50 protein-coding genes and 1 pseudogene (2 of these 51 only partly in view) are annotated in these 56,602 nt (G+C 74.7%); 32 read left to right on the top strand and 19 right to left on the bottom strand.

Translation table 11 applies throughout. From position 1 onward, the window contains the following. From CUT83_RS14620 to CUT83_RS14610, 3 genes are all read left to right on the top strand, one after another. Positions 1-170: the 3' portion of a DUF3043 domain-containing protein gene (locus tag CUT83_RS14620; protein ID WP_101256273.1), read on the top strand. It extends 433 nt beyond the left edge of the window; 170 of the gene's 603 nt are visible here — the last part of the coding sequence; the start codon falls outside the window, past its left edge; its stop codon occupies positions 168-170. Between the two features lie 63 nt (positions 171-233). Beyond that, positions 234-1,013, top strand: a complete 780-nt coding sequence (locus CUT83_RS14615) for a class I SAM-dependent methyltransferase (protein ID WP_101256272.1) — start codon at positions 234-236, stop codon at positions 1,011-1,013. Between the two features lie 166 nt (positions 1,014-1,179). Then, complete coding sequence (locus CUT83_RS14610; protein ID WP_101256271.1) at positions 1,180-2,244, top strand: S1C family serine protease; 1,065 nt, start codon at positions 1,180-1,182, stop codon at positions 2,242-2,244. A 99-nt stretch (positions 2,245-2,343) separates the two neighbouring features. Here the strand turns inward: CUT83_RS14610 and CUT83_RS14605 are convergent, their stop codons facing one another. Then, positions 2,344-2,556, bottom strand: coding sequence for a hypothetical protein (locus CUT83_RS14605; protein WP_093848475.1), 213 nt, complete (start codon positions 2,554-2,556; stop codon positions 2,344-2,346). 190 nt (positions 2,557-2,746) lie between these two features. On the opposite strand from CUT83_RS14605, the gene CUT83_RS14600 reads away from it, so the two are divergent. The 8 genes from CUT83_RS14600 to aceE all read left to right on the top strand — a co-directional run bounded on the left by CUT83_RS14600 (position 2,747) and on the right by aceE (position 15,079). Further along, positions 2,747-3,970 (top strand): bifunctional adenosylcobinamide kinase/adenosylcobinamide-phosphate guanylyltransferase, encoded by a 1,224-nt coding sequence (locus CUT83_RS14600; RefSeq protein ID WP_101256270.1) that lies wholly within the window; start codon positions 2,747-2,749, stop codon positions 3,968-3,970. 54 nt (positions 3,971-4,024) lie between these two features. Continuing rightward, positions 4,025-5,158, top strand: coding sequence for a nicotinate-nucleotide--dimethylbenzimidazole phosphoribosyltransferase (locus tag CUT83_RS14595; protein ID WP_101256269.1), 1,134 nt, complete (start codon positions 4,025-4,027; stop codon positions 5,156-5,158). A 73-nt stretch (positions 5,159-5,231) separates the two neighbouring features. Beyond that, entirely contained in the window at positions 5,232-6,089 is an 858-nt protein-coding gene (locus CUT83_RS14590) for an adenosylcobinamide-GDP ribazoletransferase (RefSeq protein ID WP_101256268.1), read from the top strand. Between the two features lie 189 nt (positions 6,090-6,278). Beyond that, positions 6,279-7,850: a leucyl aminopeptidase gene (locus tag CUT83_RS14585; RefSeq protein WP_101256267.1), complete on the top strand. Its 1,572-nt coding sequence runs from the start codon at positions 6,279-6,281 to the stop codon at positions 7,848-7,850. 356 nt (positions 7,851-8,206) lie between these two features. Then, entirely contained in the window at positions 8,207-9,595 is a 1,389-nt protein-coding gene (gene lpdA / locus CUT83_RS14580; protein WP_165869593.1) for a dihydrolipoyl dehydrogenase, read from the top strand. A gap of 59 nt (positions 9,596-9,654) precedes the next feature. After that, positions 9,655-11,499, top strand: a complete 1,845-nt coding sequence (gene sucB / locus CUT83_RS14575) for a 2-oxoglutarate dehydrogenase, E2 component, dihydrolipoamide succinyltransferase (RefSeq protein WP_101256265.1) — start codon at positions 9,655-9,657, stop codon at positions 11,497-11,499. Positions 11,500-11,614: 115 nt separating this feature from the next. Next, positions 11,615-12,238, top strand: a complete 624-nt coding sequence (locus CUT83_RS14570) for a GntR family transcriptional regulator (protein WP_101256264.1) — start codon at positions 11,615-11,617, stop codon at positions 12,236-12,238. Positions 12,239-12,385: 147 nt separating this feature from the next. Continuing rightward, positions 12,386-15,079 carry a pyruvate dehydrogenase (acetyl-transferring), homodimeric type gene (gene aceE / locus CUT83_RS14565; RefSeq protein WP_101256263.1) on the top strand — a complete coding sequence of 898 codons (2,694 nt, stop codon included), beginning with the start codon at positions 12,386-12,388 and terminating at the stop codon, positions 15,077-15,079. 102 nt (positions 15,080-15,181) lie between these two features. On the opposite strand, the gene CUT83_RS29675 is transcribed toward aceE, so the two are convergent. Together CUT83_RS29675 and CUT83_RS14560 are read right to left on the bottom strand one after the other, a co-directional pair. Next, on the bottom strand, positions 15,182-15,286 hold the full coding sequence (locus CUT83_RS29675) for a methionine/alanine import family NSS transporter small subunit (protein WP_107490860.1): 105 nt from the start codon (positions 15,284-15,286) through the stop codon (positions 15,182-15,184). Beyond that, on the bottom strand, positions 15,286-16,875 hold the full coding sequence (locus CUT83_RS14560; protein WP_101256262.1) for a sodium-dependent transporter: 1,590 nt from the start codon (positions 16,873-16,875) through the stop codon (positions 15,286-15,288). Before CUT83_RS14560 ends, CUT83_RS29675 begins: the two co-directional genes overlap by 1 nt. A 90-nt stretch (positions 16,876-16,965) precedes the next feature. On the opposite strand from CUT83_RS14560, the gene CUT83_RS14555 reads away from it, so the two are divergent. After that, the gene (locus CUT83_RS14555; protein WP_101256261.1) at positions 16,966-17,931 is read left to right on the top strand and encodes a helix-turn-helix transcriptional regulator; all 966 of its coding nucleotides are present in this window, start codon (positions 16,966-16,968) and stop codon (positions 17,929-17,931) included. On the opposite strand, the gene CUT83_RS14550 is transcribed toward CUT83_RS14555, so the two are convergent. Further along, complete coding sequence (locus CUT83_RS14550; protein WP_101256260.1) at positions 17,922-18,881, bottom strand: SDR family oxidoreductase; 960 nt, start codon at positions 18,879-18,881, stop codon at positions 17,922-17,924. The two genes, CUT83_RS14555 and CUT83_RS14550, sit on opposite strands and share 10 nt — an antisense overlap. Positions 18,882-19,036: 155 nt before the next feature. Between CUT83_RS14550 and CUT83_RS14545 the strand changes: the two genes are divergently transcribed. The 3 genes from CUT83_RS14545 to CUT83_RS14535 all read left to right on the top strand — a co-directional run bounded on the left by CUT83_RS14545 (position 19,037) and on the right by CUT83_RS14535 (position 22,239). After that, entirely contained in the window at positions 19,037-19,564 is a 528-nt protein-coding gene (locus tag CUT83_RS14545) for a DUF4240 domain-containing protein (RefSeq protein ID WP_101256291.1), read from the top strand. A gap of 156 nt (positions 19,565-19,720) precedes the next feature. Further along, positions 19,721-20,611 (top strand): TIGR01777 family oxidoreductase, encoded by an 891-nt coding sequence (locus CUT83_RS14540; protein ID WP_101256259.1) that lies wholly within the window; start codon positions 19,721-19,723, stop codon positions 20,609-20,611. Between the two features lie 260 nt (positions 20,612-20,871). Further along, on the top strand, positions 20,872-22,239 hold the full coding sequence (locus CUT83_RS14535; protein ID WP_101256258.1) for an FAD-dependent oxidoreductase: 1,368 nt from the start codon (positions 20,872-20,874) through the stop codon (positions 22,237-22,239). A gap of 176 nt (positions 22,240-22,415) precedes the next feature. Here CUT83_RS14535 and CUT83_RS14530 read toward each other — a convergent pair whose 3' ends face one another. After that, positions 22,416-23,909 (bottom strand): NsdA family TPR-like regulatory protein, encoded by a 1,494-nt coding sequence (locus tag CUT83_RS14530; protein ID WP_101256257.1) that lies wholly within the window; start codon positions 23,907-23,909, stop codon positions 22,416-22,418. A gap of 300 nt (positions 23,910-24,209) precedes the next feature. Here CUT83_RS14530 and lipB point away from each other — a divergent pair, with 300 nt between their 5' ends. The 3 genes from lipB (at position 24,210) to CUT83_RS14515 (ending at position 26,824) form a co-directional block, all read left to right on the top strand. After that, positions 24,210-25,007 (top strand): lipoyl(octanoyl) transferase LipB, encoded by a 798-nt coding sequence (gene lipB / locus CUT83_RS14525; RefSeq protein ID WP_101256256.1) that lies wholly within the window; start codon positions 24,210-24,212, stop codon positions 25,005-25,007. 74 nt (positions 25,008-25,081) lie between these two features. After that, positions 25,082-26,020, top strand: a complete 939-nt coding sequence (gene lipA, locus CUT83_RS14520; RefSeq protein WP_101256255.1) for a lipoyl synthase — start codon at positions 25,082-25,084, stop codon at positions 26,018-26,020. A 114-nt stretch (positions 26,021-26,134) separates the two neighbouring features. Next, positions 26,135-26,824 (top strand): DUF4191 domain-containing protein, encoded by a 690-nt coding sequence (locus tag CUT83_RS14515; protein WP_101256254.1) that lies wholly within the window; start codon positions 26,135-26,137, stop codon positions 26,822-26,824. A 145-nt stretch (positions 26,825-26,969) separates the two neighbouring features. Here the strand turns inward: CUT83_RS14515 and CUT83_RS14510 are convergent, their stop codons facing one another. Then, on the bottom strand, positions 26,970-27,437 hold the full coding sequence (locus CUT83_RS14510) for an RDD family protein (RefSeq protein WP_101256253.1): 468 nt from the start codon (positions 27,435-27,437) through the stop codon (positions 26,970-26,972). A 272-nt stretch (positions 27,438-27,709) separates the two neighbouring features. On the opposite strand from CUT83_RS14510, the gene glnA reads away from it, so the two are divergent. Then, positions 27,710-29,119, top strand: a complete 1,410-nt coding sequence (gene glnA, locus CUT83_RS14505) for a type I glutamate--ammonia ligase (protein WP_101256252.1) — start codon at positions 27,710-27,712, stop codon at positions 29,117-29,119. Between the two features lie 144 nt (positions 29,120-29,263). Then, complete coding sequence (locus tag CUT83_RS14500) at positions 29,264-29,503, top strand: DUF6011 domain-containing protein (RefSeq protein WP_240958300.1); 240 nt, start codon at positions 29,264-29,266, stop codon at positions 29,501-29,503. A 131-nt stretch (positions 29,504-29,634) separates the two neighbouring features. Here CUT83_RS14500 and CUT83_RS14495 read toward each other — a convergent pair whose 3' ends face one another. After that, positions 29,635-30,996, bottom strand: coding sequence for an SGNH/GDSL hydrolase family protein (locus tag CUT83_RS14495; RefSeq protein ID WP_101256289.1), 1,362 nt, complete (start codon positions 30,994-30,996; stop codon positions 29,635-29,637). A 68-nt stretch (positions 30,997-31,064) separates the two neighbouring features. Then, the gene (locus CUT83_RS14490; RefSeq protein WP_206282671.1) at positions 31,065-31,823 is read right to left on the bottom strand and encodes a polysaccharide deacetylase family protein; all 759 of its coding nucleotides are present in this window, start codon (positions 31,821-31,823) and stop codon (positions 31,065-31,067) included. A 402-nt stretch (positions 31,824-32,225) separates the two neighbouring features. Here CUT83_RS14490 and CUT83_RS14485 point away from each other — a divergent pair, with 402 nt between their 5' ends. Beyond that, positions 32,226-33,209, top strand: coding sequence for an alpha/beta hydrolase (locus tag CUT83_RS14485; protein ID WP_101256251.1), 984 nt, complete (start codon positions 32,226-32,228; stop codon positions 33,207-33,209). Positions 33,210-33,213: 4 nt separating this feature from the next. Here CUT83_RS14485 and CUT83_RS14480 read toward each other — a convergent pair whose 3' ends face one another. Continuing rightward, positions 33,214-34,509, bottom strand: coding sequence for a helix-turn-helix domain-containing protein (locus CUT83_RS14480; protein ID WP_101256250.1), 1,296 nt, complete (start codon positions 34,507-34,509; stop codon positions 33,214-33,216). A 27-nt stretch (positions 34,510-34,536) separates the two neighbouring features. Here CUT83_RS14480 and CUT83_RS14475 point away from each other — a divergent pair, with 27 nt between their 5' ends. Continuing rightward, positions 34,537-35,886 (top strand): extracellular catalytic domain type 1 short-chain-length polyhydroxyalkanoate depolymerase, encoded by a 1,350-nt coding sequence (locus tag CUT83_RS14475; RefSeq protein WP_101256249.1) that lies wholly within the window; start codon positions 34,537-34,539, stop codon positions 35,884-35,886. A gap of 109 nt (positions 35,887-35,995) precedes the next feature. Here the strand turns inward: CUT83_RS14475 and CUT83_RS14470 are convergent, their stop codons facing one another. Beyond that, positions 35,996-36,748 carry a polysaccharide deacetylase family protein gene (locus CUT83_RS14470; protein ID WP_206282672.1) on the bottom strand — a complete coding sequence of 251 codons (753 nt, stop codon included), beginning with the start codon at positions 36,746-36,748 and terminating at the stop codon, positions 35,996-35,998. A gap of 435 nt (positions 36,749-37,183) precedes the next feature. Here CUT83_RS14470 and CUT83_RS14465 point away from each other — a divergent pair, with 435 nt between their 5' ends. Both CUT83_RS14465 and CUT83_RS14460 read left to right on the top strand, forming a co-directional pair. Next, positions 37,184-37,585, top strand: coding sequence for an ArsR/SmtB family transcription factor (locus CUT83_RS14465; protein WP_240958304.1), 402 nt, complete (start codon positions 37,184-37,186; stop codon positions 37,583-37,585). Then, positions 37,582-39,327, top strand: coding sequence for a SulP family inorganic anion transporter (locus tag CUT83_RS14460; protein WP_420882478.1), 1,746 nt, complete (start codon positions 37,582-37,584; stop codon positions 39,325-39,327). The genes CUT83_RS14465 and CUT83_RS14460 overlap by 4 nt, the downstream gene beginning before the upstream one ends. A 99-nt stretch (positions 39,328-39,426) precedes the next feature. On the opposite strand, the gene CUT83_RS14455 is transcribed toward CUT83_RS14460, so the two are convergent. Together CUT83_RS14455 and CUT83_RS14450 are read right to left on the bottom strand one after the other, a co-directional pair. Continuing rightward, positions 39,427-40,647 (bottom strand): RNA-guided endonuclease InsQ/TnpB family protein, encoded by a 1,221-nt coding sequence (locus CUT83_RS14455; protein ID WP_101256248.1) that lies wholly within the window; start codon positions 40,645-40,647, stop codon positions 39,427-39,429. A 44-nt stretch (positions 40,648-40,691) separates the two neighbouring features. Then, a pseudogene (locus CUT83_RS14450) lies at positions 40,692-40,832 on the bottom strand (transposase); the annotation flags it as partial. Positions 40,833-40,992: 160 nt separating this feature from the next. Between CUT83_RS14450 and CUT83_RS14445 the strand changes: the two are divergent. Further along, complete coding sequence (locus CUT83_RS14445; RefSeq protein WP_101256247.1) at positions 40,993-41,352, top strand: arsenate reductase family protein; 360 nt, start codon at positions 40,993-40,995, stop codon at positions 41,350-41,352. Between the two features lie 242 nt (positions 41,353-41,594). Here the strand turns inward: CUT83_RS14445 and CUT83_RS14440 are convergent, their stop codons facing one another. The 5 genes from CUT83_RS14440 to CUT83_RS14420 are packed head-to-tail and all read right to left on the bottom strand — an operon-like array spanning position 41,595 to position 46,061. Continuing rightward, positions 41,595-43,103, bottom strand: coding sequence for a cytochrome P450 (locus CUT83_RS14440; protein ID WP_101256246.1), 1,509 nt, complete (start codon positions 43,101-43,103; stop codon positions 41,595-41,597). Further along, a complete protein-coding gene (locus CUT83_RS14435; RefSeq protein WP_101256245.1) occupies positions 43,100-43,723 on the bottom strand; it encodes a GTP-binding protein in 624 nt (207 codons plus the stop codon). The genes CUT83_RS14440 and CUT83_RS14435 overlap by 4 nt, the downstream gene beginning before the upstream one ends. Next, the gene (locus tag CUT83_RS14430; RefSeq protein WP_101256244.1) at positions 43,704-44,084 is read right to left on the bottom strand and encodes a DUF742 domain-containing protein; all 381 of its coding nucleotides are present in this window, start codon (positions 44,082-44,084) and stop codon (positions 43,704-43,706) included. The genes CUT83_RS14435 and CUT83_RS14430 overlap by 20 nt, the downstream gene beginning before the upstream one ends. Then, the gene (locus tag CUT83_RS14425) at positions 44,081-44,467 is read right to left on the bottom strand and encodes a roadblock/LC7 domain-containing protein (protein WP_101256243.1); all 387 of its coding nucleotides are present in this window, start codon (positions 44,465-44,467) and stop codon (positions 44,081-44,083) included. Before CUT83_RS14425 ends, CUT83_RS14430 begins: the two co-directional genes overlap by 4 nt. A 55-nt stretch (positions 44,468-44,522) precedes the next feature. Further along, positions 44,523-46,061 (bottom strand): ATP-binding protein, encoded by a 1,539-nt coding sequence (locus tag CUT83_RS14420; RefSeq protein WP_101256242.1) that lies wholly within the window; start codon positions 46,059-46,061, stop codon positions 44,523-44,525. A 632-nt stretch (positions 46,062-46,693) separates the two neighbouring features. Here CUT83_RS14420 and CUT83_RS14415 point away from each other — a divergent pair. Further along, positions 46,694-47,245, top strand: a complete 552-nt coding sequence (locus CUT83_RS14415; RefSeq protein ID WP_143688558.1) for a hypothetical protein — start codon at positions 46,694-46,696, stop codon at positions 47,243-47,245. Positions 47,246-47,252: 7 nt separating this feature from the next. On the opposite strand, the gene CUT83_RS14410 is transcribed toward CUT83_RS14415, so the two are convergent. Beyond that, positions 47,253-48,161 (bottom strand): Gfo/Idh/MocA family protein, encoded by a 909-nt coding sequence (locus tag CUT83_RS14410; protein WP_101256240.1) that lies wholly within the window; start codon positions 48,159-48,161, stop codon positions 47,253-47,255. A 245-nt stretch (positions 48,162-48,406) separates the two neighbouring features. Between CUT83_RS14410 and CUT83_RS14405 the strand changes: the two genes are divergently transcribed. The 4 genes from CUT83_RS14405 (at position 48,407) to CUT83_RS14390 (ending at position 52,472) form a co-directional block, all read left to right on the top strand. Then, complete coding sequence (locus CUT83_RS14405) at positions 48,407-48,874, top strand: SRPBCC family protein (protein WP_101256239.1); 468 nt, start codon at positions 48,407-48,409, stop codon at positions 48,872-48,874. Then, entirely contained in the window at positions 48,871-49,416 is a 546-nt protein-coding gene (locus tag CUT83_RS14400; RefSeq protein WP_101256238.1) for a hypothetical protein, read from the top strand. Before CUT83_RS14405 ends, CUT83_RS14400 begins: the two co-directional genes overlap by 4 nt. Before the next feature lie 74 nt (positions 49,417-49,490). Continuing rightward, positions 49,491-51,134, top strand: a complete 1,644-nt coding sequence (locus tag CUT83_RS14395) for a phytoene desaturase family protein (RefSeq protein WP_101256237.1) — start codon at positions 49,491-49,493, stop codon at positions 51,132-51,134. 192 nt (positions 51,135-51,326) lie between these two features. Beyond that, positions 51,327-52,472, top strand: coding sequence for an alkaline phosphatase PhoX (locus CUT83_RS14390; RefSeq protein ID WP_101256236.1), 1,146 nt, complete (start codon positions 51,327-51,329; stop codon positions 52,470-52,472). Between the two features lie 61 nt (positions 52,473-52,533). On the opposite strand, the gene CUT83_RS29825 is transcribed toward CUT83_RS14390, so the two are convergent. After that, positions 52,534-53,115, bottom strand: a complete 582-nt coding sequence (locus CUT83_RS29825; RefSeq protein WP_143688557.1) for a hypothetical protein — start codon at positions 53,113-53,115, stop codon at positions 52,534-52,536. Positions 53,116-53,524: 409 nt separating this feature from the next. Between CUT83_RS29825 and CUT83_RS14385 the strand changes: the two genes are divergently transcribed. Together CUT83_RS14385 and CUT83_RS14380 are read left to right on the top strand one after the other, a co-directional pair. Further along, a complete protein-coding gene (locus CUT83_RS14385) occupies positions 53,525-54,526 on the top strand; it encodes a phosphatidylinositol-specific phospholipase C domain-containing protein (protein WP_420882479.1) in 1,002 nt (333 codons plus the stop codon). A gap of 471 nt (positions 54,527-54,997) precedes the next feature. Further along, positions 54,998-56,602 carry the 5' portion of an alpha-N-acetylglucosaminidase gene (locus CUT83_RS14380; protein ID WP_439145003.1) on the top strand. 1,491 nt of this gene lie beyond the right edge of the window, so the window shows 1,605 of its 3,096 coding nt (coding positions 1-1,605); the start codon lies at positions 54,998-55,000; its stop codon lies beyond the right edge, outside the window.

The following is a 56,602-nucleotide window of genomic DNA, read 5'->3' as shown; positions in this document are numbered from 1 at the left end:
TCGTCGACTCCGTCCTCACCGGCTTCCGGCTGAAGAAGGCCCTGGCCGAGCGCTTCCCCGACGAGAACCGGCGGGGTGCGGTGGCCTACGCGCTGATGCGCACCCTCCAGATGCGCCGTATGCGGCTGCCCAAGCCGCAGATCGCCCGCGGCGAGGCCCCGCGCCGCTGACGGGGCGCGGAAGTGGATTACTTATCCCGGCCGAGCAGCGACGGACCAACGGCGGACCCATCGATGGACACAGCCGTACGACACGACGAGCACCACGCGAACGCACCGCGCGACGCACCGCGCGACGCCCTGCCCCACGACGACGCCGTGGGGCAGGCGCTGGTCGCCCGGCAGCTGGAGGAGCAGATCGCCTCGCGCTTCCCCGTGGGGCGGCGGCTGCGCGTCCTGGACGTGGCGCTGCGCCACGGGCTGCAGGCGCTGGCCCTGGCCCGCGCCGGGCACGAGGTGACCGGGCTGGAGTCCGACCCCGCCCTCGCGGACGCCGTACGCCGGGGCCTCGAGGAGGAGCCTGCGGGCATACGGGAGCGGATGCGCGTCGTCCCGGGCGACAGTCGCAGCACCGGCGCGCATTTCCTGCCCGGTTCCTTCGACGTGGTGCTCTGCCACGGGGTACTGGCTCCCGGTGACGAGGCGGGACCGCTGCTGGCCGGGCTGGGCCGGGTGCTGGCCCCCGGCGGTCTGCTGTCGCTGCTGGTGCCCAACACCGAGGCGGCGGCCATGCGGCCGGGGCTGGCCGGCGACTGGGCCGGCGCCCTGGCCCGCCTCGCCCCGCCCGGCCCGGCCGAGCGCGCCCTGCGCCGCGAGGCGCTGACCGCCACCCTGGCCGGGATGAGCACTCCGGTGCACCGGTGGTACGGGGTGCGGGTCTTCACCGGTGAGGACCGCCCCCTGCCCGGCGGTGAGGGCGGTGAGCGGCTGCTGGCCGCCGAGGAGCGGGCCGGGCGCACCGATCCGTACCGCGCGGTGGCGGCGCTGCTGCACCTGTGCGCCGTACGCGACTGAGCGTCCCGCTCCCGCGCGCTCCGTGCGTGCACCAGGCGCGTCGCGGTTTCCGGCGGCCTCCCCGGGGGAACCCGGAGGCTCCGCGGTCCGGTCGTGCCCGGCCGCGGGGTCCGGCGGAAGACCGGCGCAGGGCCGGCGGAAGACCAGCGAGGGGGCGCTCGTTCCCATGACCCGTTCCCCACTGCGCGGCGGGCGCCGCGCGGGCGCAGCCGCCCTGTGCGCGGCCGCCGTGCTGTTCACCGGCTGCACCGGCTCGGACTCCTCCGGCGGCGCCGGCGCCTCGCCCTCCCCCAGCGCCACCGTCCCCGTGCCGGCCACGGCCGGCGATCTGCAGGAGTCCTTCCAGAAGGTGGTCGACCAGGTCCTGCCGTCCGTCGTCCAGGTCACCACCGGGGAGGGACTGGGTTCGGGCGTGGTCTACGACGGCGAGGGCCACATCGTCACCAACGCCCATGTGGTGGGCGACGCCGAGCGGTTCCGGATCACCATGGCCACCGGGCGGGACGAGCTGGACGCGGAGCTGGTCGCCAGCTATCCGGAGGAGGACCTGGCGGTGGTGAAGCTCACCGATCCGCCCCGCGGCCTGCGCCCGGCGACCTTCGGGGACTCCGGTGAGGTGGACGTCGGCCAGATCGTCCTGGCCATGGGCAACCCGCTGGGGCTGTCCTCCAGCGTCACCGAGGGGATCATCTCGGCCACCGGCCGCGCCATCAGCGAGGGCAGCGCCGAGGCCACCATCGGCAACCTGATCCAGACCTCGGCGCCGATCAACCCGGGCAACAGCGGCGGTGCGCTGGTCGACCTCTCCGGCCGCGTCATCGGTGTGCCCACCCTGGCCGCCCGCTCCCCCGGCGGGGACGGCGGCACGGCGCCGGGTCTGGGTTTCGCCATCCCCTCCGACACCGTGCGGCACCTGGCCGACCAGATGATCGAGCACGGCGAGGTGGTCGACTCCGACGAGGCGGCCGTCGAGGCCACGGTGCGCACCGTCCTGGGCGAGGACTACCGGCCCGCCGGGGTCGCGATCGTGCGGGTCCAGGAGGGCGGCGCGGCGGACGAGGCCGGGCTCCGGGCGGGCGATGTGATCGTCGGGCTCGGCGGCGAGGAGATCCCGGACACCACCGCGCTGGCGGAGGCGCTGGCCTCCCGCGAGCCGGGCGACAGGGTCGAGGTCGCCTACCGGCGCGACGGCGGGGAGCGGACCGTCACGGTCACCCTCGGCGAGCGCTGACGGGCCCCGCGGTCCCGGACGCACCGGTCCCGGACGCACCGGTCCCGGGCACGCGGGGGCCGGCCCCGGAAAGGGCCGGCCCCCGCCGGTCCCGGGCCCTCAGGCCTCCTCGGCCGCGCTCAGGCTCATGGGCCCGTAGATCTCGGTGCCGTCCTCCAGCAGCCTCACCTGCTCGACACCGCCCTCCAGCAGTTCCCTCCAGGTCTCGCCGATCCAGCTCTCCGCGTCCCCCTGGGTGGAGAACTCCTCCGGCCGGACGGCCGGTTCCGTCTCCGTGCCGTCGGCCTTCTCGAATCGCCACGTCCACGCCATGTGCGCCTCCCCTGTCCCTTGTCCGTACCCTGTCCGCGGCCGGTCCCCGTGCCGTACCGCGCCGGGTGCCGCCGTACGTTCCACAGATCCTGTCCCGCTGTCCGCAGGTTAGGCCCTGCCCGGCCGATCCGTGCGGACCGGCCCGGCCCCCCTCGCGCGGCGGTCCGGCGGGGCGCGAGACGATCGTGCCGTGGAACTGACTCTGCTCGGCACCGGCGCCCCCGCCGGCCTCCCCCGGCCCGGCTGTCCCTGCGCGGCCTGCGCCACCGCCGCCCGGGCGCGGGCGCGGGCGGCGACCGCGCTGCTCGTGGACGGCGTCCTGCTGCTCGACCTGACCCCCGGCCCCGCTCTGGCGGCCGCCAGAGCGGGCAGCTCGCTGCACGGTGTGCGGCAGGTGCTGCTGTCCCACTCCCCCGGGGGGCCCCGCGGGGGGCCGGCGCCGGAGGTCCCGGCCGGGCTGCCCGCGCCGGTGCGGGTGCCCGACGGGCGGAGGCTGACGCTGATCAGCGGCCACCGGGTGCGGGCGGTGGCGCTGGACGCGCCGGGCACCGGGTACGAGGTCGGCGGGCCCGACGGCGAGCGCCTGCTGTACCTGCCGCCGGGGGCCGGGCCCTCGGACCTGCCGTCCGACGGCTCGCGTACCCCGTACGCCCTGGTGCTGATGGACGTCCTGGGCCGTCCCGACGCCCTCGCCCGGCTGCGGGCGGCCGGGGCCGTGGGCCCGACCACGGACGTGCTGGCCGTCCACATCGACCACGACGTGCCGCCCGGCGCGGAGCTGCACCGGCGGCTGGCCGCGGCGGGGGCCCGTACCGAGCCGGACGGCGCCACGGTGGTGGTCGGCGACTACCGGGCGGTCCCCGATCTGCCCCGGCGCACGCTGGTCCTGGGCGGCGCGCGCTCGGGCAAGTCCGCCGAGGCCGAGCGGCGGCTGGCGGCCTTCCCGGACGTGCTGTACGTCGCCACGGGCGGCAGCCGGGACGGCGACCGGGAGTGGGCGGCCCGGGTGGCCGCCCACCGGGAGCGCCGCCCGTCCTCCTGGCGCACGGCCGAGACCTGCGACCTGGTGCCGCTGCTCACCGCCGAGGACGCCCCGCCGGTGCTGATCGACTGCCTGGCCCTGTGGCTGACCGACGCGATGGACCGCGCCGGCGCCTGGGACGACGACCGCTGGAGAGGCGGCGAGGCCCCCCGCGCGCTGGCCGGGCGGACCGGCGCCCTGGTCGCGGCCTTCCGCGCCGCCTCCCGCACGGTGGTGGCGGTCAGCAACGAGGTCGGCTCGGGCGTGGTGCCCGCCACCGCCGCGGGCCGCCGCTTCCGCGACGAGCTGGGCCGGCTGAACGCGGCGGTGGCGGCCGAGTGCGAACACGTGCTGCTGGTCACGGCGGGCACCGCCCTGCCGCTGCGCGGCTGAGCGCCGGCTGAGCGTACGGCCGGGGGCCGTACGGGGGACGGTAGTGTCGCCCCCATGAGCGACGGCAGCCTGAATCTCGACGACTTCGGCGACCTCATCGAACGTCCCGACAGCGGCGTCCGCCGGGACGCCGAGGAGCGGCGCGTCCGGACCGGCCTGCCGGCCGGGGCGCTGGGGCGGCTGGACGAACTGGGCGAGTGGCTGGCGGCGGCGCAGGGCCGCGTTCCCGTGGAGCCCGTCTCGCGGCCGAAGGCCGTGCTGTTCGCCGGGGACCACGGGGTGGCCCGGCTGGGCGTCTCCGCCCGGCCCGCCGGGGGCGCGCACGCCCTGGTGCGCGCCGCCCTGGACGGCACGAGTCCGGCGGCGGTGCTGGCGCGCCGTCTCGATGTGCCGCTGCGGATCGTCGACATGTCGCTGGACTGCGACCCGGACGAGCTGCCCGCGGAGGTCACCCGCCACCGGGTGCGGCGCTCCGGCGGACGCCTGGACACCGAGGACGCCCTGACCGCCGAGGAGGCCGAGCGCGCCTTCCGGGCCGGGATGGCCGTCGCCGACGAGGAGGCCGACGCCGGGACCGATCTGGTGGTCCTGGGCGACATCTCCGTCGGCGGCACCACGGCGGCCGGGGTGCTGGTCGCCGCCCTGTGCGGCACCGACGCCTCCGTGGTCACCGGCCGCGGCGGCGGGCGCATCGACGATCTGGCCTGGATGCGCAAGTGCGCGGCGATCCGCGACGGGCTGCGCCGCGCCCGGCCCGTCCTGGGGGACCAGCTGAGGCTGCTGGCGACCGTCGGTGGGGCGGACCTGACCGCGATCACCGGCTTCCTGCTCCAGTCGGCCGTGCGCCGCACCCCCGTGATCCTCGACGGCGTGGTCGGCGCCGCGTGCGCGCTGGTCGCCCAGCGCGTGGCGTTCCGGGCGCCGGACTGGTGGCTGGCCGGGTCGGCGAGCGGGGAGCCCGCGCAGGCCAAGGCGCTGGACCGGATGGCACTCGACCCGCTGCTGGACCACGGCGTCACCGCGGGCGAGGGAACCGGCGCGCTGCTCGCCCTCCCCCTGGTCCGGGCCGCGGCCGCGCTGGCGGCGGAGCTGCCGGTGCGCCGGGAACCGGACGAAGGGGAGGGTTCCGCGACGGCGGAGCCGGACGCGGAACCGACCGGCGCCGCGCGGATGCTCGACGCCACCTGAGCCCGTACGCCGGCCGATTCAGTACGCCGGCCGAGCCCGGCCGTCCTCTCGCAGGCAGAACGCAGGAGAGCCCGTGGACACCGTCCCGCAGCCGCCGCAGGACCCGCCACCGCGGCATCCGCCGCAGCCCGCCCCGCCGCAGCCCGCCCCGCCGCCGGCCGGCGTTCGGGACGGGGTGCGCTTCGCCTTCGGCACGCTCACCGTGCTGCCGGTCTCCGGGGCCCGCTGGGACCGGCCCGCGGCCCGCGCGGGCATGGTGTGCGCCCCGCTGGTGGGTCTGGCGGCCGGGCTGTGCGCGGCCGCCGCCGGGGGCGTCGCGCTGCTGCTGGGCGCCTCGCCGCTGCTCGCGGCGGTCGCCACCGTCGCGGTACCGGCCGTGCTGACGCGCGGTCTGCATCTGGACGGGCTCGCGGACGTCGCCGACGGCCTGGGCAGCGGCCGCCCGGCCGAGGGCGCGCTGGAGGTGATGAAGCGCTCCGACATCGGTCCGTTCGGGGTGGTCACCCTGCTGCTGGTGCTGCTCGCCCAGGTGGCGGCGGTGGCCGGGGCGTACGCCGCCGGCTGGGCGTGGGGCGCGGTCGCGGTGACCGTCTCGGCGGTGGCCGCGCGCGCCGCGCTGACGTTCGCCGCCCGCGAGGGCGTCCCCGCGGCCCGCCCCGGGGGGCTGGGCGCGGCGGTCGCCGGCGCGGTGCCCCTGCGGGCCGCCGCCCTGACCTGCGCGGTGGTGGTCTCGGCCGCCGCGGGCGCGGGGGCGCTGTGGGGGCCTTACGGGGCCGTGCGGTGCGCCGCGGCGGTCGTGGTGGCGCTGGGCGCGGCGCACCTGCTGCTGACCCGCTGCCGCCGCAGACTGGGCGGGGTGACCGGCGACGTCTTCGGCGCGGTGGGCGAAACCGCTCTCACCACCTCCCTGGTGGTGCTTGCGCTGGGTTGACCCCCCTCGGAGAATTCCGCGGGACGGTCCGTGCTTCCGTCACGCCCCGCCGTCGGCTCCGGGCGGTTCGCGGAAACCACCGCCCGGAGCCGACGGCGGGGCGCTTCGGGCCGCGACGTAGGCTCGGCCCGTGCCCGAAGCCGTGCACATCCACTCGGCTTGCCCATCGGAAGAGGGATTCCCACCACTGTGTCTGCTCTCACTCTCAGTTCCTCGTCCGCCGCGACGCTGCGCGCGGACGCCGTCGTCGTCGGCGTGGCCAAGGGCCCGGACGGGCCCGCGGTCGCTCCGGGCGGCGAGCCCCTGGACCAGGCGTTCGGCGGCTCCCTGGCCGGCGTCCTGGAGACCCTCGGCGCGTCGGGCGGCGAGGGGGAGGTCACCAAGCTGCCCGCCCCGGACGGGGTGAAGGCCGATCTGGTGCTGGCGGTCGGACTCGGTGACGCCCCGGAGGGGGACGGGCCGTACGACCCGGAGGCGCTGCGCCGGGCGGCCGGTGCGGCCGCCCGCGCGCTGGCCGGCCGGAAGAAGGCCGGCTTCGCCCTGCCGGCCGGGGACGAGGCGTCCCTGGCCGCCGTCTGCGAGGGCGCGCTGCTGGGCGCCTACTCCTTCACCGAGTACCGCGGCAAGGAGGACAAGAACGCCAGGGACGGCAAGGGCGCCGCCAAGGGGAAGAAGGGCAAGGGCGGGGGCGGCGACAGGAGCGCCCCGCTGGCCGAGGTCATCGTGCTCGGCGCCAAGCCCCGCGACAAGGCGCACAAGGCCGTCGCCGAGCGGGCCGAGGTGCTGGCCGCCGAGGTCAACCGCGCCCGCGACCTGATCAACACCCCCTCCAACGGCCTGTTCCCGAAGTCCTTCGCCGCCGCCGTGCAGAGCGCGGCCAGGGAGCACGGGCTGACGGTCGAGGTGCTGGACGAGAAGGCCCTGGCCAAGGGCGGTTACGGCGGCATCCTCGGCGTCGGGCAGGGCTCGGCGAACCCGCCGCGTCTGGTGCGTCTGTCCTACACCCACTCCAAGGCGAAGAAGACCCTGGCCCTGGTCGGCAAGGGCATCACCTACGACTCGGGCGGCATCTCGCTCAAGCCGGCCGGTCACAACGAGACCATGAAGTGCGACATGAGCGGCGCCGCCGCCGTCTTCGCCGCCGTGGTCGGCGCCGCCCGCCTCGGCCTGCGGGTGAACGTCACCGGCTGGCTGGCGCTGGCGGAGAACATGCCGTCGGGCACCGCGACCCGGCCGGGCGACGTTCTGACCATGTACAGCGGCAAGACGGTCGAGGTGCTCAACACCGACGCCGAGGGCCGCCTGGTGCTGGCCGACGCCCTGACCCGGGCGTGCGAGGAGAAGCCGGACGCGGTGGTGGACGTGGCCACCCTGACCGGCGCGATGGTGCTGGCGCTGGGCGGCCGCACGTTCGGCGTGATGGCCAACGACGACGCCTTCCGCACGGCCGTCCACGACAGCGCGACCGAGGTGGGCGAGCCCTCGTGGCCGATGCCGCTGCCCGGCCATCTGCGCAAGGGCATGGACTCGCCGATCGCCGACATCGCCAACATGGGCGAGCGGATGGGCGGCGGCCTGGTGGCCGGCCTGTTCCTGAAGGAGTTCGTCGCCGAGGGCACCACCTGGGCGCACCTGGACATCGCCGGTCCGGCCTTCAACGAGTCCGGCCCCTTCGGCTACACCCCCAAGGGCGGCACCGGCAGCGCGGTGCGCACCCTGGTCCGCCTCGCCGAGCGCGCCGCGGCGGGGGACGTTCTGTGACGGTCGTCCGACGGCCCCGGTGAGGGCCGCACCGCCGGGTCCCCGGAGGCGGAAAGCCTCCGGGGACCCGGCGCGCGTCACGGCCTGCTTCGGCCTCGGCGCGTTCGCTGTGAGCGATCCCGGTCGGCCTACTGTCCGGTAGACACGCGTACCCGCTCGCAATCCTCCTGTTCATCTGGGTATGAGGGGCTGGGACACCGGCCCGGCGTCCCACTGTCCGCCGACAAGTGCAAAGATGTTGTCTCGGCAGGACAGGGCCCGCTCAACCCACAGGGCCGAGCAAGAAGCGGCCGAACATACAGCCGCCCGGTCTCCGACGGACCGGCTCCGGCGTACCCATGCATGGAGGACGTGACGTGGCGAACGACGCCAGCACCGTTTTCGACCTAGTGATCCTCGGAGGCGGTAGCGGCGGTTATGCCGCTGCCCTGCGGGCTTCGCAGCTGGGTCTGGACGTCGCCCTGATCGAGAAGGACAAGGTCGGCGGTACCTGTCTGCACTACGGCTGCATCCCGACGAAGGCCCTGCTGCACGCCGGCGAGGTGGCCGACTCCGCGCGCGAGAGCGCCGGCTTCGGTGTCAAGGCCACCTTCGAGGGCATCGACATGCCGGCCGTCCACAAGTACAAGGACGGCGTGATCTCGGGTCTGTACAAGGGCCTGCAGGGGCTGATCGCCTCCCGCAAGATCACCTACGTGGAGGGCGAGGGCCGCCTCTCCTCCCCGACCTCGGTGGACGTGAACGGGCAGCGCTACGAGGGCCGGCACGTCCTGCTGGCCACCGGCTCGGTGCCCAAGTCGATCCCGGGTCTGGAGATCGACGGCAACCGGATCATCAACTCCGACCACGCGCTGAAGCTGGACCGCGTGCCGCAGTCCGTCGTCATCCTGGGCGGCGGCGTCATCGGCTGCGAGTTCGCCTCCGCGTGGAAGTCCTTCGGCGCCGAGGTCACCATCGTCGAGGGCCTGCCCCACCTGGTGCCGGCCGAGGACGAGAACAGCTCCAAGCTGCTGGAGCGCGCCTTCCGCAAGCGCGGCATCAAGTTCTCGCTCGGCTCCTTCTTCGAGAAGGCGGAGTACACCGACAACGGCGTGAAGGTCTCCCTGGCCAACGGCAAGGAGTACGAGGCCGAGCTGCTGCTCGTCGCCATCGGCCGCGGCCCGGTCTCGCAGGGCCTGGGCTACGAGGAGGCCGGGGTGAACATGGACCGCGGCTACGTCCTGGTGGACGAGTACTGCCGCACCAACGTGCCCACCGTCTCGGCCGTCGGCGACCTCATCCCGACCCTCCAGCTCGCCCACGTCGGCTTCGCCGAGGGCATCCTGGTGGCCGAGCGGCTGGCCGGCATGGACGTCGTGCCGATCGACTACGACGGCGTGCCGCGCGTGACCTACAGCCACCCGGAGGTCGCCTCCGTCGGTCTGACCGAGGCCAGGGCCAAGGAGATCCACGGCGCGGACAAGGTCGTGACGCTGAAGTACAACCTCGGCGGCAACGGCAAGAGCAAGATCCTCAAGACGCAGGGCGAGATCAAGCTCGTCCAGGTCCGCGACGGTGCCGTGGTCGGCGTCCACATGGTCGGTGACCGGATGGGCGAGCAGGTCGGCGAGGCCCAGCTCGTCTACAACTGGGAGGCTCTGCCCGCCGAGGTCGCGCAGCTCCTCCACGCGCACCCGACGCAGAACGAGGCCCTCGGCGAGGCCCACCTGGCCCTGGCCGGCAAGCCGCTGCACTCCCACGACTGACCCTCCCGGGCGCGAGAGCACCACGCCATTCGCACTTTTCGTTAGGAGCAACCGAAACCATGGCGGTTTCCGTAACCCTGCCGGCGCTCGGCGAGAGCGTCACCGAGGGCACCGTCACCCGCTGGCTGAAGGCCGAGGGTGAGCACGTCGAGGCCGACGAACCCCTGCTGGAGGTCTCGACCGACAAGGTCGACACCGAGATCCCCTCCCCCGCCTCCGGCACCCTGTCCTCCATCAAGGTCGCCGAGGACGAGACGGTCGAGGTCGGCGCCGAGCTGGCCGTGATCGACGATGGGGCATCCCCGCCGCAGGCAGGGGAAGGCAGCGGCGCCCAGGCCCAGGCCCCCGCCCAGGCCGAGGCGCCTGCCCAGGCCGAGGCGCCTGCCCCGGCCCCCGAGCCACAGGCGGCCCCGGCGCAGGCGCAGGCGCAGCCCGAGCCCCAGGCCCAGCCCGAGCCCGCCCAGGCCCAGGCTCCGCAGCAGGCGGCTCCGTCCGGCGGTGCGGCGGAGGGCACCGATGTGGTGCTGCCGGCGCTCGGCGAGTCCGTCACCGAGGGCACCGTCACCCGCTGGCTGAAGTCGGTCGGCGAGGAGGTCGAGGCCGACGAGCCGCTGCTGGAGGTCTCGACCGACAAGGTCGACACCGAGATCCCGGCCCCCGCCTCCGGCACCCTGCTGGAGATCGTGGTGGGCGAGGACGAGACGGCGGAGGTCGGCGCGAAACTGGCCGTGATCGGCGCCGCCGGTGCCGCTCCGGCCCAGGCTCCCGCGCCGGCCCAGCCCGAGCCGCAGGCCCAGCCGGAGCCGAAGCCCGAGCCCGCCCCGGCTCCGGCGCCCGCCCCGGCTCCCGAGCCGCAGGCCCAGCCCGAGCCCGCCCCGGCTCCGGCGCAGCCCGCCCCCGCGCAGCAGGCGCCCGCCGCCCCGGCACCCGCGCCCGCGCCCGCCCCGGCGCAGGCACCGGCGGCGCAGGCCGGCGGTGGCGAGGGCGCCTATGTGACCCCGCTGGTGCGCAAGCTCGCCGCCGAGAACGGCGTCGACCTGTCCACCGTCAAGGGCACCGGCGTCGGTGGCCGTATCCGCAAGCAGGACGTCGTGGCCGCGGCCGAGGCGGCCAGGGCGCAGGCCGCCCAGGCGCCGGCCGCCGCACCGGCGGGCCGCGGCCCGGCCAAGGCCGAGCCGTCGCCGCTGCGCGGCCGGACGGTGCCGATGACCCGCATCCGCAAGGTCATCGCCGAGAACATGATGAAGGCGCTGCACAACCAGGCGCAGCTGTCCACCGTGGTCGAGGTGGACGTCACGCGGATCATGCGGCTGCGGGCCCGGGCCAAGGAGGACTTCCTGGCCCGCGAGGGCGTCAAGCTCTCCCCGATGCCGTTCTTCGTCAAGGCCGCCGCCGAGGCGCTGAAGGCCCACCCGTCGATCAACGCCAAGATCAACGACGACGGGACCGTGACCTACCACGACGTCGAGAACATCGGCATCGCGGTGGACTCGGAGAAGGGCCTGATGGTCCCGGTCATCAAGGGCGCGGGCGACCTGAGCCTGGCCGGCATCGCCAAGAAGACCGCGGAGCTGGCGGGCAGGGTCCGCACCGGCAAGCTCAGCCCGGACGACATGTCCGGCGGCACGTTCACGATCAGCAACACCGGCTCGCGCGGTGCGCTGTTCGACACGATCATCGTGAACTACCCGCAGGTGGCCGAGCTGGGCATCGGCGCCACCGTGCGCCGCCCGGTCGTGGTGGACCACCCGGAGCTGGGCGAGACCATCGCCGTCCGGGACATGGTCTACCTGACCCTGTCCTACGACCACCAGCTGGTCGACGGCGCGGACGCCGCCCGCTACCTGACGGACGTCAAGGCCCGTCTGGAGGCCGGCGAGTTCGAGGGCGAGCTGGGTCTCTGACCGCTCCCCGCGCATCGCGCCCCCGCACCGGATCCGTTCCGGGCGGGGGCGCCGCCGTGCGGGCGGGGCCGTATCGTCGGTGTCCTCCCCCGAAGAAGGCAGACAAGGAGCGCCCATGGCCCCGCCCGTCGTCCACTCCCTGCGCGAGCAGATCCGCGAGCACATCGTGGAGGGCATCGTCCGCGGGCGCTGGAAGCCGGGCGAGCGCATCGTGGAGCGGCGGATCGCCGTGGAGCTGGAGGTCAGCCAGACGCCCGTGCGCGAGGCGCTGCGCGAGCTGGAGGCACTGCGGCTGATCGAGTCGGCGCCGAACAAGGGCGTACGGGTGCGGAACCTGACGGCGGCCGATCTGGAGGAGATCTACCCGGTGCGCGCCGGGCTGGAGCAGATCGCGGCCGAGCTGGCCGCCGACCGCCTGGCCGGGGACGTCTCGGCGCTGGAGGAGCATGTGGCGCGGCTGTACGAGGCCGACCGGGCCGGGGACGGCGAGGCGCAGGTGCGGCACACGGTCGCCTTCCACCGCGAGCTGGTGCGCGCGGCCGGGAACAGCGTGCTGCTGCACACCTGGGAGTCGCTGGGCATCGGGGTGTGGACCACGCTCGCCATCCGCTGGCTGGGCACCCGGCAGCAGTCGTACGCCGAGGAGCACGAGGCGGTCGTGGAGGCGTTCCGCAGGCGTGATCCGCGCATCGGCGAGCTGGTCAAGGAGCACGTCCTGGGGTGTGCACCCCGTGCCTGATTCGCGGCACTGAATGCCAATTTCGTTCTTCCGGCACTTTTTCGGCTCCCACCCTTTGATCGATCATCGATCGTGGGCGTACAGTCCGGCAGTGGGTGTGACACCCCCCACCCCCATGTCCCGTCCTGTCCGGAAGGCGGCCACACCATGACCGACGCCGAACGCACTCCCAGCGAGCTCGACCAGCTCGTCGACCGCGACCCCGAGGAGACCGCCGAGTGGGCCGCGTCCCTGGACGCCGTCGCCCGCGAGGCCGGTCCGCACCGGGCGGCGTACCTGATGCGGCGCACCCTGGAGCACGCCGGCCGCACCGGACTCGGTCTCCCCGCGCTGCCGGAGACGGACTACGTCAACACCGTCCCCACCGCCGCCGAGCCAGCCTTCCCCGGCGACGAGGACATGGAGCGGCGGATCGCCGCCTGGAACCGCTGGAACGCCGCCGCCATGGTCACCCGCGGCTCCCGCTTCGGCGTCGGCGGCCACATCGCCACCTTCGCCTCCGCCGCCTGGCTCTACGAGACCGGCTTCAACCACTTCTTCCGCGGCAAGTCCTCCCCCGAGGCCCCCGGCTCCGGCGACCAGCTCTACATCCAGGGCCACGCCTCCCCCGGCATCTACGCCCGCGCCTTCCTCGACGGACGGCTGACCGAGGCGCAGCTGGACAACTTCCGCCGGGAGGCCGGCGGCGGCGGGCTGCCCTCCTACCCGCACCCGCGACGGCTGCCCTGGCTGTGGGAGTTCCCGACCGTCTCCATGGGCCTGGGCCCGCTCTCGGCGATCTACCAGGCCCGTTTCAACCGCTATCTGACCGGCCGCGGCATCAAGGACACCTCCGGCAGCCACGTGTGGGCCTTCCTCGGCGACGGCGAGATGGACGAGCCGGAGTCGACCGCCGCCCTCGCCCTCGCCGCACGCGAGGGGCTGGACAACCTCACCTTCGTGGTCAACTGCAACCTCCAGCGCCTGGACGGCCCGGTCCGCGCCAATTTCAAGATCGTGCAGGAGCTGGAGGCCCAGTTCCGCGCCGCCGGCTGGCACGTCGTCAAGTCGCTGTGGGGATCGGCCTGGGACGACCTGCTCGCCCTGGACACCACCGGCGCCCTGGTCAGGCGGCTGCGCGAGGTGCCCGACGCCCAGTTCCAGACCTACGCCACCCGCGACGCCGCCTACATCCGCGAGCACTTCTTCGGCGCCGGCCCGGCGCTGGCCGAGATGGCGAGGGTGCTGACCGACGACAAGATCATCGAGTGCTTCCACACCTCGCGCGGCGGCCACGAGCCCCGCAAGGTGTACGCCGCCTACCGGGCCGCGCTCGCGCACAAGGGCGCGCCGACGGTGATCCTGGCGCAGACCGTCAAGGGCCACACCCTCGGCCGGGGCTTCGAGTCCAAGAACGCCAACCACCAGATGAAGAAGCTGACGGCCGACGAGTTCAGGGACATGCGCGACCTGCTCGGCCTGCCCATCCCCGACAGCGCCCTCGGCGAGGGCCCGGTGCCCTACGGCCACCCCGGCCCCGACTCCCCCGAGGTGCGCTACCTCGCCGAGCGCCGCGCCGCCCTCGGCGGTCCCGCCCCGGCCCGCCGCACCCACCCGGTCCCGGCGCTGCCCGAGCCGGGAGAGCGCGCCTTCCAGTCCCTGAAGAAGGGGTCGGGCAAGCAGGAGACGGCCACGACCATGGCCTTCGTACGCCTGGTCAAGGACCTGATGCGGGATCCGGAGACCGGCAGGCGCTGGGTGCCGATCGTCCCCGACGAGGCCCGCACCTTCGGCATGGAGTCGCTGTTCCCCTCGGCCGGCATCTACTCGCCCAGGGGGCAGACGTACGAGCCGGTCGACCGCGACCAGCTGATGTACTACAAGGAGGCGGCCGACGGGCAGATCCTCAACGAGGGGATCACCGAGGCCGGCGCCATGGCCGACTTCATCGCCGCCGCCACCTCCTACGCCACGCACGGCGAGCCGATGATCCCGTTCTACATCTTCTACTCGATGTTCGGCTGGCAGCGCACCGGCGACCAGTTCTGGCAGCTCGCCGACCAGCTCGGCCGCGGCTTCGTCGTCGGCGCCACCGCCGGCCGCACCACGCTCACCGGCGAGGGCCTGCAGCACGCCGACGGCCACTCCCACCTGATCGCGGCCACCAACCCGGCCTCGCTCAACTACGACCCGGCGTTCGCCTACGAGATCGCGGTGATCGTGCGCGACGGCCTGCGCCGGATGTACGGGCCCGAGCAGGAGAACGTCTTCTACTACCTGACCGTCTACAACGAGCCGAAGGTCCAGCCGCCCATGCCCGAGGGCGTGGAGGAGGGCATCCTCAAGGGTCTGTACCGCTTCCGGGAGGGGACCCCCGCCACGTCCCCCTCCGGTGACGAGGCGCCCCGGATCCAGCTGCTGGCCTCGGGAACCGCCATCCACTGGGCGCTGGACGCCCAGCGTCTCCTCGCCGACGACTGGGGCGTGACCGCCGACGTGTGGTCCGCCACCTCCTGGAGCGAGCTGCGCCGCGATGCCCTGTCCTGCGACGCGGCGCAGCTCAACGGCGAGGACCGCGTTCCGTACGTCACCCGCGCGCTGTGCGGCGCGCCCGGCCCGGTCCTCGCGGTCAGCGACTGGATGCGGGCGGTACCGGACCAGATCGCCCCGTGGGTGGAGCAGGACTGGTCCTCGCTGGGCACCGACGGGTTCGGCCTGTCGGACACCCGCGAGGCGGCCCGCCGCCACTTCGGGGTGGACGCCGAGTCGGTCGCGGTGGCGGCCCTGGACCGGCTGGCCCGGCGCGGCGAGGTCAAGCGGGAGACGGTGCGCGAGGCGGCCGGGCGCTACGGCCTGGCCTGACGGAACCCGGCCGGGCGTGTCTCCTCCCACCTGCCGGGAGGCCCGCCCGGCCGGCCTGCCGGGCGGGCGGGCGGGGGCCCAGCGTTTCAGTACGTCAGGGCGTCAGTACTCCTCGGTGTGGCCGCGGAGCTTGAGGATGGCCGCGAGCAGCCCGCCCCACACCACGATCATGGCGACGATCATCATCACAACGGCGCCCGCCGACATCAGTGCCTCCCTTCCCCGGGCGTGCCCGGTCGCGTCTCCACGGGGCCGGCCGGCCCCGAAGGCTCCGTGCCCGCCGGCTCCGTACCGCGCGGCCAGGGCAGCAGGGAGGCCAGCACGCCGAAGACCAGCGCGCCCAGGGCGACCGCCCACCCGGACCAGAACAGGAAGCCGGAGGGGTAGCCCCCGTAGTTCTCGTCGAACTCCGCGCGCAGGCTGTCCACCATCATCCAGCCCAGCACCAGCGGGGTGACGACCCCCAGGGCCAGACGCCACCACACGCCCAGCCGGATGGCGGAGGTGGCGTCCGCGTCCCGCTGGAGCGCCGGCAGCCTGCGCAGCACCCAGGCGACGACGATCACCGCGACCAGGGAGGCCAGGGCGATGCCGTAGCGGTTGATGAAGTGGTCGGCGGAGTCCAGCAGGTACAGCCCGCTGTCGGTGGGGAAGAGCAGGATGGACACCAGGGCCGTCAGGCCGCCGGCGCCGAGCACGGCCGGGACGCGCCCGATGCCGGTCTTGTCCTGCACCGAGGCGACCACCACCTCCACGATGGAGATCAGCGAGGTGAAGCCGGCGATCACCAGGGAGCCGAAGAACAGCAGGCCGAACAGGGTGCCCAGCGGCATGTTGGAGATGATCGTCGGGAAGGCGATGAACGCCAGGCCGATGCCGTCGGTGACGGTCTCCCCCACCGGTGTGCCGCTGGCCGCGGAGAGGAAGCCGAGGGTGGCGAAGACCCCGATGCCCGCCAGGAGCTCGAAGGAGCTGTTGGCGAACCCGGCCACCAGCGCGGAGCCGGTGAGGTCGGCGCGGCGGCGCAGGTAGGAGGCGTAGGTGATCATGATGCCGAAGCCGACCGAGAGGGAGAAGAAGATCTGCCCGTAGGCGGCGACCCAGACACCGCCCTCGGCCAGCGCGCCCCAGTCGGGCGAGAACAGCGCGTCCAGACCGGTCCCGGCGCCGTCCAGGGTGACCGCGCGGACCACCAGGACGACGAAGAAGACCACCAGCAGCGGGATGAAGATCCGGTTGGCCATCTCGATGCCGCGCCGCACCCCCAGGGCCAGGACGGCCAGGACCGCGATCCAGATGACCAGCAGCGGCCAGAACACGCCGCCGACGTAGGAGGAGATCCAGCCGGGCTGCTCGGCGGTGCGCAGGAAGTCGCCGAAGAAGTACGCGTTCGGGTCGTCGCCCCACTGCTCGCCCACCGAGAAGCCCACGTACCGCACGGCCCAGGCCAGGATCACGGCGTAGTAGGCGGCGATGACGAAGGAGACCGCCACCTGCCACCAGCCGATCGCCTGCGCCGGGCCGGACAGCCGGCGGAACGCGCCCGGCGGGGATTTCCGGTAGCGGCGGCCGAGCGTGTACTCCAGGATCAGCAGCGGCAGGCCCGCCGTCAGCAGGGCGATCAGGTAGGGCAGCAGGAAGGCCCCGCCGCCGTTCTTGTAGGCCTCGGAGGGGAAGCGCCAGATGTTGCCGAGCCCGATGGCCGAGCCGATCGCCGCCAGCAGGAAGCCCGTGCGGGTCCCCCACTGGGCGCGGGGCGGCGGAGTCGTCGGAGTGCTGCTGGATTCGGTGGCCATATGCGACGTTCCTCGGCTTTTGTCCCTGTGGGTTGACAGCACGTTAACAGCGCGCGCCGCGCCGCGCGCCCCGGCGGGGAGGATGGGCGCATGCGTGCTGCCCGGCTGATCGAGATGGTGTTGCTGCTCCAGACGCGGCGGTCGATGACCGCCGCCGAGCTGGCCGAGCGGCTGGAGGTCTCCGAGCGCACCGTCGCCCGCGACGCGCTGGCCCTGTCGGAGGCGGGGATCCCCGTCTACGCCGACCGGGGACGGACCGGCGGCTACCGGCTGGTCGGCGGCTACCGCACCCGGCTGACGGGTCTGGGGCGCGACGAGGCGGAGGCTTTGTTCCTGTCCGGGGTGCCCTCCGCGCTGCGGGAGATGGGCCTGGCGGACGCGGCCTCGGCCGCCCGGCTGAAGGTGGCCGCGGCCCTCACCCCCGAGCTGGCGGACGCCCCGCGCAGCGCGGCGCAGCGGTTCCATCTGGACGCTCCGGGGTGGTGGCAGCCCACCGAGACGCCGAAGGCGCTGCCGGCGCTGGCCGAGGCCGTGTGGGACGACCGGCCGGTCACCGCGCGCTACCGCCGCCGGGACGGCTCCCGGGTGCGGCGGACGCTGGAACCGTACGGCCTGGTCCTCAAGGCCGGCGTGTGGTACCTCGTCGCCCGCGCCGACGGGGATCCGCGTGTCTACCGGGTGGACCGCTTCGACTCCGTCACCCCGCTCGACGGGCGGTTCGGACGGGAGGCGGACTTCGACCTGCCCGGCTTCTGGGAGGAGCGGGCCGCGGCCTTCGCCCGCTCGATCCTGCGCGAGACCGCCGTGGTGCGGCTGACTCGGGCCGGGGTGCGCGCGCTGCGGTACGCCACCGACCGGGCGGCGGCCGAGGACGCGCTGGCGCGGGGGGAGACCGACGAGAAGGGGCTGACCACCGTCGCCCTGCCCGTGGAGTCCCTGGACGTCGCCTACGACCAGCTGCTCGCCCTCGGCCCCGAGTGCGAGGTGCTCGGCCCGCCCGCGCTGCGCGAGCGCATGGCGCGGGCGGCCGAGCGGATGGCGGGGCTCTACCGGTAGTCCTCGGCGGTCGCCTCCTTCCCGCCGTGGACGACCTCGATGAAGTACCGCCAGCCGTCCGGCCGCGAGCCGTCGGTGTCGGTGAAGCCGTACTCGACGGCGAGCTGCCCGCTGGACAGGGACTGCCCGTTCCAGCGGGCCACGTCCGGGTCGCACGCCAGGGCCGCCAGCGCCCGGCCGATGTAGGCGGGCGACTCGGCGATGGCGAAGTGCGGCTCGCGGGCGAGAGCGTCGCGCCAGTTCTCCTCGCGCACTCCGAAGGTGTCGAGCATCTCCTCCGAGCGCAGGAAGCCCGGGGAGAGGCAGACCGCCGTGCAGCCGTACTCCTTCAGCTCCTCGGCGAGGCCGAAGGCCGCACGGATCGGGGCGTTCTTCGTCAGGTCGAAGAAGAGGTTGCCGCGGTACCTGGGGCCGTTGTACTCGGCGGTGCCGTCGGTGACCTCCACCACCAGCCCGCCCGGCCGCCGGATCAGCAGGGGCAGGGCGAAATGGCTGGTGACCAGATGGGTCTCCACCCCCAGCCGCAGCATCCGCAGCCCCTTGTCCAGCTCGACCTCCCACACCTTCGTGTCGAAGTCGAGCAGGTGGTCACCGCCCCAGACGTCGTTGACCAGGACGTCCAGGCGCCCGTGCTCGCGGTCGATCCGCTCCACCAGGGCGCGGACCTCCTTGGGCTCCAGGTGGTCGACCACCGCCGCGATGCCGGTGCCCCCGGCCGCCGTGACCAGCTCCGCGGTCTCCTCGATCGTCTCGGTGGGGCGGCCCACCTCGCTGACGTGTCCGCGTGTGGTGCGGCCGGTGGCGTACACCGTCGCGCCCGCCCGGCCCAGCTCCACGGCCATGGCCCGGCCCGCGCCCCTGGTGGCCCCCGCCACCAGGGCGACCTTGCCCTCCAGACTCTTCCCCGACACCGCTGCCGTGCTCACGTGTGTGTCCTTCCATGTGTCCATGGCGCCTGTCCGGCGCCCTGTGCGCACCGGGCACGCTGCCACCGATACCGGACATCTTCTGTCGGGTTTTCCCATCACTCCGGACCGGGCGCCGCGCCGGCCGGCCGCCCCGCGTGCGGGCGGCGCCGGCAGGGCGGATCCTTGGTCCCGTGACGATGCACGAGACGGAGTTCTGGGAGCTGGTCGACGGCACCCGCGAGGCCGCCGGGGGCGATCCGGCCGACCAGGCCGAACTGCTGGTCGACCGGCTGACGCGGCTCGACCCGGACACCGTCGTGGACTTCGCCCGCCACTTCGAGGCCCGGGTGAACCGGGCCTGGCGCCGGGACGTGTGGGGCGCGGCCCGGGTGCTGCTGGACGGGGCGGACGAGGACGCCTTCGACTCCTTCCGCTGCTGGCTGGTCGGCCGGGGCAGGAGGGTGTTCGAGGGGGCGCTGCACGACCCGGACTCGCTCGCCGATCTGCTGGAGGACTTCGATCCGGAGGTGGACGGCCAGGGCGAGGACATCGGCTGCGCCGCGGACGAGGCCTACGAGCGGCTCACCGGTCTGGAGCTGCCCGACCTCGGCCTGCCCGACCCGCCCCGGGAGCCGGAGGGCGCACCGCCCGGCTCCGGGGACGACCGGGCCCCGGCCGCGGCCTTCCCCCGGCTGTGGGAGCGGTTCGGGCCGCCGACGGGGTGATCCGGGCCGGCGGGCTCGCCGAGGAGGACGGGGAGGACGGGCTCGCCGAGGAGGACGGGGACGCTGGGGAGGACGGGGACGCCGGGGACGCCGGGGACGCGGACATGCCGGTCACTCTGCCTCGCCATCGGACCGGCTGTCCCTCAGGATTGCCCCATGCGTATCGCGGTCACCGGCTCCTCCGGCCTCATCGGCCGGGCTCTTGTGGACTCCCTGCGCGCCGACGGGCACGAGGTGCTGCGCCTGGTGCGGCATCCGGCCCGGACGGGCGAGGAGGTGGAGTGGGACCCCGGGCGGCAGTACGTGGACGCGGCCGGGCTGGTGGGCTGCGAGGCGGTGGTGCACCTGGCCGGGGCGGGCGTCGGCGACCACCGCTGGACGGAGGCGTACAAGCGGGAGATCCGCGACAGCCGGGTCCTGGGGACGGCCGCCGTCGCCGAGGCCCTGGCCTCGCTCGACACCCCGCCGCGCACTCTGGTGGTCGGCAGCGCCGTCGGCTACTACGGCGACACCGGCGACCGCGCCGTGGACGAGGACGCACCGCCCGGACGCGGCTTCCTCGCCGATGTCTGCCAGGAGTGGGAGGAGGCCGCCGCGCCGGCCGAGGAGGCGGGGGTCCGCACGGTGTACGCCCGTACCGGGCTGGTGGTCTCCCGCACCGGAGGGGCCTGGGGGCGGCTGTTCCCGATCTTCAGGGCCGGGCTGGGCGGTCCGCTGGGCAGCGGCCGGCAGTACTGGAGCCATATCGCGCTGCACGACCACATCGCCGCGCTGCGGCATCTGCTGGACACCGGGGAGCTGTCCGGGCCGGTCAACCTGACCGCGCCCGAGCCGGTCACCCAGCGGGAGGTGGCCGCCGCGATGGGCCGGGTGCTGCACCGCCCGGCGGTGCTGCCGGTGCCCGCGTTCGCGCTGCGCGCGGTGCTGGGCGAGTTCTCAACGGATGTGCTCGGCAGCCAGCGGGTGCTGCCCCGGCGGCTGCTGGAGTCCGGCTTCGTCTTCGCCTTCCCCGGCATCGAGGACGCCATCCGGGCGGCGCTGCGCTGAGCCCTGGGCCTACGCCCGCGGGACGCTTCCATCGGGCCGTGCGGGCGGCGAACGGGTGTGGCACGAGCCGGACCCGACCGGTGTGCGACCGCCGTACACCCGTGCGCGACCGGTGTGCGACCGTGCCCGGTGCGTGCGCGACTGTCCGTGATCGCCCGTTTCCCTAGGGTCGGCTTGAAAGCGCGCGTCGAACGCGCCTTCGGGGGGCAGGAACCACCCGGACGTCCGTTCGCGCCGCAGCGTCGACCACGGGAGGGCCCATGCCCGGCAGCGCACTCCGTCCCAGTCCCGGCCGAGGCCGGGAGACCACCGACGTCGCCGTCGTCGGCGCGGGCCTGGCCGGCCTGGCCGCCGCGCACCATCTGACCGGCGCCGGGCTGCACGTCACCGTGCTGGAGGCCACAGGCGCCGTCGGTGGCCGGATGGCGACCGAGGAGGTCGACGGCTACCGGCTGGACCGCGGCGGTCGGCCGCTGTTCTCCGGCTGGTCCGAGCTGCGCCGCTGCCCCGGCCTGGCCGGGCTCGATCTGCGCCCCTTCACCTCCGGAGTGCTGATCCGCAGCGGCGACCGCGGACTGCGCCTCGGCGCGCCCCGCGCCGCCAGGACGGCCCGCGGCTCCCGCACCGCCCACATCCCCCGGCAGCACCGCGGCGCGCGGGGCGCGCGCGCCGCGCTGGGCACCACCCTGGAGCAGGCCCGGCTGCGCGCCCAGCTCGCCCGGCTCGCCTCGACCCCCGCCGAACGTCTCGGCGCCCGTCCCGAGCTGTCCGCGGCCCAGGCCCTGGCCGCCCGCGCCCTGTCGCCCCGGGCGGCCGACGGTCTGCTGCGCCCCCTGCTCGGCGCGCTGCTGTGCGACCCGGAGCTGACGACCTCCAGCCGGATCGGCGATCTGGCGCTGCGCGACTTCGCCCGCGGCGGGCTGTGCCTGCCCGCGGGCGGCGCGGCCTCGGTGCCCCGGGCCCTGGCGGACGGGCTGCCGCCGGGCACCGTCCGCACCGGGGTGCGTGTGCTGTCCGTGGCCGCCAACGCCGTGGTGACGCGCGACCACGGCACGATCCGCTGCCGCGCGGTGCTCATCGCCACCGGGGCCCGCGACGCGGCCGAGCTGCTGCCGGGCCTGCGGGTGCCGGACTTCCGCCCGGTGACCGTGCTGCACCACGCGGTGGACGGCCCTGCGCCGACGGACGAGCCGCTGCTCGTCCTGGACGCCGACCGGCGCGGCCCGGTGGCGTACACCGCCGTCGCCAGCGCCGTGGACCCCTCGCGCGCCCGGCCGGGCCGCGCGCTGGTCACCTCCGTGGTGCTGGGTTCCGCCGCGTCCGAGCCGGCCGCCGTGCTGGACCGGGCCGCGCGCGCCCAGCTCGCCGGGCTGTACGGCGTCCCGACCGGCCGCTGGGAGCTGCTGGCCGCCCACCACGACCCGCTGGCCGTGCCCGCCACCCCCGCGCCGCACGATCCGCGGCGCCCGGTCCGGGTGCTGTACGGCCTGTACGTCTGCGGCGACCACCGCGACACCGCCGACGCCCAGGGTGCGCTGCGCTCGGCCCGCCGAGCCGCGGACGCCGTCCGCCGCGACTTCGGCATCCGGCCGCGGGAGCGGGGCCCGCTCCTGCCCGCCGCGGCCTGAGGAGCTCCGGGCAGGGGGCGGGAGGCCGGGGCGGGGGGAAAGCCACGGGCCGGACATGACCGTGCCGCCGCGTGGCGGCGCGGCGGCACGGTCGGTCCGCGGGTGGCACGGGTGGCACGGGTGGCGGAAGGACCAGGAGGACCAGAAGGGTTACGGGGTTACAGGGACTACAGGGATCAGACGAGGGCGGCGACCCGCTCGCGGTAGGTGCGTACCGGTGTGGCGTCCCGGTACGGCTCCAGGCGGCGCTCGAAGTCCTTGACGTACTCGTGCGCCCGCACCGACCGCATCTCCGCCGCCTGCTGCGCCGACTCCGCGGCCAGGGCGCACGCCTGCTCCACGTCGCCCAGCCCCAGCCGGGCCGTGGCCAGCACCATCCGGCAGAACAGCCGGCTGCGCACATAGCCCGGGCCCCGCAGTTGCAGGGAGCGCTCGGCGTGCTGGGCCGCCGCCCGGTACTGCTGGAGGTCCCGGTGGCAGTGCCCGAACTCGTCGGCGAGCTGCGCCTCGTCGAAGAACCGCGCCCAGTGCGGCACCTCGTCGCCCGGCCGCGCCTGCCCCAGCGCCCGCTCGGCGCGGGCCAGCGACGCCGTGCACGCCCGCACCTCCCCCAGCACCCCGTGTCCGCGCGCCTCCACCGCGTGCAGCAGCGCCTGGACGACCGGCGGCACCGAGGAGCCGACGCCCTGCTGGGCGACCCGTGCGAGCTGCACCGCCTCGCGGCCGTGCCCGAGGTACACCGCCTGCCTGCTCATCGTCACCAGCACATAGCTGCCGTACGCCCGGTCCCCGGCGGCCTGGGCCAGCCGCAGCGCCTGGACGAAGTAGCGCTGCGCCAGCCCGTGCGCGGCGATGTCGTACGCCGTCCACCCCGCCAGGCGGGTCAGGTCGGCCACCGCGGCGAACAGCCGGCGCCCGGTCTGCTCCCCGTAGGCGCCGCGCAGCATCGGCTCGGCCTCGTGCTCCAGGTAGCGCACCAGCGCCTGCCGGGCGTGGCCGCCGCCGTAGGCGTGGTCGAGGGCGCGGAACAGCTCGCCGACCGAGCGCAGGGCGGCGACGTCCCCGGCGGTGACCCGCTGTCCCGGGCCCCGCTCCACCCGCTCGATCCGGGCCGCCTGCCCCACCCGGGGCGGCGGTACGGCCGCCGGCGACAGGGGTCCGCGGCCCTGGGCGGGCACCCGCACCGTCTCCGGCGCGGGCTCGCCGCGCGCCACGCGCTCGTCGGGGCGGCCGATCAGCCAGTCCCGGCTGGGGACCACCAGCCCGGCCGGGGTGAAGGCGATCTTGCGCAGCTCGGCGTGGTTCCCGGTGTCCTTGCGCCACAGGCCGCCGACGATGTCCACCGCCTCGCCCGGTGTGGCCGCGAACTCCAGCCCGGCGTAGACCGGCGCGCACGCGTCCAGGCCCAGGTCCTGGGCGGTGAGCCTGCGGCCCAGGCGGCGGGTGAAGACCTCGGCGATCAGCGCCGGCGTCGTGCCGCGCGGCTGCTGTCCGCGCAGCCAGCGCGTCACCGAGGTCTTGTCGTACCGGAGGTCCAGTCCGTGCTCCAGCCCGAGCTGGTCGACCCGCCGGGCGAGCCCGGCGTTGGAGAACCCGGCCTCGGCGATGAGCGCGGCGAGCTGGCGGTTGGGGGTGCGCTGGGAGGATTTCCCAGGTCGTTCCGTCGACATCGGCTTTGCGGTCTCCTGCCTCGCGGCTTGGGGTACGACAGACGCCGGGGCGCCCTGCTGGAACGGCGCGAATTTAGCCGTCCGCTCCGCCCCTCCGGGGGTCTGAGCGCGGGTTTCATCCATACGTGTGAGTGAGCGCGGGAAGCGGAACCGCTCGGTCACCGCCCCGTCACCGACCGCCGCCGCCCGCCACCGGCCCGCCACCGGCCCGCCGGCCGTCGGCCCCGGAGCCGTACAGTTGGCTGCCGGGACGCGCGACGAGGTGTGCCGCGGCCCGAGACGACCGGAGGAGGAGCCGCCGTGAGCGAGCTGCGCTTTGTCCATCTGGGCTTCGGCGGGGAGGCCGTGGAGTATCTGGAGGCGTGGCGCAGGCAGCGCGAGGTCCACGCGGCCCGTTTCGCCGACGAGATCCCCGACACCTGCCTGCTGCTGGAGCACCAGCCGGTCTACACGGCCGGCCGGCGCACCGAGGACAGCGAGCGCCCCCTGGACGGCACTCCCGTGGTGGACGTGGACCGCGGCGGCAAGATCACCTGGCACGGTCCGGGCCAGCTCGTCGGCTACCCGATCCTGAAGCTGCCCCGTCCGGTGGACGTCGTCGCCCATGTGCGGCGGCTGGAGGAGGCGCTGATCCGCACCTGCGCGGAGTTCGGCCTGGCCACCACCCGGGTCGAGGGGCGCAGCGGGGTGTGGGTGCTGGGCGATCCCGGGAAGCCGGGGAAGCCGGGGAAGGAGACCGTGCCGGGCGGCCTGGAGCTGGACTTCGACCCCGCGCTCCACGACGACGAGTACGACCCGAGACTGCGCGGGCCCCAGTACGCGCCCTCCAACGCCGGCCAGCGCGGCGACGACCGCAAGCTCGCCGCCATCGGGATCCGGGTGGCCAAGGGCGTCACCATGCACGGCTTCGCGCTGAACTGCGACTCCGACAACACCGGGTACGACCGCATCGTGCCGTGCGGCATCCGGGACGCCGGGGTCACCTCGCTCTCCCAGGAGCTGGGCAGACCGGTGACCGTCGCCGAGGTGCTGCCCGTGGTGGAGAAGCATCTGCGCGCGGTGCTGGAGTCCACCGAACCTCTGCCCCGCGCCGTCTGACCCGAACAAGCCAAGGCGTACCCTGGTGTGCGCCGAAGATTCAAAGGCCACCAACACAAAGGGGAGTGCCGGACGTGTCCGCTGTCGCACCCGACGGTAGGAAGCTGCTGCGCCTGGAGGTCCGGAACAGCCAGACCCCCATCGAGCGCAAGCCCGAGTGGATCAAGACCCGGGCGAAGATGGGCCCCGAGTACAACGCACTGCAGTCCCTGGTCAAGCGCGAGGGCCTGCACACGGTGTGCCAGGAGGCCGGCTGTCCCAACATCTTCGAGTGCTGGGAGGACCGCGAGGCCACCTTCCTCATCGGAGGCGAGCAGTGCACCCGGCGCTGCGACTTCTGCCAGATCGACACCGGCAGGCCCGCCGAGTTCGACCGCGACGAGCCGCGCCGGGTGGCCGAGTCCGTCCAGCAGATGGAGCTGCGCTACGCCACCATCACCGGCGTCGCGCGCGACGACCTGCCCGACGGCGGCGCCTGGCTGTACGCCGAGACCGTCCGCCAGATCCACGCGCTGATGCCGGACACCGGCGTCGAGCTGCTGATCCCGGACTTCAACGCGGTGCCCGAGCAGCTCGCCGAGGTCTTCTCCTCGCGCCCGGAGGTGCTGGCGCACAACGTCGAGACGGTCCCGCGGATCTTCAAGCGCATCCGCCCCGCCTTCCGCTACGAGCGGTCGCTGGAGGTGATCACCCGGGCCCGCGCGGAGGGGCTGGTCACCAAGTCCAACCTGATCCTGGGGATGGGCGAGACCCGCGAGGAGGTCAGCCAGGCCCTGCGCGACCTGCACGAGGCCGGCTGCGAGCTGATCACCATCACCCAGTACCTGCGCCCCTCGCCGCGGCACCACCCGGTGGAGCGCTGGGTCAAGCCCCAGGAGTTCGTGGAGCTGAAGGACGAGGCGGACGAGATCGGCTTCGCCGGTGTCATGTCCGGCCCGCTGGTCCGCTCCTCCTACCGTGCCGGGCGCCTGTACCGGCAGGCGGTCGAGCGCCGGGGCGCCACCGCGGCCTGACGCGGCACCGGGCGGCGGTCCTCGCGGGGCCGCCGCCGGGCGCGGACGGGAGGGCCCGGGCGGTCCCGGAGGCCGCGGCGACCCGGTGCGGGCGGGCGACGTAGACTTCGCTGTATGGCGAGGAAGGAAACATCCGAGAATCCGGGGCGGCTCAAGCAGATCGCCCTGACGTACAAGATGACGCGGCGCGCCGACAAGGCGATCGGCTTCGTCCTCGCGGGCGTGGGGCTCGTCACCTTCGGTGTTCTCCTCGCGATCGGCTTCTGGGTCGGCCACCCCGTCTACCTGGGCATCCTGGGCTTCCTGCTGGCCTTCCTCGCGATGGCGATCGTCTTCGGCCGCCGCGCCGAGCGGGCGGCGTTCGGCCAGATGGAGGGCCAGCCGGGCGCGGCGGCCGCCGTCCTGGACAACATCGGCCGCGGCTGGACGGTCACCCCGGCCGTCGCCATGAACCGGCAGCAGGACGTCGTCCACCGGGCCGTGGGCAAGGCGGGCATCGTGCTCGTCGGCGAGGGGAACCCGAACCGGGTGCGCTCCCTGGTCGCCTCCGAGAAGAAGCGCATGGCGCGCATCGTCAGCGGCGTCCCGGTCCATGACGTGATCGTGGGCACCGGCGAGGGCCAGACGGAGCTGAAGAAGCTCCGCACCAAGCTGCTGAAGCTTCCCCGGGTGCTCCAGGGCCCCCAGGTCACGGAGACCAACGACCGGCTGCGTGCCATGGGCGACCTGATGAACAACCTGCCGATGCCCAAGGGGCCGATGCCCCGCGGCATGCGGATGCCGAAGGGCCCGACCAGGCGCTGAGTCGCATGCGCCCGGCGCAGCGGGCCGAACGGGATGTGGGTGGGGCCCGGAACTCCGCGGAGTTCCGGGCCCCACCCACATCCCGTTCGGCCGTCCGTTCGGCCTTCGTCCGGCTTCCGCCGCGCCGGCTCGGTTCCCGGGTGGCTCAGATCCGCACCTGCACGGCGCCGGAGAGCCGGTCGTGCAGGCCGCGCGAGTCGCGGTCCCACACCAGCGCCGGCACGGCGAGCACCAGCAGCACCGTGCGCACCACCGCGCGGGGCAGTGTGAGCCGCCCGCCGTGCGCGGAGACCACCCGCAGGCCCAGCAGCCGCTTGCCCGGGGTGAAGCCGACCGTGCCGACGGTGAGGACACCGAGCACCGCGAAGACCAGCAGGGCCCAGTTTCCCGCCGAGCCGAGGTCGCCGCCCGTGAGCAGACCGTATGCGATCAGCATGCACAGGCCCCAGTCGATGAAGATCGCGCCGAACCGGCGTCCCAGCGGGGCGATCGACCCCGGCCCGTCCTGGGGCAGTCCCAGCCTCTCGCCCCGGTAGCCGAAGTCCGCGCCCATCCGCTCGGCCGCGGCCCTGGGGCCGGAGAGCCAGGATCCGATTGCTTGCCTGTTGTCCACCCGTCAACGGTAACGCGCGGCCTTCCCGGGTACCCGGCCGGGCCGCGGGGCCGTACACGGCCGCGCGGGCGGCGCCTGAGACGGCGGCGGAGCGGCACCGGAACGGCACCGGGAGCGACCGTCCGCACACTCGTCCGGTTAACATCAACGAAACAAATGGGTCATGCTTGAGAAATCCCGCAAATCTAAGGTCGGGCGACAGCAGGACATCGCACTGGACTGCCACTCGAGCTGCCACCCCGTCCCCTCGCGGCGGGACTAGGAGGACTTGGATGTTCCAGAACGCCGACGAGGCAAAGAAGTACATCGCGGACAACGACGTGAAGTTCGTCGACATCCGCTTCTGCGACCTGCCGGGCATCATGCAGCACTTCACGATCCCGGCCTCGACGTTCGACCCGTCCGAGATGCAGGCCTTCGACGGGTCCTCGATCCGCGGCTTCCAGGCGATCCACGAGTCCGACATGGCGCTGCTGCCGGACCTGTCCACCGCCCGTCTGGACCCGTTCCGCCGCGACAAGACGCTCAACATCAACTTCTTCATCCACGACCCGATCACCGGCGAGCAGTACAGCCGCGACCCGCGCAACGTGGCGAAGAAGGCCGAGGCGTACCTCGCCTCCTCCGGCATCGCGGACACCGCCTTCTTCGGGCCCGAGGCCGAGTTCTACGTCTTCGACAGCGTCCGCTTCCAGACCAGCGCGAACGAGTCCTTCTACCACATCGACTCCGAGGCCGGTGCCTGGAACACCGGTGCGCTGGAGGACAACCGGGGCTACAAGGTCCGCTACAAGGGCGGCTACTTCCCGACCCCGCCGGTGGACCACTTCGCCGACCTGCGCGCCGAGATGTCGCTGGAACTGGAGCGGGTGGGCCTGAAGGTCGAGCGCCAGCACCACGAGGTCGGCACCGCCGGCCAGGCGGAGATCAACTACAGGTTCAACACGCTGCTGGCGGCCGCCGACGACCTGATGCTGTTCAAGTACATCATCAAGAACGTCGCCTGGCGCAACGGCAAGACCGCCACCTTCATGCCCAAGCCCATCTTCGGCGACAACGGCTCGGGCATGCACGTCCACCAGTCGCTGTGGTCCGGCGGCGAGCCGCTGTTCTACGACGAGCAGGGCTACGCGGGTCTGTCGGACACCGCCCGTTACTACATCGGCGGCATCCTCAGGCACGCCCCGTCGCTGCTGGCCTTCACCAACCCGACGGTGAACTCCTACCACCGCCTGGTGCCCGGCTTCGAGGCCCCGGTGAACCTGGTGTACTCGCAGCGCAACCGCTCCGCGGCGATGCGCATCCCGATCACCGGCTCCAACCCCAAGGCCAAGCGCGTGGAGTTCCGCGCCCCGGACCCGTCCTCCAACCCGTACCTGGCCTTCTCGGCCCTGCTGCTGGCCGGTCTGGACGGTGTCAAGAACAAGATCGAGCCGGCCGAGCCGATCGACAAGGACCTCTACGAGCTGGCTCCGGAGGAGCACGCGAACGTCCCGCAGGTGCCGACCTCCCTGCCGGCCGTCCTGGAGGCCCTGGAGGCGGACAACGAGTACCTGCAGGCCGGCGGCGTCTTCACCGCCGACCTGATCGAGACCTGGATCGACTACAAGCGCACCAACGAGATCGCCCCGATCCAGCTCCGCCCGCACCCGCACGAGTTCGAGATGTACTTCGACCTCTGACCGGCACCGGGAGCGCCGCTCCCGCCGCTCGGGACGGCCGACGGGCCGCGGGCCGCACGACCACACGGTGTGCGGCCCGCGGCCCGTCCGCGTTCCCGGGGAGCCGCTCTCGCGCGTCGGCGCGGGGCCTGGTAGACCGGTGACGTGAGCGCTGACCCCGAACCCGGACCCGGCTCCGGGCCCGAACCGCTGCCCGGCAGCCCGGAGCCGCCCGAGGAGGGCGGTAGGCCGCGTGTGACGTGCCGGATGTGCGGACGGCCGCTGCGCGACCGGCAGGCGCGGCTGTGGGGCCTGGGGGTGGAGTGCCGGGAGAAGCTGGCGGTGCGCACCGCCCCGGCGCCCGGCCGCCGGGAGGTCGAGCAGGAGGCGCTGCCCGGGCTGTGAGCGCGCCGGGGCGCGGATCCCCGGAACCCCGGACGTGGCGCGGCGCCCGTGCTCCCCTCCGGGCACGGGCGCCGCGCGGCGCGGAACGGTGCGGAACGGTGCGGAACTCCGCAGAACGCTGCGGGACGCGGTCAGCGCAGCAGGCGGAGGGGAACGGCGTTCGCCATCGCCTCCGCCCCGGCGTCGCTCGGGTGGAGGTGGTCGCCGCTGTCGTAGCGCGGCAGCAGGCGCTCGGGGTCCGCGGGGTCGCGCAGGGCCCGGTCGAAGTCGATGACCCCGTCGTACTCGCCGCTGGTGCGGATCCAGTGGTTGACGGCCTGGCGGGCGGCCTCCGTCTCGGCGCTGTGGAAGCCGAAGGTGTCGCCCTTGAACGGCAGGATGGTGCCACCGTGGATCTTCAGTCCCCGCTCGTGGGCGCGGGCTATGAGCTGGCGGTGGGCGTCGATGATGTCCCGGGCGGTGACCTTCTCCGAGGGCGGGGCGGTGCCTGCGGCCGGGTGGCCGAGGTCGTTGACGCCCAGCAGGACGATGACGTGCTCGGCGCCGGGCTGGGCGGCCACGTCGCGGTCGAAGCGGCGCAGGGCGCTCTGGCCGAAGTAGGCCGCGTAGCTCTCGGCGCCGGATCCCGCCGGGGGGTTGGGGTCGTGCAGCAGGCGGTTGCCGCTGACGCCCTGGTTGAGCACGCCCCGCGGGTGGGGGCCGCGGGCCTTCGCCAGGCGCCGGGCGAGGAAGTCGGGCCAGCGGTGGTTGGCGTTCGCCTCGGTGTCGGAGCCGTCGGTGATGGAGTCGCCGAGGGCGACGACGGCCGAGGCCCTCCCCGCTTTCCCGGTGCGGTCGGCGCTCACGCTCACGCCCGTCAGGAAGTACCAGCGGTCGATGGTGGCGGTCGGTGTGATGTCCGCGTGCCCGGTGACGTTTCCGGAGGCGACGTGGTTGTGCTGGAAGGCGAACGCGTGGACCGTCGAGCCCGGGGTGCGCTCGGGCAGGTGGATGCTCACCACCAGGTCGGAGCCCGCCGGCACCCGCAGGGAGACCGGGTCGCTGAGTACGGGCGCGCCCGCGGGGACGGTCACCGAGGCGCGTCCGCCGAAGGTGAGCGCGCGGTCGGTGCGCTTGTCGACGGCGGTGGAGTCGCCGTCCCCGTCCCGGTGGGCGATGCGGGCCTCGCCGATGACCAGGGGCCGGTCGCCGAACTCGTTGGACAGCCGGACGCGCACCCGGTCGCCGCCGACGCTGGTGCGGACACTCTGGCGGATGGTCTGGTCCTCGAACACGGTGGTGTCCGAGGCGGGGACGGCCGTGGGGGTGGTGGACCAGGTGCCCACCCAGGCGCGGCCGGCGTGCTTGCCGGACGCCGGGGAGGCGCCCGGCGCGGCGGGCGTGGCGGGCGCCGTGCCCAGGAGCAGGGCTCCGGTGAGCAGGGCGACGACGTAGCCGCCCGCCCGTCCCGCGCGGTTGCGGAGGAAGGCGAACCGCGCCTTGTTCGGTCTCATGCGGGTCTCCCGGTGGCTTCGGAGGCTGGTCGGGCCGGTCGGGCCGGTCGGGCCGGTCATGGGCGGTCTCAGCCGCGGCGGGCGGGCTTGTCGAAGCGCCAGCCCTCGGCCCTGAGCCGGGGGATGGCCCGGTCCACGGCCTCGACGGTCGCGCTGCGGTCGCCGCCGCCGTCGTGCAGCAGCACCACGGCCCCGGGCGTGACGCCCTCGGTGATGCGGCGGGCGAACTCGTCGGCGCCGTGCGGCTCCCAGTCGCCGATCACCAGCCGCCAGCCCAGCGGCTGCATCCCCATCGAGGCCGCCACCTGCGGCGTCCGGCCCCAGCTGCCGTACGGGGCGCGGAAGTAGGGGATCCGGGCGCCCGGAGCGGCGCGGCGGATCGCGGCGTTGGTCCGCGCCAGGTCCGCCCGGATGTCCTCGGGGGACCAGGTGGCCATGTCGTCGTGGTGCATGGTGTGGTTGCACAGCGTGTGGCCGCCGGCGACGATCTTCCGGACCAGTTCGGGGTGCTCCTCGACGTGGTCGCCCCACAGGCAGAAGACCGCCTTGACGTGGTGCTTGCGCAGCACCTTCAGCAGGCGCGGGGTGTCGGCGGGGTTGGGGCCGTCGTCGAAGGTGAGGGCGAGGGTCCGGCCGCCGTGGCGGGTGGTCTCGACGACGGTGTCGTTCGCCCGGTGGGCCTGGGCCGGGCCCGCCGCGGCCAGGACTCCCAGGCACATGCCGCAGGAGAGCAGCAGGGGCATCGCCAGACGGCGCAGCCGGCGGGTGCGCCGGGGGCGCGCCGCTTCGCCGGCCGGTCCTGGGGAGGGTGTGGTGGTCGTGGTCAAGGCTGGTCCCTTTCTGGCGCTTCCTTCGGCCCCGGACTCCGTCGGCGGCCGGGCGGCGGGCCCGTGCGGCGCGACTGCGCGATTCGAGACTTCCGGAAGATTTCCGGTCGAGCGGGGAGACCATAGGGAGACCCCGCGCCGGCGTCAAGGACTGCCCAACTCCCGTAACGGGAAGGCGTTATCGCTGGTCAGGACGGGTTCCGGCATCCTCGCCGGGCCGATCCGCCACCTGGTGGCCGAAAGAACGCGGGAGGAAAGCGGGGAAAAACGCACGGGTGTCGGGCCCGGGAGGCCGTACTCCCGACACCTGTCTGATGACCTGGGAGGAAGCCCGTGACACCGTCTCATCACGACACCGGCGCGCGCCCCGCCGCGCCCCGGGCCGACGATCGGAGGACGCAGATGGGCCCGCGCCACCGGTTCGACCCCGAACTGGCCGCGGCGCTCCCGCTGATCCCCGAGGTGGAGCTGCTCGACCTCGACGCGGCACGGGCCTCGCAGGCCGCGCAGGTGGCCGCGGCGGTGGCGGCGGCCGACACCTCCGGAGTGGACGTCGGGGAGACACACGTGCCCGGGCCGGCCGGCGCGCCCGGGGTGCGGCTGAGGCTGTACCGGCCGCACGGCGCCCGCGGCCCGCTGCCCGCGGTGTACGCCATCCACGGCGGCGGCTTCATGCTGGGCTCGCCGGAGGTCGACCACGACTGGAACCTGCTGCTGTGCCGGCGGCTCGGAGCCCTGGTGGCCTCGGTCGACTACCGACTGGCGCCCGAGCACCCCTTCCCCGCGCCCCTGGAGGACTGCTACACCGGGCTGTGCGGGCTGGTGGAGCGGGCCGGGGAGCTGGGGGTGGCGCCCGAGCGGATCGCCCTGTGGGGCGACAGCGCCGGGGCGGGGCTCGCCGCCGGGCTGGCCCTGCTCGCCCGCGACCGGGGCGGTCCGGCCGTCCGCTTCCAGCACCTGTGCTCCCCCGCGCTCGACGACCGGCTCTCCACCCCCAGCGCGCGGCGGTTCACCGACACGCCCGTGTGGAACCGGCGCAACGCCGCGATCAGCTGGGACGCGTACCTGGGGCACGGGACGCGGGGCACCGCCGGCGTCTCCCCGTACGCCGCCCCCGCCCGCGCCGGGGTGATCGAGCTGGCGGGCCTGCCGCCGGCGTACGTGTCGGTGATGGAGTTCGACCCGCTGCGGGACGAGGGCGTCGACTACGCCCGCGCCCTGCTGGCCGCCGGGGTGCCCGCCGAACTGCACCTGATCCCCGGCACCTTCCACGGCGCGTGGGCGGTGGAGCACGCCGCCGTCATCCGCCGGGCGACGGCCGAGGCCGTCGAGGTGCTGCGCGGGGCGCTGGGCGGCCCCGGACCGGTGGGGCCGGTGAGGGGGTGAGCGCTCAGCCGTCCCCGTTACCGGCCAGCCGCAGGGCGTACAGCGCGAGCTGGGCACGGAAGCGGTCCTGCGGATCGCGCAGCCGCCAGCCCATCTCCTTCTCCACATGCGCCAGGCGGGCGGCCACCGAGCTGTGGTGCAGGTGCAGTTCGGCGGCGGCCTGCCGCAGCGAGCCGGTGCGGCAGAACGCGGCCAGGGCCGCCAGCAGCTCACCGCCCGGCCGGGCCTGCCCGGCGGCGGGGCCGCCGCGCTCGCCGTGCGCCGGATCCCCCAGCCGCCCCAGCCGCCGTACGTCCGCCTGGGCGCGCAGCCGCTCCACCGGGATGTCGGCCAGCAGTGCGAGGGGGCCGAGTTCGTCGTGGTCGGCCACCGCCTCCTGCGGGGCGCCCGCCACCGCGAACCGCAGGGCCGAGCGGGCCTGTGCCCAGGAGGTGTGGGCGTCCAGCGGGTCGGCGCCGGATCCGATCCCGACGCGCGTGCCCGGGGCCGGCCCGCGGGCCGTGCTCCGGTCGCGGGCGCGTTCGCGCATCGCCGCCCGCAGCTCGGCGGCCGGTGAGGCGGTGCCGGTACAGGTGCCGGTACAGGTGCCGGTACAGGTGCCGTCCGGGCCGGAGGCGTCCTCCCCGCCGGGGGCGTCCTCCCCGCCGGGCGCACCGCCCCGGCGCTGCACCAGCACCGCTCCCAGCGAGCCGACCCGCGCCACCCGTACGGTGCCCCGCAGCGCGCCGCGTCCCAGCAGCGCGACGGCCTCCACCCCGGCGTCCGTCCCCGTACCCGTGCCCGTGCCCGCCCCCGTGTCCGCCGCCACCGCGATCACCCGCAGCGGTGTCCCCGGCTCCAGGCCCAGCAGCCGCAGGGCGCGGGCGCGGTCCTCGACGGCCTCCCGGCCGGACAGCACCAGCTCGACCAGCGCCGGGTCCGCGGCCCGGGGGGTGCGGGCCGGGCGGGGCCGGCCGGCCAGCACCCGGGCGGCGATGGCCATCCACTCCAGCACCAGCTCGTCGAACGGCCCCGGCACGCCGGGGCGCTCCAGCCACACGCGGCCGGCCGGCTCCAGATCCACCCGGCCCGAGACACACCCGGGCGCGCCCGCCAGTGCGGCGCCGTCCGGGGCGAACCGCGCCGTGCGGCCGTCGGGCAGCTCCAGCCCGGCGGCGCACCCGGCCAGCCCCGCCGTGGACCGCGTCAGGGTCACCGGGTCCAGCGCACCGCCGAGCAGCGCCTCGAAGTGGGCGATCACCCGTACGGCGGTGGCGGCGTCCGCGTCCAGCGCGGACAGCCGCAGCAGCAGTCCCTTCACGTTCCGCAGTCTAGGAAGGAGACGGAGATGACCGACAGATCCGTGCGCAAGGCGGCACGGGGATCCGGAGGCCGCCCGGCCGGATCGCGCATGACGGCACTGCTGGGAGGGGTGCTGCCCATGTTGACGGCCCTCCTTCTGGCCCTCGCCGCGCCCCCGGCCTCCGCCGCCTCGCTGACCGAGGTGACGAACTTCGGCAGCAACCCCAGCAACCTGCGCATGCACCTGTACGTGCCCGACGGCGTCCAGGAGCGTCCGCCGGTGCTGGTGGCGGTGCACTACTGCACCGGCTCCGGCCCGGCGTTCCACTCCGGCACCGAGTTCGCCTCGCTGGCCGACCGGTACGGGTTCGTCGTGGTCTACCCGTCGGCGACCCGCAGCGGCAACTGCTTCGACGTCTCCTCGCCGCAGGCGCTGCGGCGTGACGGGGGCAGCGACCCGGTGGGCATCCGGTCGATGGTGGACTATGTGCAGCAGCGCCTGAACGCCGACCCGGACCGGGTCTACGTCACCGGCGCCTCCTCGGGGGCGATGATGACCAACGTCCTGGTGGGCAACTACCCGGACGTGTTCAAGGCGGGCGCGGCCTTCTCGGGCGTGCCGCACTCCTGCTTCGCCACCACCGACGGCTCGGGCTGGAACAGCGCCTGCGCGAACGGCACCGTGGACAGGACGCCGCGGCAGTGGGGCGATCTGGCGCGCGGCGCGTACCCCGGCTACAGCGGGCCCCGGCCCCGGATGCAGATCTGGCACGGCACCGAGGACGGCACCCTGCGCTACCCCAACTTCAACGAGCAGATCGAGCAGTGGACTGACGTCCACGGGGTGAGCCTCACGCCCGCGTACACCGACCGGCCGCAGTCGAACTGGGTCCGCACCCGCTACGGCGGCACCGGTGACCGGGCCCCGGTGGAGGCCATCAGCGTCCAGGGGGTCGGGCACTCCCTGCCCGCCGGCGGCATGGCGGCCCGGGCCATCGCGTTCTTCGGCCTGGACGGCACCGGCTCCACCGATCCCGAGCCGGACCCCGAGCCGGACCCCGAGCCCGAGCCCGAGCCGGGGGCCTGCCGGGTCGCCTACACCACCAACGCCTGGAACACCGGGCTGACCGCGTCCATCACCGTCACCAACACCGGCAGCGTGCCGCTGAGCGACTGGTCGCTCTCCTTCGACCTGCCCGCGGGCCAGACCGTCGTCGCAGGCTGGGGGGCGAGCTACAGCCCGGGCAGCGGTGCGGTGACCGCCAGGCCCGCCTCGTACAACTCCACCCTGGCGGCCGGGGCCAGTGTGCAGATCGGCTTCCAGGCGAGCCACACCGGCGACACCGGCGAGCCCGCCTCCTTCACCCTGGACGGCGCGGCCTGCACCACCGTCTGACGCCTGCGGGCGGGACGGCACCGGCCCCGGCGGGGATCCCCGCCGGGGCCGGTGCGTCCGGGTGCGCGCGAGTGCGTCCGGGTGCGCGCGGAGGTGCGCCGCCGCAGGATCAGCGGACGGCCGGCTGGTCGAACGTGTAGCCCCGCGCCTTCAGCTGCGGGATGGTCTGGTCGACGGCCGAGACGGTCTGGCCGCGGTCGCCGCCGCCGTCGTGCATCAGCATCACGGCCCCGGGCGTGACGCGCTGCATGATCCGGTTGACCAGTTCGCCCGTGCCCGGCGGCTGCCAGTCGCCGATGTCCGCCCGCCAGCCCAGCGGCTGCATCCCCATCGAGGCCGCCACCTGCGGGGACTGTCCCCAACTGCCGTACGGGGCACGGAAGTAGGTGATCTGCGCGCCCGGAGCGGCCTGGCGGATCGCGTTGTTGACCTGCTCCAGGTTCTGGCGTATCTGCTGCTGGGACCAGCCGCCCATGTCCTGGTGGGCCATGGAGTGGTTGCACAGCCGGTGGCCGTCGGCGGCGATCCGGCTCACCAGGTACGGGTACTGCCGCACATGGTCGCCCCACAGGCAGAAGGTCGCCTTGACGTTGTGCTTGCGCAGCACCTCCAGCAGGCGGGGGGTGTGGGTGGGGTCGGGGCCGTCGTCGAAGGTGAACGAGACGGTCCGGCCGCCGCTCTGGGTGTAGGTGACGACGGTGCTGTCCACGGCCTGGACCGGTCCCGCCGTGGCCAGGGAGCTCATGCAGAGGCCGGCGGCGAGCAGCAGGGGCGCCGCGAGGCGGCGCAGACGGCCCGGGCGGCGCGGACGGCGCGGACGGCGCGCGGCCGCCTCCGTGGTGGCGCTCGTTGTCCTGGTCAAATCGGGTTCCTTCCTGGTGCGCGGCCGGGCCCGGGCTCTCCTCGTCCGGGAGCGCTCCGGCCCGGCTCGCGGTGGGGGGTGGGAAACGTGGGGAGAGAAACCTTCCGGAATTCTTCCGGTAGAACGAGGAGACCATAGGAAGCCCCCAACCGGCCGTCAAGAACCCGGAGTTACCCGGATCCGAGCGCGTTCTCGCAGGTCGGCGCGGGAGGGAGCCACCCTTTCCGGCGGGCCGGCGGCCGGAGAAACGGACGGTCGTCGGATCGGGGGCGCCCTCACTCCGCCGCCCGTCTGACACCGCCTCCACCGATCTCGAAGTTGCACAATTATGCAATTCGATAGATGCTTCACAGTGCAAGTCCTCTGCCCGAGGACCCGAGGACACCCGCTCCGGCCCACCGGGCCGGGGCGAACGCCGAGGAGACCGAGGTTCCCGTGCCGGTTCCGCTGTACCAGGCCAAGGCCGAGTTCTTCCGGATGCTGGGGCATCCGGTCCGCATCCGCGTCCTGGAACTGCTCCAGGACGGCCCGAAGCCGGTACGCGACCTGCTGGCCGCCATCGAGGTCGAGCCGCCCAACCTCTCGCAGCAGCTCGCGGTGCTGCGCCGCTCGGGCATCGTCACCGCCACCCGCGAGGGTTCCACCGTGGTCTACGAGCTGGCCGGCGGGGACGTCGCGGAGCTGATGCGGGCCGCGCGCCGGATCCTGACCGAGATGCTCGCCGGGCAGAACGAGCTCCTGGCGGAACTGCGGGACACACCCCGGACCCCCTCCCGGGCCGTCGCCCCGGCCGCTTCCCGGAGCACCGCCGAAGCCCCCGAAGGCGGCGCCGAGTGAGCACCGCCACCGGCCCGGCCCGGTCGGCCCTGGCCGCATGCCGCTCCCTGCTGCCCACCCGCTCCGACCTCGCCGCCATGCGAGCCCACCCCCGGCAGGACCTCCTGGCGGGACTGACGGTGGCCATCGTGGCGCTGCCGCTGGCCCTGGGTTTCGGCGTCTCCTCCGGCCTCGGCGCCGAGGCCGGGCTGGCCACCGCCGTGGTGGCCGGCGCCCTGGCGGCCCTCTTCGGCGGCTCCAACCTCCAGGTCTCCGGGCCCACCGGCGCCATGACGGTCGTCCTCGTCCCGATCACCGCCGCGCACGGCCCCTCGGGCGTGCTGACCGTCGGCCTGCTGGCCGGACTGTTCCTGGTGGCGCTCGCCCTGGCCCGCGCCGGCCGCTGGATGCGGTACGTGCCGGCTCCGGTCGTGGAGGGCTTCACCCTCGGCATCGCCTGTGTGATCGCCCTCCAGCAGGTGCCCGGCGCCCTGGGGGTGCCCGTGCCCGAGGGCGACCGGGTGGCGGCCGTCGCCTGGCGGGCGACCGTGGAGTTCGCCCGGGAGCCGAACTGGACGGCCGTCGCGCTCGCGCTGTCCGTGGCCGCCGTGATGCTGGCCGGCGCCCGGTGGCGGCCCACCGTCCCGTTCTCCGTCGTCGCGGTGGCCGCCGCGACCGCCGTGACCGAGGTGCTCCGCCTCGACGGCGCCGAGCCGATCGGCGACCTGCCGCCCGGCCTGCCCGCGCCCTCGCTGTCCTTCCTCGACCTCTCGGCGCTGTCCTCGCTGCTCGCCCCGGCGGTGGCCGTCGCGGCCCTGGCCGCCCTGGAGTCGCTGCTGTCGGCCTCCGTGGCCGACGGCATGACGGTGGGACAGCGTCACGACCCCGACCGGGAGCTGTTCGGGCAGGGCCTGGCGAACATCGCCTCCCCGATGTTCGGCGGGGTGCCCGCCACCGGCGCCATAGCCCGCACCGCCGTCAACGTCCGCGGCGGCGCCCGCTCGCGGCTGGCGGCGCTGGCGCACGCCGGTGTGCTCGCCGTCGTCGTCCTGGCCGCGGCCCCGCTGGTTTCCCGCATCCCGCTGGCCGCGCTGGCCGGTGTGCTGCTGGCCACCGCCGTGCGCATGGTGGAGGTCGGATCGCTGCGGGCGATCACCCGCGCCACCCGCTCCGACGCGGCCGTCCTGGTCCTGACCGCGGTGACGACCCTGGTGCTGGACCTGGTGTACGCGGTGATCGCCGGCCTGCTCGTCGCGGGCGCCCTCGCCCTGCGGGCGGTGGCCCGGCAGGCCCGCCTGGACCAGGTTGACGTCACCGGCGACATCCCCGGCGGGCACGACGAGGAGGAACGCGCCCTGCTGTCCGAGCACATCGTCGCCTACCGCCTGGACGGGCCGCTGTTCTTCGCCGCCGCCCACCGCTTCCTGCTGGAGCTGTCGGAGGTCGCCGACGTGCGCGTGGTGATCCTGCGCATGTCGCGCGTGACGACGGTGGACGCCACCGGCGCCCTCGTGCTGAAGGACGCGATCGACAGGCTGCACCGGCGCGGCATCACCGTGCTGCTCTCCGGGGTCCGCCCCGAACAGCGCCGCGCCCTGGAGTCCGTCGGCGCGCTGGATGCCGTCAGCCCCGGGGACCGGGACTGGCCCAGCACCCCCGAGGCGATCCGCGGCGCACGCGAGCACCTGTACGGGGCCGGGCTCCTGCCCGTCCCCGCCGCTCCCCCGCCGCCCGCCGCGCCCGCGCGGGAACCCGCCCGGTGAACGCCGCCGGCCGCCCGCGCCCCCGCCCGCCGTACGGCCACTACCGTGAGGCGCGTGACTCCACCCACGCGTGAACGCGCGGACTTCCTGTGTCGGTGGCTAAGCCGCCGCGCAGAGGACCAGCCCGGCCCTGTCGAGGACGTTCACCGCGCCGACGTGGTCCGCGTTCGCGGTGAACCCGCACGCCGTGCACTGGAACGTCGCTTGGGTGACGCGGCTCTTCCCGTCCACGTGTCCGCAGCCTCCGAGGCTCGGTGGGCACGTGCGGGAGGTGTTGCGGGGGTCCACCGGGATCACCAGGCGACCGGCACTCTCAGCCTTGTCCGCCAGGATCGCGAGGAACTGCCCCCAACCCGCGTCGAGGACGCCGCGATTGAGTCCGCCCTTCGCGGCGGCGCCGTTCGGCAGGAAGCTGCCGGGCGTCTCCGGGTCGGGCCGGGGTGCGGGCGCCTTGGAGATGCCCGCGATGTTGAGGCGCTCGTGCGCGATCACGTCGTGGTCGGCGATCAGCGCGCGGGCGGTCTTGTGGTGGAAGTCGAGCCGCTGCCGCCGGATCTTGGCGTGCAGCTTGGCGACCTTCCGTGCGGCGGCGCGGTGGCGCTTGGTGCGCTGCCGGGTGCGCCTGGGGAACGTCGCGAGGTGCCGCTGAGCTGCGGCCAGCTCCTCGGCCATCGTGTCGAGGAAGCGCGGGTTGGCGACGTGTTCACCGTCCGAGGTGGTCAGGAAGTGGACGGTGCCCAGGTCGACGCCGACGCTTCTCCCGGTGGGCGGCAACTCCTGGGCGGGCACCTGGTCGCAGACCAGGACGGCGTACCAGCGCCTCCCCTCGCGCTTGACCGAGATTGTCCTGACCCGGCCGCGCACCGGGCGGTGCTGGTGCACGCGCACATGCCCGACGCCTTGGAGGCGGAGGCGGGTCTGCGCATCGTGGGGGGTGGAGTCCCAGCGGCAGCCGTCGCCGTCCTTGGGGAAGGTGACGGTGTCGAAGTGCCCGGTGCCCTTGAAGCGCGGGTACCCCGGGGCCTGTCCGGCCTTGACGCGGCGGAAGAAGGCGGCGAACGCCTGGTCCAGCCGGCGCAGGGTGGCCTGCTGCGAGGAGAACGACCAGCGGCCCTGCCGCTCGGGGTCGAAGGCGCGGATGTCCTTGAGCTGGGCGGACTGGTCGCCGTAGCGGACGGTGGTCTTCGACGGGTGCCGCCAGGCGTCCCGGCGTTCCTGCAACGCTCCGTTGTAGAGCGAGCAGTGATCTTGCAGCATCTCGCCGAGCGCGGCGGTCTGGCGGACGGTGGGGCGAAGGAGGAACTTGTACGCACGGATCACGAGCCGCCCCCCTTCTGTTTCTTCCACGGGCGTTCCCACTGGGTGTCGGCCTTGGCCCGGATCAACTCCTCCAGGCGTTCCGCGACCCGCCCCTCCAGGACCGGACGGCGGTACTTCGGGCACCACACCATGTGGAGCCCGAGGTCGTACACGCCACCGGAGAACCGGCGGACCTTCCTGGTCACGGCCGTGCGTCAATTATGCGTACGGTACGTGTCCAACAGGAAGGGTGCGCCGTGGCCGAGGTGAACAGTGCAGATCCGTGCACACAGCCGAGGTCGGAGCGGGCCAAAGAAGCAATTCCCCCACCGGCTGAAGCCGGCGGTCCCCTTGCCAGGAGATCTGATGGAGATCTGGATCAATCCCGCCTGCTCGAAGTGCCGCAGCGCGGTGAAGCTGCTGGACGCGGAGGGCGTCGAGTACACCGTCCGCCGCTATCTGGAGGACCCGCCGACCGAGGACGAGCTGCGCGCCGTGCTGGAGCGGCTCGGCCTGGAGCCCTGGGACATCACGCGGACGCAGGAGGCCGAGGCCAAGGAACTCGGCCTGAGGTCCTGGCCGAAGGAGCCCGCCGAGCGGGACCGCTGGATCGCCGCGCTGGCGGAGCACCCGCGGCTGATCCAGCGTCCGATCATCACCGCAGACGACGGCTCGGCGGTCGTGGGGCGCAGCGAGGAGGCCGTGCGCGACGCGCTCTCCCGCTAGGCCCTGTCTGACAAATCCCGCCTGCTCCGCGGCGTCTGGCACGCACGCTCGCTGCGTTGTCGATCGTCGGCGCAGCACGCTGCGCTCTCCTCCTCCGCCTTGCGATCGCACGCACCAGACGCCGCGGAGCCCGCCCTTCGGGCGGACAGCGCTATTTGTCAGACAGGGCCTAGGGCCGCATCCCCCGGTACCGCGGCCCCGGGCCGCCGTCCCGGCCGCCGTCCCGGCCGTCATCCCGGCCGTCATCCCGGCTGAACGCGTCCCCGCAGGCGCCGCCACAGGCGGGCCGGCCCGCGGCCCGGTTCCGTACGCGCCGCCCCGTCCGGTGTGGCCGCCCCGCCCGGTGTGGCCGCCCCGTCCGGGGTTCCGGCGCCCGCGCCCGTTCCCGGCCGGCGCCCGCCGGCCGGGGGGCGCGCGAACGGGTTGCGGTCGTGACGGGGTGTGAACCGCACCGGCAGCGCGTCCAGACGGCGCGACCAGGACGATGAGGTCCACGTCAGCTCCTCCTCGGGGACGGCCAGCCGCAGGTCCGGCAGCCGGGCGATCAGGGTGTCGATCCCGGAGCCGGTGACGGCCCGCCCGATGTCCTGGCCCGGGCACTCGTGCGGCCCGCTGTTGAACGACAGGTGCGAGCGGTTGCCGTGCATCTCCTGGCCCGTGGTGCGTCCGGTGGCCGGGTCGGCGTTCCCGGCCGCCAGGCCGAGCAGCAGCAGGTCGCCCTCGCGGATCTCGCGCCCGGCGATCTCCATGTCGTACCTGGGGAACCGCGCGGGCAGCACCGTCAGCGGCGGCTCGTCCCACAGGATCTGCTCCACGGCGGCCGGGATGGTCATCCGGCCGCCGTTGAGTGTGCCCCGGAAGCGCGGGTCGGTCAGCACCATCCGCAGTGTGTTGACCATCAGGTTGGTGGTGGCCTCGTGGGCCAGGACGAGGACGAGCCGCAGGTGCTGGCGGACCTCGTCGTCGCTGAGCGCGGCCTCGTGCTCGATCAGCCAGGAGGCCAGGTCGGGGCCGGGCGACAGGTGCTTGGCGGCGACCAGCCGCCCCAGGATCTGGTGGATGTGCCGGTCGGCCTCCAGCGCCTTCCGCGTGCCGCCGACGAGCTGCCGGCTGGCCGCGACCAGTTGCGTCCCCTCCTCCTCCGGCAGCCCGTAGAGGTCGGTCAGCACCATCATGGGCAGCGTCAGGGCGAACTGGCCGACCAGTTCGGCCTGCCCGGCACCGGCGAAGGCGTCGACGAGCCGGTGGGCCCGCCGGTGGACGGCGCGGCGGATGGCCCGCCGGTCGAAGCGCTCCAGGCTGTCCTTGACCGCGCCGCGCAGCCGCAGGTGCTCCCGGCCGTCCTGGGAGATGCAGTCGGGGCGCCAGGCCAGCACCGGCGCCAGCGGCGAGTCGTCGGGGATCCGGCCCTCCCGCCAGTCGCGCCACAGCCGGGTGTCGCGGGCGAAGCGGCGCGGGTTGCGGGCGACCTGGAGGATCTCGTCGTAGCCCAGCAGCAGCCAGGCGGGCACCCCGCCCTCCAGCAGGACGGGCGCGATGGCGCCGTGCTCGGCCCGCAGCCGCTCGTACAGGCCCATGGGGTCGGCCGACGCCTCGGGCCCGTACAGGCGTGCGGCGCCCGCCGCGTGGGCCGGGCAGCCGGGCGGGGGCACCGCGCCGGCGGCCGGGGTCCCGCCGTGCGCGGCGGTGGACGGGCCGGTGCGTCGGCCGGCGGACGGCAGGCCCGGTCCGGGGAAGGGCGGCGTGCTCACATGACCTCCCGGGTCGCGGTGGCGAAGTCGTAGAGGTGGCGCATCAGCGTCAGCAGGACGTCGCGGCTGGAGTCGGACCTGCGGGCGTCGCAGTCGACCACGGGGACGTGCCCGGGCAGGTCGAGCGCGGACCGCAGCTCGCGGACGGGGTGGACGGGGGCGCCGGGGAAGTTGTTGACGGCGACGACGAAGGGGACGCCGCCCCGCTCCAGGCGGTCCATGGCGGGGAAGCTCTCCTCCAGCCGCCGGGTGTCCACCAGCACCACCGCGCCCAGCGCGCCCGCGATCACCCCGTTCCACAGGAACCAGAAGCGCTGCTGACCGGGTGTGCCGAACAGGTAGAGGACGAGCCGTTCGTCGAGGGTGATCCGGCCGAAGTCCATGGCCACGGTCGTCCCGGTCTTGCGCTCCACACCGGAGAGGTCGTCCACGCCGACCCCGGCCCGGGTCATCGTCTCCTCGGTGGTCAGGGGACGGATCTCGCTGACGGAGCCCACCATGGTCGTCTTGCCGACGCCGAAGCCCCCGACGACGACCACCTTGACCGACCTCTCCGCGGAGGCCGGCAGCAGGTCCTCGCGCCGCGGGCCGGGCGGCGTTCTACAGTCGTTGCAATCCATCGATCAGCGCTTTCAGGGTCTCGACGTCGGGGTCCGCGGCCGCCGTGTGCGCCGCGCGGGTCTGCCGCGCCTCCACCAGACAGTCGCCGATCAGGTCCGCCAGCAGCACCTGGAGGGCGCTGAACGGCAGGTCCAGGTACGCGGACAGTTCGGCCACGGAGAGCGGGCCGGCGCACATGCGCAGGATGGAGACGTGCTCGGGGCGCATCCCCGGCCGCGGCTCGGAGCGGGCCACGATCAGCGTGACCAGGTCGAGCACCCGCGCCTCCCCGGCCTCGGTGCGCCCGCCGGTGACGATGTACAGGGGAACGGGCGTGCCCTCCTCCCAGTCCCGTTCCCCTCCTCGGCCGTCCCCGCTCACGGGGCCTGCTCTGGGGCCCGGGGCGGACTGGCGAGGTGGTCGCCGATCCTGATGACCAGATCCCTCATCCGCCGGCTCATCAGTCCGGCGTCCACCCCCTCGTCGGCGGTCACCGCCAGGCAGGAGTTGGCGGCGGCCGCCATGAGGTAGAAGAAGCCGCCGTCCACCTCCAGCACGACCATGCGCACACCGCCCTCGCTGTGCGGGAACTCCGCGGCCACCGACTGCGCCAGGCTCTTGAGACCGGATGACGCGGCGGCCAGCCGGTCGGCCGCGTCCTTGTCGGCTCCCCACTGGGCCATGCACAGGCCGTCGGCGGAGAGCAGGACGATGTGCCGGGTGCGGGGGACGGTGACGGCCAGGTCCTTGAGCAACCAGTCCATGTTCCTGAGCCGCTGCTGCGTCGTCACGTGCAGATCACCTGATTCCACTCTGGTTTCACGACTCGTCGCCGGCCGCGGGCCGGTCCGGTGCCCGCCGGGGCGCCGGGGTCGTCGGGTGCGGAGGCGGGGACGGGGCCGGGGACGGGGCCAGGGGCGGGGACGGGGGCGTGTTCCCGCCGGATTCGGCGCCGCCGGGCTTGTCGCCGTCGGGTCCGGCGGCGCCGTCGGGTCCGGCGAAGAACGCGCCCATCCACAGCCCCGTGTCGGGGTGGGTGTCCAGGGGCGACCTCCCGGCCGCCTCCGCGCCCGGCGCCCCGGCCGGGGGGACGGCGGCGTGCCGGCGGCGGCGCTGCGGCAGCCCGTTGGCGTTCCGCTCGGCGACGGCCGGTTCGCCGTCCGCGTCCGCCCCGGCCGCGGGCCATGGCCGGGCCGCGGGCGGAGGCGCCGCCGGATGCGCGGGCGCGGGCGGTCCGGCCATGGCCCGCCGCCGGGTCACCGGCCCGGGAGGGCGGCCGCCGACCCGGGCGTAGGCCTCCATGGGCAGCGCGGTGAGCAGGTCGTGCGGGACGAAGACGACCGCGCGCACCCCGTCGCAGGTCGAGGGCCGCAGGGAGATCCGCAGCCCGAGGCGGCCCGCCAGGACGCCCGCCACGCGCAGGCCCATGCGGGCCGTCTCGCCGAGGTCCTCCAGGTCCAGCCCGTTCTGTGCCTGGGTGAGCAGGAACTCGGCGTGCCGGCGGGTCTCCTCGGTCAGGCCCACCCCCTTGTCCTCGATGGAGACCTCGATGCCCGAGGCCACCTCCTCGGTGTTGACGACGACCTTGGTGCTGGGCGGCGAGTAGCGGGTGGCGTTGTCCATCAGCTCGCTGAAGACCAGGCTCAGCGGCTCGACCACCGGGCCGGGCACCGCGATCTCGGCGATCCGGTGCAGTTCGATGCGCAGGTACTCGGCGATGGGGGCGCTGCCCGCGCGCAGCACGTCGTAGAGGGAGACGGGCTTCTGCCACTGGCGCGCCGGGCTGCCGCCGCCGAGGACGGCCAGGCTGGTGGCCACGCGGCCGGCGACGTTGACGCCGTGCTCCAGGTGCATCAGGTCGCCGAGGATCTCGGGGGCCGGGTGCTTGAACTGCATCCTGCGCAGGTCTGCCTGGAGGCGGTGGATCTCGGCCTGGATGCGGCAGGCGATGTTGACGATCGCGCGGCGGGCGGAGTCGCGCTGGAGCTCACGGTCCTGGACCGCCCTCACCACGGTGCCGGTCAGCTTCTCGTGGGCGGTCACCAGCCGCGGGTCGGAGTCGGCGGGGTGCAGCGAGGGGGGCAGTACGTCGCCGGGCGCCTCGCCGCGCTGCACGGCCTCGACGACGGGCGGCATGACCTCCAGACAGTAGTGCTCCAGGTCGGCGAGCTGCCGTTCCGCGCGCTGGTGGGCGGCGGCGGTCTCGCGGCCCCGGCGGACCACCTCGCAGGCGGCCGCGGCCACCGCGAGCGTCGCCACTGCTCCGCACCAGGCGACCGCGGCGCGGGCCGGGGCGGTGACGAAGAGCGCGGCCAGGACCGTACAGGCGGCCACCAGTACGGGGGAGGCGAACCACAAGCCCCCGGGAGAGGGGCGTCGGCCTCCCGTCAACGAGCCGGCGGGCTCCATGGGCATCCTCTGGCGTTGGGGTGGACGGTTGGGACGGATTGCGGGACGGATTGCGGGACGGACTGTGGGACGGATTGCGGGGCGGGCGGTGCTTCGGGCGGCGGACGCGACGCGGACGATGTGCCCAGGGCGCAGGCCACTCGCGGAGGGAGGGAGTCCGGCCCCGCCGGCCCCTGGCCGCCCCGCTTCGGGGCGTGGCGGCTCCGGGGCGCCGCACACGGCGGCGACACCCCGTGACGGATGCGCCTCGCTGCGTGACAGGGAGCATAGGGGCATCCGGTGAGCCGCCGCAGAGACTTGACAAACACTGCGTGAATATGCGGCGACACAGTGGGTGATCATGCGGGCGTTACGGCCCGAGCCTGCGCTTTCGCTCCGCTTTGGGCGGGTGTACGCCCCGCCACCCCTTGGCCGGAGCAGGACGTCTGTTCCATCGCCCGCCGGGGTGAAGGCCGCACGGTCCGCGGTCTTCCGGGGGGCGGGCGAAATCGCGGCGGGAAAGTGCGGAAAGCGGCCCCGCCGGAGGTGTCGGATGGGGCAGTGTGCGGTCATCCTCTCCGTGGGACGACAGGGGGGCGAGGATGAGCAGTTTCGGTACGCACCGGGCCCGTGTGCACGACGCGGCGCGGCCCGCGCACCGCCGGCTGAGCGATCTGCGGACGTGCCTGCAGCACTTCGCTCCGTACGGCTTCCGGGCGACCTACCACCATCTGCGCGGGAGCGCGGGCATACCGGGCAGGCCCGAGAAGGACCCGGATTCGCTGGTGCGGGCCGTCGAGGAGCTCCACGCGGCCCGGCAGGTGTGGCTGGCCGCCGAGGCCGCGTACGCCGGGCGCCGGGTGCGCGAGAAGCGCGCGGGCAGGCGGCAGCCCGGCCGCGCCGAGGCCTGGCAGGCACAGCGGCGCCGGTGGCACAGCCTGGCCTACTGCCCCGACCCCCGGCGCCACCCCGCCGAGCCGCTGCCGGTGGTGGTACGCCGTGTGCTGTGCGCCCGGCCGCCCGGCCACCCGGAACCGGGCGGCCCGCCGGTGTGCTGGGTGTGCGCCGAGCCGGCCGGCACCGAACTGTGGCACGACGGCTACTGGACGTACACGCTGTGCGCCGGCTGCGGGGTGAGCCTGCGCCGGGAGTGACGCGCCCTCAGGCCGTCCGGGCCCCGTCGAGCCGGGCCTCGGCCGCCGCGAGGATCTCCGTCACCCGCACCCCGAACCGTATGTCGCACGGGTGCGGCCGGCCGGTGCGGGCCGAGGTGATCAGGGCGTCCACGGCGTGCCCGAGGGCGGCGACCGCGTCCGTCTCCCCCTCCGGCAGCTCCGCCGCGCCCGCGGCGCCGCGCAGTTCCACCCGGGTCACGGACGCCGCGGGCGCGACGGCGAGGCCGAGCGCGCAGGCGCTGGAGGCGCCCGAGGCGTGGCTCAGGGCGAGCTGGACGGTCTGCCCGGCACCGCGGACGGCGGCCACCGACCCGTCGAGGTCGGCCACGTCGCCGAGCACCGGCAGCAGCATGGACAGGGCGTGCGGGCCGACGTCCCACAGCCCGCCCTTCTCCCGCCGCCAGGGCGAGTCGGCGAACGGGCTGGGCTCGGCGCCCTCGGCGAGGATGCCGCCGAGCCAGTCGGCACGGCCGAGCTGCCAGCCGCCCGTCCGCTTCCGCTCCTCCAGCCATGCCGCCGTCTCGGGCCGGAAGCGCAGGGTGAAGAAGACCACCGAGGCCACCTTGGCCGCCTCGGCCGCGCGGGCGATCTCGCGGGCGGCGGGGACGGTGGTGGCCACCGGCTTGTCCAGCAGCAGATGGCGGCCTGTCTCGGCGGCCCGTACGGCCAGGGGCGCCTGTATGTCCGGGGGCAGCGCCACGGCGACCGCGTCGCAGTCCTCCAGCAGCGCGTCCACGTCGCCGTAGGGCCGGCCGCCGAACCGTTCGGCGATGTCCGCCGCCGCCTCGGGCCTGCGGCCCCACACCCCCGCCAGCTCGGCGTCGGGGTGGGCGAGCAGTGCGGGGCCGTAGGCGAGTCGTGCCCAGGGGCCGGTGCCGAGCAGGCCGAATCTCATGTCGCGGTGTCTCCTTGGCTGTGCGGGTGGCCGTACCGGTCGCTGTACCGGTAAAGACGGGCGAGGGCGCCGCCAACCATGCCAGACGGCGGCCTGCGCCCGACACCCCGCTCCGGTCGGGGGAGGGCGGCACGCGGGCGGAGGCACGCGGGCGGAGGCACGCGGGCGGGGGCGGGCTCGTCCGTAAGGGGGTCGGCCGCCCCGCCCCGGCGGTGCTTCGCGCGAAAGCGGGTACCCGGCCCCGCATGGCAGTGCGACATGTGTGGGTGAACAGGAAGCCCGAGAGGGTGTGGAGCGTCCTCAGCGACGCCGAGCAGTATCAGAAGTGGGTCGTGGGCACCCGGGAGACCCATGAGTCGGAGGGCCGCTGGCCCGAGGTGGGCACCACCCTGCGCTACACGATCGGCATGGGGCCGCTGACCGAGCGCGGTCATACGATCGTCCGCCTCTGCGAGCCGCCCGGGCGCCTGGAGCTGGAGGCGTCGGCGGGGCGGCTGGGCACGGCCCGCATCGCCATCTCGGTGCAGCCGTGGGGCGAGGGATCGCTGATCGCCATGGACGAGCACCCCCTGCGCGGCGCGGTGGCCCAGCTGCACACCGCGCCCATGGACGCGGCGCTCCAGCTGCGGCACCGGCTGATGCTGTCGCGGCTGCGGAACGTGGTGGAGTCCGGCCGGAGCGAGGCCGACCGGGAAGCGGGGAGGCACGCGTGACGGCCAAACGCACCGGCGACCGCGCCGCCGGTAGGCCCGGGGACGACCCCGACGACCGGCCCGACCGGGCGCACCGCCGCCCGCCGGGCGTGGACGACGCCACGGTCGAGGCCGTCGGCAAGGTCACCGAGGCGCTGGAGGCGACCGAGCGGGCGCGCGGCCACCTGTACTCCTTCCACCAGATGACCGGCCGCTCCGACCTGCTGCTGGGCGAGGCGGTGGAGCTGCTGCGCGGGGCCGGGCACGTCGAGGAGGCGGAGCTGCTGGAGACCGAGGTGCTGGGCCGCAACGTGATTCCGGGCCACTGGACCTTCCAGATCGTCGAGGGCTACGACTCGCACTACTACAGGCCGTTCGCGCGACTGGAGGAGCGGGTGCGCGACCGGCTGACGGATGGTCTTAAGCATCTGTACGAGGCGGAGATGAAGGAGGCCCGGCGCACCCACGGCCACCCCGCCCACACCGCACGCCCCGACACCCGGCCCCCCGGCACCGCACGCCCCGGCACCCGGCCCCCCGGCACCGCCCCGCCCGGGTCCTGACACCCCCGCGCCGACCCGCTCCCGCGCTCCCGCGCTCCCGCACACCCGCCGTCGCAACAGGAGGCTGTCCGCAGATGTCCGAGGCGTACGACGCCGTCGTGGTGGGATCCGGCCCCAACGGACTGGTGGCCGCGAACCTGCTGGCCGACGCGGGCTGGCGGGTGCTGGTCCTGGAGTCCCAGCCCGAGCCCGGCGGCGCGGTGCGCAGCGACCGCGGCGTCCACCCCGACTACGTCAACGACCTGTTCAGCTCCTTCCACCCGCTGGCCGCCGCCTCGCCCGTCATCCGCTCCCTGGAGCTGGAGCGCTGGGGCCTGAGGTGGAGCCACGCGCCGTCCGTCCTGGCCCATCCGCTGCCCGACGGGCGCTGCCCAGTGCTGCACCGGGACCGGGAGGAGACCGCCGCGAGCCTGGAGTCCTTCGCGCCCGGCGACGGGGAGGCGTATCTGCGGCTGACGCGCCTGTGGGACGGGCTCGGCCCGGACCTCCTGGACGCCCTCCTCGCCCCCTTCCCGCCGGTGCGCCCCGCGCTGTCGCTGCTGGCCCGGCTGCGCGCGGCCGGGGGGCTGCGCCTGCTGCGCACCCTGCTGCTGCCGGTGCGGCGGCTGGGCGAGGAGGAGTTCGGCGGGCAGGGCGGGCCGATGCTGCTGGCGGGGTGCGCGCTGCACACCGACCTCTTCCCGGAGTCCACCGCCGGCGCGGTCTACGGCTGGCTGCTGGCGATGCTGGGCCAGCAGCACGGCTGGCCGGTGCCGGCCGGCGGCGCCGGCTCCCTGACCGCGGCCCTGGTGGGCCGGCTGGAGTCGCGGGGCGGGACGGTGCGCTGCGGCGCCCGGGTGGTGCGGGTGGTGGTCCAAGGCGGGCGCGCGCTCGGCGTGCGGACCGCCGGCGGGGACGCCGTACGGGCGCGGCGGGCGGTCCTGGCCGACGTCCCCGCCCCGGCGCTGTACGGCGGGCTGGTCGACTGGGAGCACCTGCCCCTGCGGCTCCAGGACGACATCCGCCGCTTCCAGTGGGACACCTCGACGTTCAAGGTGGACTGGGCGCTGTCGGGGCCCATCCCCTGGTCCTCCCCCGGGGCCGCCGGCGCGGGCACCGTCCATCTGGCCGACGGCATGGACCATCTCACCCGCCACAGCGCCCAGCTGGCCACCGGTCTGGTGCCGGACCGGCCGTTCTGCCTGCTGGGCCAGATGACCACCGCCGACCCCAGCCGCTCCCCCAGGGGCACCGAGTCGGCCTGGGCCTACACCCACCTGCCCCAGCGGGTGCGCGGCGACGCGGGCGGCGACGGCATCACGGGCCGCTGGGGGCCGGGCGAGCGGGAGGCCATGGCCGACCGGGTGGAGGAGGAGGTGGAGCGCCGCGCCCCGGGCTTCCGCGAACTGGTCAAGGAGCGCCGCGTCATGGCCCCGCCGGACCTCCAGGCGCGCGACGAGAGCCTGGTCGGCGGGGCGCTGAACGGCGGCACCGCGGCCGTCCACCAGCAGCTCCTCTTCCGGCCCGTGCCCGGTACCGGCCGTCCCGCCACCCCGGTGCGCGGTCTCTACCTGGCCTCCGCCTCCGCCCATCCGGGCGGCGGCGTCCACGGCGCCTGCGGCTCCAACGCGGCCCGCGCGGCCCTGGCCGCCGCCCGCCCCGTGGCCCACTACGTCACGGGCCCGGCCCAGGCCGCCGCCCAGCGCGCGGCCATGCGGACGCGGGGCCGCCTCGGCTGACACCGGGCCGCGCCCCGAGCGCGGTCCGGGCGGTCCCCGGACGGCGGAACGGTGGAGCCGCCCGGGGGCCGCGCCGGTGTGAACGGCTGTTCACCGGATCTTCTCCCCCGGCTCCCTTCGCCCGGCGCCGACGACGCGCGATGGTGACGTGTACACGCTCCTGACACGTTCCCTCACACGCCTGGAGTCCGCATGCAGCGACGCACCTTCCTGAGGACCGCCTCCGCCGGCGCGGGGGCCGTCGCCTTCTCCGGCGCCCTGTGGCAGGGCGCCGCCACCGCGGCCGGCACGTCCGCCGCGGCGGCCGGCCCGTACGGACCGCTGCGGGCGCCCGACGCCAACGGGGTGGCGCTGCCGGAGGGGTTCCGCAGCCGGATCGTGGCCCGCTCCAGCCTGCCGGTCGGCGGGATCCTGTGGCACCCGGCGCCCGACGGCGGCGCCTGCTACCCGGACGGCGACGGATGGGTCTACGTCTCCAACTCCGAGGTCCCCCTGGTGGGCGGCGCCTCGGCGATCCGCTTCCGCGCCGACGGCTCGGTCGACCGGGCCTACCGCGTCCTGGAGGGCACCAGCCTCAACTGCGCGGGCGGGGCGACACCCTGGCGGACCTGGCTGTCGTGCGAGGAGACCTGGCGCGGCCGGGTCTTCGAGACCGACCCCTACGGGCGGCGCGAGGCGGTCGCGCACAAGGCGATGGGCCGCTTCAAGCACGAGGCGGCGGCCTGCGACCCGGACCGGCGGGTGGTCTACCTGACCGAGGACGAGTCGGACGGCTGCTTCTACCGCTACACCCCCGAGGTCTGGGGCGACCTGTCGCGCGGCCGGCTGGACGTGCTGTGCGAGTCGGCCGGCGGCGGTGTGGAGTGGCGCGAGGTCCCCGACCCGTCGGCGCCGCTGTTCGGGAGGCAGACGCGCCACCAGGTGGATTCCGCCCGCCACTTCGACGGCGGCGAGGGCTGCCACTACGCGGGCGGCACCTGCTGGTTCACCACCAAGGGCGACAACCGGGTGTGGGCCTACGACGCCGGGCGGAACGAGTTGTCGGTGGTCTACGACGCGGACTCCCCGCTGGACGGGGTCGACAACATCACCGGCACCCCCGGCGGCGACCTGTACGTGGCGGAGGACGGCGGCAACATGGAGATCAACGTCATCACGCCCGAGGGCGCGGTGGCCCCGGTGATCCGGCTCGACGGCCACGGCGACTCCGAGATCACCGGTCCGGCCTTCTCCCCGGACGGCTCCCGGCTGTACTTCTCCTCCCAGCGCGGCACCCTGGGCGATCCGGCCGGGCTGGGCGGCATGACGTTCGAGGTGTCCGGCCCCTTCCGGCGCTGACGGCGCCCGTCCCGCACTACTGCCCTCCCGGGGCGGGCACACCGCCCCGGGAGGGGTGCGTTCAGAGGGCCCGGATCGTCTTGGTGTTGGGGAAGGAGCCGGGGCAGGACGTGCTGCTGCCCTGGCCCACGACCACATACCCCGACGGGACGGGGGAGACGGAGCAGATCGTCGTGGTGCCCGACGTGTACGGCTTGCGGATCGTCCAGGTGTTCGGGAAGGAGTAGGGGCAGGACGTGCTGCTGCCCTCGCCCACGACCACATACCCCGACGGGACCGACGAGACCTTGCACATCGTCGTGGTGCCCGACGTGTACGGCTTGCGGATCGTCCAGGTGTTCGGGAAGGAGTAGGGGCAGGACGTGCTGCTGCCCTCACCCACGACCACATACCCCGACGGGACCGACGAGACCTTGCACATCGTCGTGGTGCCCGACGTGTACGGCATGCGGATCGTCCAGGTGTTCGGGAAGGAGTAGGGGCAGGACGTGCTGCTGCCCTCACCCACGACCACATACCCCGACGGGATCGGCGAGGACTTGCAGATCGTCGTGGTCGAGGCGTGGGCGGAGGAGCCGGTGAGGACGAGGCCTGCGGCCGCCATCAGTAACGTCGCCAGGACAGCGGTGATGCGTCTGAACATCGGGAACCCCCCAGGGGCATCGGGAACACTGCGGAAAGCGGTGGGCACGCCCGGCCCGCCGCGTAGTGCGTGTCACTCCGTGCGAACGGCCGCCGGACCGGTACAGGGCGTTGATCACGGTGGGCAGCCGGTTCATGACCCTATGGAAGGCGTGACATGAGGTCAAGAGCCGTCCGGACTGCGAAAAGGCGGCTCGCGCAGAACGCCGGGAGTACGGTCCCCGCCCGGTCTTCCGCCTCCGTTGTCCCGCCCGCCGTGCGCGCGCCCTCCCCCGGTCACGCGAACCGGCATACCTTCGGACGGGATCGGCCTCGGCGAGGAAGGGACACGGATGAGACGGCACTTCGGAAGCGGGCGGGCACGGGGTCGGCCGGAAGCGGCCGGCCGGCCGGGGCGGTACGGAGCGGTCGTGGCGGCGGCCCTGGGCACGACGCTCCTGTCGTTACCCGCCGGAGCGGCGGAAGGCGGCGCGCTGCCGTACTCCGGCACCACCTCCGTCGGCGTGCACAACGCCTACGAGAAGGACAAGTACACCTACTTCGCCGACGCTCTGGACTCCGGCGCCTCGCTGCTGGAGCTGGACGTGTGGGCCAAGTACTCGGGCGGCTGGCGCGTGGCCCACGACGGCCCGCTGGTCAACGACAACAACTGCGAGAACGCCTCCTCCCCCGCCGAGCTGCGCTCCAGGCCCCGCAACCAGAGCCTGGCCGGCTGCCTGGCCGACATGCGGGCCTGGCACGAGGCCAACCCCGGGCACCGGCCGGTCCTGATCAAGATCGAGATGAAGGACGGCTTCGCCGGCGACCACGGCCGCGGGCCCGCGCAGTTCGACGCCCTGGTGACCCGGGAGCTGGGCGACGCGCTCTACCGGCCCGGCGACCTCGCCGCCGGTCACGCCACCCTCGACGACGCCGTACGCGGCGGGGGCTGGCCCACCAGGGAGGCGCTGGCGGGGAAGTTCCTGATCCACCTCATCCCCGGCACCGTCGAGGAGTCCAATCCCTTCGACACCCTGTGGACCGACCGCGAGTACGCCGCCCATCTGCGCGGCCTCGCCGCCGCCGGCCGGCTGGGCGAGGCCACCGCCTTCCCCGCCGTGCACCGCGCCGCGGCCGGGGATCCGCGCACCCGCTACGCGGACGCCTCGCTGCGCCCCTGGTTCGTGGTCTTCGACGGCGACGCCCCGGCGTACGTCTCCGGCGGCATCGACACCGCCTGGTACGCCCGCAACGGCTATCTGCTGGTCATGACCGACGCCCACGCCGTGGCCCCGGCCATCAGCGCCACCGCTCCGACGGAGGGTCAGGCGCGCGACCGGGTGGCGCTGCTGGCGGCCGAACGGGCGAGCGTGGTCACCTCCGACTGGACCCGGCTGCCGTCCGTGCTGTCCACCGTGGTGCCGCGCGGCTGAGGAGGGTTGGCCGCCGCCCCCCTGCTCCCAGGAAGGGCCGCCGTACTGCCGCGCGGCCGACACCCGTGCGTGTCGTCCTCACCCGGGGCCCGTTTCCGCCGGCCGGCGGCCCGGTACGGCTGCTCCAGGCGTACGGCCGGCGGCTCTCCCGCACTGGTGGGGAGGGCCGGGGAGCCCCGGGCCCTCCCCACCGGGCGGGGCGGCGGACCGGTCCTCCTTCAGCCGAAGCCGGACCCGCTTTCCCGAGAGGTGACCCATGAAACCGTTGGCTCAGGACCGGCCGGACACGGCCGTCGCGGCACGACCGACAACCGCCGGGGACGGCCCCGGCGGCCCCGGTGCCCCCGGGCAGCACCCGTGCGGCGGCCGGCGGTGAGCGCGCGGCCCGTCCCGGCGCCTTTCCCGGCGGAAGCGGCCGAGGCGGCGCGGGCGGTGGAGGGCGCGGGCGGCAGAGGGCTCACCCGGCGCACGGTGCTGGGCGCCGGGACGGTGGCGGCGTCCCTCGCCGCCGCGGTCGGCCCGGGTCCGGTGGTGGGCGGGGGCAGCGCGGCGGCGGCCGCGGCGCCCTTCTCCACCGGGCCCGCCGCCGCGGCGCTGCGCCGGCTGCTGCCGGAGCACGCCGCGCAGTTCCGGCTGACCGCGCTGGAGGCGCGGGGCGGCGCCGAGCGGTTCCGGGTCGCGGGCGCGGCCGGGCGGGTGGAGGTGTCCGGCACCAGCCCGGCCGTGCTGCTCACCGGGGTGCACTGGTACCTCAAGGAGGTCTGCTCCGCGCACATCTCCTGGGCCGGGCGCAACCTGGAGCTGCCCGCCACCCTGCCCGCGCCCGGGCGCCCCCTGGAGCGCTCCACCGCGCTGCCCAACCGCTTCGCGCTCAACGACACCAACGACGGCTACACCCACCCGTACGCCGACTGGTCCTACTGGGAGCGGCTGATCGACGTGCTCGCCCTGCACGGCTGCAACCAGGTGATGGTCATCGCCGGTCAGGAGGCCGTCCACCACCGGCTGCTGAAGGACTTCGGATACTCCGACGCCGAGGCCCGCCGCTGGCTGCCCGCCCCCTCCCACCAGCCCTGGTGGCACCTGCAGAACCTCAGCGGCTACGGCGGCCCGATGAGCCCGGAGCTGATCGGGCGGCGCGTGGAGCTGGGCCGGCGCATCACCGCCCGGCTGCGGGAGCTGGGCATGCACCCGGTGCTGCCCGGCTACTACGGCTCGGTGCCCAGGGACTTCGCCGGGCGCGTGGCCGGCGCCCGCACCGTCGCGCAGGGCACCTGGCACGGCTTCGCCCGGCCCGACTGGCTCGACCCGCGCACCTCCGTGTTCGCCGATGTCGCCGCCGCCTTCTACCGGCACCAGCGGGAACTGTTCGGCAGCGCGTCGCACTTCAAGATGGACCTGCTGCACGAGGGCGGCAGCGCCGGGGACGTGCCGGTGGCCGACGCCGCGCGCGGGGTGGAAAGAGCGCTGCGCGAGGCCCACCCGGAGGCGGTGTGGGTGATCCTGGGGTGGCAGAACAACCCGCGGCGCGAGCTGGTGGACGCCGTGGACAGGAGCCGGATGCTCATCGTCGACGGCATCTCCGAGCGCACCGAGACCGTCCACGACCGCGAGGCCGACTGGAACGGGACCCCCTACTGCTTCGGCGCGATCCCCAACTTCGGCGGGCGCACCACGCTGGGGGCGAAGACCCATGTGTGGAACGAGCGCTTCCACGCCTGGCGCGACAAGCCCGGCAGCGCCCTGGCGGGCACCGCGTACCTGCCGGAGGCCGCCGACCGCGACCCGGCCGCCTTCGACTTCTTCTCCGAACTGGCCTGGCGCGACGCCCCGGTGGACCTGCCCGGCTGGTTCGCCCGGTACGCCGGGTACCGCTACGGCGGCGCCGACCCGCGGGCGCGGGACGCCTGGCGGGCGCTGCACGACACCGCCTACCGGCACCACGCCAGGCTCTACGGCTTCGCCCACGACAGCCTCTTCGCCGCCCGCCCCGACCTGGCCGCCACCCGGGCCGGGCAGTACGGCCCCACCGAGCTGACCTACGACCCGGCGCGCTTCGACGCCGCCCTGGACGGG

This window comes from Streptomyces barkulensis, assembly GCF_002843305.1.
Classification (GTDB): domain Bacteria; phylum Actinomycetota; class Actinomycetes; order Streptomycetales; family Streptomycetaceae; genus Streptomyces; species Streptomyces barkulensis.
Note: the sequence above shows the minus strand (reverse complement) of the source record. Positions and strands in the feature narration are given on the sequence as shown.

Bases quoted from the DNA above. Each gene is read 5' to 3' on its own strand.
- CUT83_RS14615 (WP_101256272.1), top strand. From the start codon at position 234: ATGGACACAGCCGTACGACACGACGAGCACCACGCGAACGCACCGCGC.
- CUT83_RS14610 (WP_101256271.1), top strand. From the start codon at position 1,180: ATGACCCGTTCCCCACTGCGCGGCGGGCGCCGCGCGGGCGCAGCCGCC.
- CUT83_RS14605 (WP_093848475.1), bottom strand. From the start codon at position 2,556: ATGGCGTGGACGTGGCGATTCGAGAAGGCCGACGGCACGGAGACGGAA.
- CUT83_RS14595 (WP_101256269.1), top strand. From the start codon at position 4,025: ATGAGCGACGGCAGCCTGAATCTCGACGACTTCGGCGACCTCATCGAA.
- sucB (WP_101256265.1), top strand. From the start codon at position 9,655: ATGGCGGTTTCCGTAACCCTGCCGGCGCTCGGCGAGAGCGTCACCGAG.
- CUT83_RS14570 (WP_101256264.1), top strand. From the start codon at position 11,615: ATGGCCCCGCCCGTCGTCCACTCCCTGCGCGAGCAGATCCGCGAGCAC.
- aceE (WP_101256263.1), top strand. From the start codon at position 12,386: ATGACCGACGCCGAACGCACTCCCAGCGAGCTCGACCAGCTCGTCGAC.
- CUT83_RS29675 (WP_107490860.1), bottom strand. From the start codon at position 15,286: ATGTCGGCGGGCGCCGTTGTGATGATGATCGTCGCCATGATCGTGGTG.
- CUT83_RS14560 (WP_101256262.1), bottom strand. From the start codon at position 16,875: ATGGCCACCGAATCCAGCAGCACTCCGACGACTCCGCCGCCCCGCGCC.
- CUT83_RS14555 (WP_101256261.1), top strand. From the start codon at position 16,966: ATGCGTGCTGCCCGGCTGATCGAGATGGTGTTGCTGCTCCAGACGCGG.
- CUT83_RS14550 (WP_101256260.1), bottom strand. From the start codon at position 18,881: ATGGACACATGGAAGGACACACACGTGAGCACGGCAGCGGTGTCGGGG.
- CUT83_RS14545 (WP_101256291.1), top strand. From the start codon at position 19,037: ATGCACGAGACGGAGTTCTGGGAGCTGGTCGACGGCACCCGCGAGGCC.
- CUT83_RS14540 (WP_101256259.1), top strand. From the start codon at position 19,721: ATGCGTATCGCGGTCACCGGCTCCTCCGGCCTCATCGGCCGGGCTCTT.
- CUT83_RS14535 (WP_101256258.1), top strand. From the start codon at position 20,872: ATGCCCGGCAGCGCACTCCGTCCCAGTCCCGGCCGAGGCCGGGAGACC.
- CUT83_RS14530 (WP_101256257.1), bottom strand. From the start codon at position 23,909: ATGTCGACGGAACGACCTGGGAAATCCTCCCAGCGCACCCCCAACCGC.
- CUT83_RS14515 (WP_101256254.1), top strand. From the start codon at position 26,135: ATGGCGAGGAAGGAAACATCCGAGAATCCGGGGCGGCTCAAGCAGATC.
- glnA (WP_101256252.1), top strand. From the start codon at position 27,710: ATGTTCCAGAACGCCGACGAGGCAAAGAAGTACATCGCGGACAACGAC.
- CUT83_RS14495 (WP_101256289.1), bottom strand. From the start codon at position 30,996: ATGAGACCGAACAAGGCGCGGTTCGCCTTCCTCCGCAACCGCGCGGGA.
- CUT83_RS14485 (WP_101256251.1), top strand. From the start codon at position 32,226: ATGGGCCCGCGCCACCGGTTCGACCCCGAACTGGCCGCGGCGCTCCCG.
- CUT83_RS14475 (WP_101256249.1), top strand. From the start codon at position 34,537: ATGACCGACAGATCCGTGCGCAAGGCGGCACGGGGATCCGGAGGCCGC.
- CUT83_RS14445 (WP_101256247.1), top strand. From the start codon at position 40,993: ATGGAGATCTGGATCAATCCCGCCTGCTCGAAGTGCCGCAGCGCGGTG.
- CUT83_RS14435 (WP_101256245.1), bottom strand. From the start codon at position 43,723: ATGGATTGCAACGACTGTAGAACGCCGCCCGGCCCGCGGCGCGAGGAC.
- CUT83_RS14425 (WP_101256243.1), bottom strand. From the start codon at position 44,467: ATGGACTGGTTGCTCAAGGACCTGGCCGTCACCGTCCCCCGCACCCGG.
- CUT83_RS14415 (WP_143688558.1), top strand. From the start codon at position 46,694: ATGAGCAGTTTCGGTACGCACCGGGCCCGTGTGCACGACGCGGCGCGG.
- CUT83_RS14410 (WP_101256240.1), bottom strand. From the start codon at position 48,161: ATGAGATTCGGCCTGCTCGGCACCGGCCCCTGGGCACGACTCGCCTAC.
- CUT83_RS14405 (WP_101256239.1), top strand. From the start codon at position 48,407: ATGGCAGTGCGACATGTGTGGGTGAACAGGAAGCCCGAGAGGGTGTGG.
- CUT83_RS14395 (WP_101256237.1), top strand. From the start codon at position 49,491: ATGTCCGAGGCGTACGACGCCGTCGTGGTGGGATCCGGCCCCAACGGA.
- CUT83_RS14390 (WP_101256236.1), top strand. From the start codon at position 51,327: ATGCAGCGACGCACCTTCCTGAGGACCGCCTCCGCCGGCGCGGGGGCC.
- CUT83_RS29825 (WP_143688557.1), bottom strand. From the start codon at position 53,115: ATGTTCAGACGCATCACCGCTGTCCTGGCGACGTTACTGATGGCGGCC.